The following is a 55,590-nucleotide window of genomic DNA, read 5'->3' on the forward strand; positions in this document are numbered from 1 at the left end:
TTTATATGAGTTTTGAATTTTAAGTTTTGAGTTTCGTATGGTTTACAAATTTTAAACCCCGAATAGAGATTTATGAGCTATAAGGGGTGAGAGCGCTTGCAATAAAATTTCAATCAAAACAAGCGCATGAAGGGGTATGTATCAATACAGCTTGGTCAAACATCTTAAAGCTAGTATTGGGTTTTGGGAAAAGATAAAAGGGTAAGAGCTAAAAGTTTTTCTTTCCCATTGCTGTTTTCCCTTAACCACAAAAGTATTGGGATGTGCGTCTCTATGGAGAAGAGCAAAGGAAAAGTAATCTACGCGATCGTGTTCCAATGATTGGCGAAGAAAAGATTAAATTGACTCATGATTAACATTCTCCTAGGGACATATCCTTTAAGTTAGAAGCTGAATGGGTGTGTTTTTTGCGATGCCTCGTTAGTTTTTTGGTGAGTGCAAATCGCGAAGCATTAGCTTGTGCCTCCTATTGCATACGTGTCAGTTTTGTGTAGCCGAAATCAGGTAAACTAAAGCTGACCGGTAGTGGGAAGTTTTTTTGATAAACGGTTACGTAGAAAATCGGAGTGGTAGAACGAATGTACAATCAAGGTGCTGTTGAAAATGCTGTCAGGGGTTCGGGTAGTCGATGCTTTGTCTATGAAGTAACAGGGCTGCGTCAGAATCAAGCATCCGAGTTAATAAACTACCCAATTCGCAGAAGTGGCAGTGTATTCATCAGGGTGCCTTATAACCGCATGAATCAAGAAATGCGGCGGATAACTCGCCTCGGCGGAAAAATACTCAGTATTAAGCCGATGGGTGTCTCGGAACAAGCTAATGGTAAGGCTTCAGAAGAAGTCGTTACCAGTACGGTCGATAACAGCATTGCACAAGAGACTAACAATAATAAAGGGCATGGTAAAGCTACACCCCAGAAAGCTAACAGTGAGGTGAAAGGTTTCTCCAAATCACCAGCTGAGCAACAGCCCAAGAAGAAGGACAAAAAAGGCAACACCATGTCTCAAGCAAAAGCAAAGAAAAATGCCCATGCTAACGTTCCGGTAAACATTTATCGTCCCAACTCTCCCTATGTTGGCAAATGTTTATCCAATGAAGAATTAGTTGGTGAAGGTGGAATCGGTACAGTCCGTCATTTGAAATTCGATCTCTCACAAGGAGACCTACATTATGTTGAGGGACAAAGTATCGGTATCATTCCACCAGGAACTGATGCTAAGGGTAAACCTCATAAATTAAGATTATATTCTATTGCTTCTACCCGCCACGGTGATGACGTAGACGACAAAACAGTGTCTTTGTGCGTTCGTCAGTTGGAATATAAGCATCCAGAATCCGGCGAAACTGTCTATGGTGTTTGCTCCACTTATCTCTGTAACCTGGAAGCAGGTACAGATGTGAAAATTACTGGTCCGGTAGGTAAAGAAATGCTTTTACCTGAAGACCCTGAAGCTAACATCATTATGATGGGAACTGGAACAGGTATAGCGCCTATGCGTGCTTACTTGTGGCGGATGTTTAAAGACGAGGAAAAGAAAGCGAACCCAGATTATCAATTCAAGGGTTTTGCCTGGTTAATATTTGGTGTACCTAAAACTCCTAATATCCTCTACAAAGAAGAATTAGAAGAAATACAACAGAAGTATCCTGATAACTTCCGTCTAACCTACGCGATCAGCCGCGAACAACAAAATAAAGATGGTGGTAGGATGTATATTCAACACCGTTGTGAAGAATATGCAGATGAGTTGTGGAACTTGATTAAGCAAGAAAAAACCCACACTTACATTTGCGGTTTGAGAGGTATGGAAGGCGGTATTGATGAAGCTATTGCTGCTGCTGCTGCTAAAGACGGTGTTACCTGGAGTGATTACCAAAAACAAATCAAAAAAGCAGGTCGCTGGCACGTAGAAACCTACTAAGGACTACGGGCAAAATAATTGGCTAATTAATGACTAATTACTGAGTAGGCAGGATAATCATTAAATAGGGTGGGCATTTTGCCCACCCTGTGTATTTTATGGTTGTTAACGGGGGCCGCATTCGTGGGTGTTAAACTCGGTATATTAGGATTAGGAACCGTAGGAACAGGGACGGTACAGTTACTCTCGGATCGAACTGAACGTCACCCATTATTACAAGAAATAGAAATCTTACGGGTTGGAGTCAAAAGCATAGAAAAGCCCCGTGATGTGCAACTGCCTTCGGGTACATTAACTTCTGATTTGACGAGTATTGTTACTGACCCCAACATTGATATCGTAGTAGAACTAATTGGTGGTTTAGAACCAGCACGATCGCTAATTCTCCAAGCGATCGATTGTGGAAAACATGTGGTCACTGCAAATAAAGCTGTAATTTCTCGTTTCGGCGATGAAATATTGAATGCTGCAAATAAAGCCGGGGTTTACGTCATGCTTGAAGCTGCAGTTGGTGGAGGGATTCCAGTCGTTCAACCCTTAAAGCAGTCTTTGAGCGTTAATCGCATTCAAGCAGTAACTGGAATAGTTAATGGTACCACTAACTATATCCTGACAAAAATGCAAACTCAGGGTAGCAGTTTTGATGATGTTTTAAGTGATGCTCAGCGCTTGGGTTATGCAGAAGCTGATCCCACAGCAGATGTTGATGGATGGGATGCTGCAGATAAAATTTCTATTCTTGCTTCAATTGCTTTTGGCGGACGTATTAAGCGTGATGAAGTTTATTGTGAAGGAATTCGCAAAGTTAGTCAAACAGATATTACCTACGCCGAAAAGTTAGGTTTTGCGATCAAACTTTTAGCGATCGCAAAACGAGAAGAATCTTCCCCACTAGCGGTAAAAGTTCATCCTACTTTGGTTCCTATAGATCATCCTTTAGCAAGTGTAAACGGTGTTTACAATGCAATTTTAGTAGAAGGAGAACCCCTAGGACAGGTAATGTTTTCTGGTCCGGGAGCAGGTGCAGGAGCGACCTCTTCAGCCGTATCTTCAGATATTTTGAACTTGGTAGCGCGAATTAAAAGTAATCCATTTAACGAACAAGCAAATGGAAAAAATGCAAAACCTCAAATTACTTGTTTAGATCCTTTATTGGCTAGTGCTCATCAGGATTATTGTCAAATTGCGCCAATGTCAGAATTAGTCACTCGCTTCTATGCCCGTTTTCTCACCAAAGACCAATCGGGGGTGATTGGCAAACTAGGTACTTCTTTTGGAAATTATGGCGTTAGTTTGGAATCTGTCGTACAAACAGGTTTTCACGAAGATTTAGCGGAAATTGTAGTTGTTACCCACGATGTAAAGGAAGGAAACTTCGAACAGGCTTTAAAAGAAATTAGAACTTTAGAAGCAGTAGATAGTATTCCTAGTTTATTAAGGGTATTGTAGTTGATATCAAATTTACAAGCTCAAAAATTTTGAGTTCAAAAATTTCGAGTTCAAAAATTTCGAGTTCAAAAATTTTGAGTCCAAAAATTTTGAGTTCAAAAGATTTGAGTTTGGAAAAACTTATAGCTGTAGTTATAAATTATTACTAGGATATTGGTCTATTCACTATTTCCTTGTAAGCAAAATTAGTATTTAACATCCCAACTAACATGCATATTGCTACAACCTGAAAATAACCAACTGACAGATAATTAGTCAAAAAATTCTCAGTTTTCAAATTTTGTCTTTAATAAACTAGAGAAATAAACTAGTATATGCCTTAATTAAGGTATAAATTAACTGTAGTCATATCAGGGTAATTACGATGACACCCCCCCCACCTAACAATTCTGAGCCATCCCGAACTGGTACCCTAGGCTTCGATGAATTCATAGCAATTCTGGTTGCCTTTGCGACCATCGGTGGTATTTTATTTTGGTCATTTTCTCGCAAGCCTGATGGTAGTTGGAATCTTAATTGGTTGTCCAACCAAGTCAGTAATTTATCTTCCCAAAGAAAAATTTCTTTACAAACAAATCAACCTTCAATCGTTATTGGTTCGAGAAATACACAGGAAGTCCAAAAACAACCTCCTGTATTTTCTTTGCTACCTCAAAACAATAAAAACCCTATTCCCAAATCAAGTATTTCCCCAAATAGATTACAGTCCCCAGATGTTTTTGGAAGTCGCCCGTCTCTGTCTGATAGGGTCAAATTAGGACCTATAATTCCCGAAAATTTTGATTCTTCAAATTTAGTTACCAGCCCACAAGATTCAGAACTACAAATATCATCACCTGCTAAAATCTCACCAATACCAGAAGCTAAAGATAAAGATACGGATACAAATAATAGCGTTCCAGTAACTCCAGATACTGGTGTCACTCCAAGTCCTGCAGATAAGGAAACAGCAATTGTTACACCCAAAACATTTACTGATGTCGAACAAGCTTCTTGGGAACGTCCTTTTATTGATGCTCTGTCTTCCCGTGGGATGATTGATGGCTATCAGGATAATTCTTTTAAACCAGAACAACCTGTAAGTCGTGCTGAATTTGCAGCTTTATTAAATCAAGCCTTTAATAAGCAAAAAACCCCAAGAAAGTTGGAATTTAAAGACATCAAACCAGACTTTTGGGCAAATTCTGCGATCGAAGAAGCTGTTAGTACAAAATTTTTATCAGGTTATGGCGACAAAACTTTTAAACCCACACGCAAAATACCTCGGGTAGAAGTTCTAGTCGCTATTGTGAGTGGATTAAACTTAGAAGTACCCTCTTCTACCGAACAAGTACTAAAAACCTATGAAGATGCAAATGAAATTCCCAAGTATGCAAGGGAAAAAATTGCTATAGCTACAGCAAACAATCTTGTTGTAAATGGTACTGGTACACTCAACAACTTCGAACCAGATCGTCAAGCTACTCGCGCTGAAGTTGTGGCGATGATTCACCAAGCATTGGTACGGACAAATAAATTACAACCTATCCGATCAGATAAAATAGTTCCTTATCAACCCTAAAAAACAAGTTAGGTAATAATTTTGATTTGAGAGCTTCCAAATAAAATTTAGTTTCTAAACTTCGGAGGTTTATATGTGAAAGTGGTTTAGTGTCTATAAAAACACCAAACCACTTTCGTGTTTATTACAATGTTGTGAATTTTCACAAATGGGAGATTATAAATCACAAGTATTGCGCTTCCCCAACTTGCTCAGCTAGAGTTGGGATTTCCCAACATATTGAGCTTAAAATCTCCACAAGTATCAAATAACTAAGTCTAAGCGTTAAGCTTCAGAAGTATTTTGACCAACAACTTGGGATCTCAAACCTTGGATCTCACTTGTTAGCTCTTTACGGGTTGAAGCCTTAAGTAAGTAGCGGTACACAAACCAAGTAGAGTAACCAATACCTATTAATTCAAAACTTGGTGCTACTAAAGGAATATCATTCAACGCATCTAACACAGCTAAGACAACCTTAACAGCAATCACCGCTGCAACAAACACAGCCGCAAAAACTAGGGGTTGTTTGTATTTGTTGTAGAAGGTTCCTAGGTATTCAGGAAGAGTGGCTAAAAAACTAGATATTTGTTCGCCATATTTTAACCATTCCTCTTGGGACTGTGTAGAAGGCTGAATCTTTGTAATAGTCCCACCAGGCTGATTATTTACTTCCACTTCTGGCATTGTTGTCTCTTGAGTTTTGCTTTCCATGACTTCCATCTCTTATAATTTTGCTTCCATAATCAAGGACTGTTGAATTATCCTCAAAATCGGATAATCACAAACAACAAGAATGTTGAATGAGGAATGTAGCAACAAAACTGCACGAAAGGATTTTCGGGTAAAAAAGGATTTTAGTAAAAATAACCTCAATCCCCCTTCTATACCTACTTCGTTTACTAAAAACTAGAAAATCAGTAGGATTTTAGCAGCATTCAAGTACTGGCACTAACTTAAATCAGTATTCTAGATACAGTTTTTTTAATCAACCCCGAATCTTAAGGCTAGCTTTATTTAAAGCTATCTCAAGCACCTATAAATCGTGTTTGTCTGCTGTACAAACCACGCAATAATCAGTGTACCTTTCTATTTATACAAGTATTGCGACAGATTTTATCTAACATTACAGCTATATTAAGCTGCAATCCTCATTCAAGGCATCGGTACTGATATTAATACGCGACAAAAGTTTTTATGTGTTGAATTACACGATATTTTTTTAATGTTTGTATTTTAGTGTAATAGTTTGATCCCAAAATGAACTGTTTTCAAGTGGATTTCATTTACGGTCACAATTGAATCAAAAGCTTTTTTGAGCGCTAGAGTGTATTAATGGTAAGCCTTCCAGCCATTATACTTCATAGACACTAAAATTTTGTTTTAGATCGTGTTTGTCTTAAATTTTTAGCTTTTACAAAAATAGCATTATTATTACAAAGGTAAGACATAAGTTTTTCTAAACATTTAATCGAGTGGGTATTTTAAATTGTCAATTTTAAATTATCAATTTTTTGCTTTTTAAATACGAGCATGAGTTTTTGCTATTTAAAGCTTTTCATCGCTCCATATTGCTAGTTTAGGGGCAACAAGTGATGAAGTTAAATTGATTTAAGGTTAGTAGTTGAATAATTTAACCAGTATTCATATTTAATTAAGTATTGAGAAAACTAGTATCAAAAATCTGTGTGAAACAAAAAATCTCACTCTTACGGGAAACGATCGTAGAATGAGATTATTACAATAATTTTATTATTAGACTTTAAGGTATGTATTACCTTTTGCAATCACATTCTGTGAGTTTGAGCATAAAATACCAACACCAAATTTTACTTGATTATATGTTCCTAGAAAACAAATCAGTTTGCTTAACAGAAAAGAAATGCTTTAGTCCCTGAATCAATCTGTGTAGTTGAATAAATCTTGTTTAAATTATTCGGCAAATCCACTGGACGAAATCTATTGGGCAAATGCAAATATTTCGTACGAAAGTTTCGAGGAGTTGTATTTGCTATATATTTCTTGCCCTTTCACGACTGTTAGGGTGATTAAAATGTCAACGGAAAGAGCATTTCAGGATTAGAATCATTGATAATGCTTGGTAAATTTAATTCCAATTTATTTAAGTCGTAATTTATCTGTTCCTAATCTTCTAATCCCAATCTTCGATTTGTAAGTCTTCACCTCCAATACCGATACCAGTATGAAAAATCTCAGCATCACTAATATTCATGTCATTCATCGAAGCTCCATAAACGTTGGAGTCATATATCTTAGCCCCTGACAAATTGGTATGATCGAGATTTGCTTCTTTGAAATTAACGTTAGAAAGCATTGCTGAGGATAAGTTAGCTCGTTTCAGGTTTGCGCCGGTTAAATCAGCCCCTTCCAGGTTTGCGTGTTCAAGATTAGCACCTTCAAGATTTGCATTTCTCAGATCGGCACCGATTAAGTGTGCTTCACTAAGATTTACTCCTGACAAATCACAACCAATACATTCCCGAGTATCAAGCAACCTTTGTAAGTGTTGTGGATTACCCGCTTGAACTGAACTAGTCAAAAATAGGGGAGCTATAAAGGCGAGGGTCGCTAAAAGCTTAGTATTCATGATATTTTCCCCTTTACGGTAAAATGTCTCCGTTTTCCTCACATTCTTATTATCTCACTATAATTTGTCAACAGATTGATTGATTTTGGACTTATGTTATGAAATACCCCCATGTGCTAAAAGTTTCCAATTAAGCGAACGGTGAAATATGTTAACTGGCCTTACTTTCAAGCTCACCAACTCATTGTTATCATCTTATTTCAAGAATATGTAAATTTTTTTAACACATTCAAACTATTTTTTTTGATACATATCTTTCTAAGTAAAAAACAATTGTTTTTTTTGATACTGGGTAACCGACAAGTCGAGATACAGCCATATAAAATGAAGAAAGTCTAATACTTTTTAGATACATATCATTTGAGCAGCAAGTAGTTTGCTGTGTAGCAACATGAATAAAATTGAAAAGTAATTTTCTCATGACATTTAGCATAAAGTTTTATTTTTAAAGATATATCCGGATATCAATGTATCAAAAAAAATTAGGCACCATCATAAGATTAAGCAAAAGTGATGACGGAAACTAGCCATAGGCGAATTGCTATCGGGGATGTACATGGTCACTATACAGGTTTGATGACTTTGTTAGAGATGATTGCTCCCAGCAACAGCGACAGTATATATTTTTTGGGAGACTTAATAGATCGAGGTCCCCAAAGCGCCCAAGTTGTTAAGTTTGTTAAAGAAAGTCCCTATAAATGTTTGCTGGGTAACCACGAACAAATGTTATTGAATGTAATGGCGGAGGAAGAACCGTCTAGTTCAGTCATACAAAACTGGCTTTATAGCGGCGGACAAGCAACTATTTCCAGCTATCAGGGAGGTACAATTCCCAAAGAAGATGTGGAATGGTTAAAAACTCTACCTACCTATCTGGATTTGGGGGATGTTTGGTTAGTTCATGCGGGAGTAGATCCAAATATTCCCTTGGCGAAACAAACAGCGGATCAGTTCTGTTGGGTACGTGATGAGTTTTTAAGTTTAGAAGAGTCCTATTTTACTGATAAGTTGATTATTGTCGGTCACACAATCACCTTTACCCTTCCTGGTGTGACACCTGGTAAACTAGCACAGGGAGAAGGTTGGTTAGATATTGATACGGGTGCTTATCACCCACGCAGTGGTTGGTTGACTGGTTTTGATATTACAAATGGTATAGTCTATCAGGCTAATGTCCTCCAAAATTCTCAGCGTACACTAACTTTGGAAGAATCTGTAGTCAAAGTAGCATCCAATCAATTTGGAACTGCGGTAAAAAACAAGCAACGAAAAAATCAAAATAGTAGAAAAACTAACGATAGTCCTTTTGGGATATTCAAGCAAAAATTTAATTTTTTTAACTCTAAGTAAATTATCCTCTTTGAGGAAATGTATATTTTATTGCATCAAAAAAGCGAATGCCAATCGGTTACTACCGATTGGCGACTGTTTAAAACTTGTGAGTTTATTAAGTTTTGATTGTGAATGTTTGCTTTTCTAACTCAAGGGCCTGATATTAGCTTTATAACTAGCGGGACTTAAACCATCATTTCCCTTGCTTGATAGGTTTTCAATCTGCGCTTTGAGAGCGCGAATGCGAGAACTGGTAGCCGGATGGGTACTAAATAATGTTGGAACTGATCGCTTATTCAATAACTTTTGCATAAATGTAACCATACCTGAAGGATCGTAACCAGCCCCATTCAGGGTTCTTAATCCTCGTTTATCTGCATCGTACTCGTGACGGCGACTATTAGGACGCTTTAATGCTAACTCCACACCAAGGCTTACTAGTTTTTCTCTTCTTACTCCCAAAGCTGTTGCAACCCCAGATGCAAGGGTAGTTTGTCGTAACTGTTTGACTAAGTGTCTACCACCTATATGACCAATTTCATGTGCAATCACACTTGCTAATTCTGCCTCATTATCCGCAGCTTCCAATAAACCAGTATGTACGTATACATAACCACCAGCAGTTGCAAAAGCGTTGATATTCTTATCTTCAACCACTTGAAATTTGTAGGGAATATTTGGGCGATCGCTTTGTGCTGCTAAGCGTTGACCAATACGATTAACATAACGATTCACCCGACGATTGCGGTAAAATTTAATTCCTCTTCTTCCCAACTGTTGATTTATTTGCTTACCAATCTTAACCTCTTGGCGATCGGATACATTAGATAGTTGAATAACCTGTGCTCCTTCTAACAAAACTCGCCATAAAGGAGTAGCTTGGGAAGGTAAAGGAGCACTCAAAAAAATGATTACAGCAATAAAAACTGAAATGAGTGGATAAAACCAGCGCTTAAAAAAGTGTTTTGGGAACATAATCATCCTGTTAGCAACAATTTTTGCCGGAACTTAAAATAATCCGACGCTTTTAAAGCTTTACAAGTTGCATTGCCGAAATGTGCTAATCAGTAATCAAGAATATTTTGAAACTAATTAATGAGTTTTCAGATATGCCTTACTTCATTAATAATGTATTTCATGTAAATCCTATTCTTCTCATCAACATTAATAAAACAATAGTATTAAATCTCAGTTGCCGACTTCAGTACTCATGATAAACTGTCGCATGAGTGTTGCTATATCTACTTTTTAGTATTCAAAAGTATGTCATATAGTTGTGGTTATATTCACTCTCAGCTAAACAAATTAAGTCAAGTTAAGCAATTTTTATTTCGGGAAAATCATTATGGCTATTTTAGATTCCAAAGGGCGTTTATTTGGAAGAATCAGTCTCCTAGACTTGGGTGCAGTAATGGTAATCATGTTAGTTCTTGCAGGTATTTTTCTTTTTCCTGGAACAACCGGTTCTGTAGCTCAAGTTGGAACAAAAACTGCACCAATAGAAGTAGACTTACTAGTCCGTGGTTTAAATGTCCGAGAACCTCAAAGACTATATGATGAGGATTTAAAAGAAGGAGGTAAGACTAAAGTAATTATTCGCAATCAGCCCTATGGAAAAATTGATATTAGATCTATTCAAGAAATAGATAGAACAATTGTCGCGACTCAACCTGATGGTACGGTAAAAGAGGTTAAAGACCCAAGAGCCAATAACTTTAGTAAAGATATGCTCTTAACTTTAGAAGGCAAAGCCACAATCACAGACAATGGTCCCGTCCTTGGTAATAGTAAAGTTAAAATCGGCATGCCATTTGAATTAGAAGGTTTTAATTATAATTTCAAAGGTTCAGTAATCGATATTAGAGTAAACAAATAATATAGGTTAAGTGATTGTTATATTCAAATTTATATTCCTCTCATTAAATGGGAGGATATTTTTATAATTTTGTAGTTTGGAAGTTTATTTATACTACTAAATTGTAGTATCAGCAGATTTATTAATCTTGCAAATAACAAATAAAATATTCTTTACTTTTGCTATTCTAAGGCTCTGCAATACCTATAGCTTATCGTACACATAGGTACGCTCTGTTTTGAGTTTTGACTTATCCATAATATTGTAAATGCTTGCAAAAAAGGTTAAAGATTTTGTTGTTTTATAAGAAGTAACTTTTAATTAATTATTTACTAAAATTAAGTAAACTTATTCATAAAAATGATTCTATCAAAATATTTCACTTTACAATGACTAATGTTTAATTGGAGTTTAATCGAAAATTAAACATAATCTTTGCAGTGTTTTTTGTCACGAATCTTACTTAATTTAGATAATATACCAAAATGTTAATTTTTTCTAAAAAAAAGTATATTTACCAAAGTAATTACACTCAAAATAATTTAAATTATTATACTTAATTCTTCTTGATGTTTTATCTTTGAACGTGCTAAATTAGAATTGCAGAAACAACCTATAAAGTACTAAAAAATAAAGTATATTTGTTTCTTGATTTAATCAATATTAAGTTAATTTGAATTGCTAATTTATATATAAATCAGGGAATATTTTTTAGTATTATTCATTGTGATTTTCAGCACATTTTCTTATTGTGTTTTATATATCTTTTACGACAATTATTTTGTGTCATAACTAATATATATTGGCATTTAGCTTACAAAGCTGAAATAGTATTATATCTCTTTCACAGAATAACTATATCGACGAGATTTTATTGATTTCAGAATAATTTTACGGACTAATTGTTAATCTTATTTGTGAGATTTTATCAATGTTACCATTTGAATTTGTTGTCATTGGTAAGCCGATTTCTCACCAAACAAAACAAAGAAAATCTCTCCAATCCTGGAAAAAAAAGGTACGTGAGGCTGCTGAATCTTGCTGGACGAGAGAGGAACCACTGGGAAGTCAACTCAAGGTTACCATTACACATTATTATGACTGCCCTGTTGACGATGAGTCAGCAGTTCCGGATAGTGACAATATTATTAAACCAATTAGGGATGCTTTGAATGGTTTTGTTTATGTAGATGATTACCAAATTACCGATTTTGTTAGTCGTCGTCGTAATCTGAATGGTTCTTTTAGAGTTAAAGGAATATCTTGTGTTTTAGCAGAAGGGTTTTCTTCAGGTCAAGAATTTTTGCATCTCAAAATTGAACTCGCACCAGACCCAGAAGCGTTATAATTGCTAACAACTATTAGGTGTCTGGTATAATCAATGCACTATTTATTGGTATGATTCAAAGGTTATTTCATTGTTGAAATAGTATATACATAACTAAGTTTAATTAGCTGTAATTATTGACGCGAATAAACACATTGTAATAATTGTATATCGATAATATTATTAATGTAATTAAAGATAATTTATTGCTTAAATATATTAAAAGTAGATAGTTTTTTCTAGCCAAGCGAAGCATATTAATTGATATCTTTTAATATTTCCTAATAAAAGTAGGGTTTAGTATGTATTTATTGCATTTTTTCCTACTTATTTTTTTGTAAATTTAATTATCAATCCTAGAATAACGCTGGAATAACTACATTTTTATCGTCATTTATTTATAGATAAAGTTTAATTTAATTACTTGATATATGACAATTTAGTTGATAATATACAACAGGAATATATCAGAATTAGTCATGAGCTGGCACATTAACCAAAATTCATTGGAACGTCGGCGATTACTTAAACTTGCCAAGGAATATCGTCAGCAAGGATATGAGGTTACAATAAATCCTTCACCGGAAAAATTACCATCAGTGCTGGCAGATTGTTCCTTAGATTTAATCGCAGTAAATGGGAAAAAGGTTGTTGCAGCTGAAGTCAGAACTAAAGAGAACTTGACTTTGAACGGGTCTGAGGATTTGAGGAGAATTAGTAAATCTTTGGAGAAACTTCCCAATTGGGAGTTTGAATTAGTAATTACGAATGAACGTAAAAAGAGTTATTAAATAACTTAGAAAATATAAAATTTTAATTAGTTTTAACTTAACTAGCTTAATTTGCTCATCTTATTTTATTCGGCAATCATGAATAATTGCTTTTATTTGAGGGCATAGGATATTATTATGTATCGTTTATCCTTTGCCCAATTATATTTATGTTTACGAGTTTTTAGATAAGAAAATTTTCTTATCCATAACCTGTATGGCTCTTCACTATTAAACTCATAATTTACGCATTGTGTGAATTGGAAGTTTAAATCACTTAAATTAGTGGAAGTAATCACACATGTGACTTATCCTGCATATGGAAATCCTTGATATTAAAAGGCTCAATTTAATTCGCCTTAGACGTGATTTTTTTTTAACAGATTCAAAATTCGAGTCTATTCTCTTGCCTACAAATAAAGCATACTTACTCAAGTAAAGGTAAAAATTTTCTGATTAATCCAATAGTAACTGCAGGTAACTCAAGTTGTGGTGTTAGTCCAACACCTTTGATTTCTTGGAAAAAGCGAATTGCTTGAGGGTTCATTTGTGCAAGACGTTGACCAATTTCTGGCTTAGTGAACTGAGATTTTTGACCCCAAATAATTGCGCTTGGAGTTTCTAGTTTGTTGATGTAAGTAGATAAATCAAAACACAAATCTCCACGAACAAAAGATAAAGCAGCATATTCAGCATTTTCTTGTTTTGCCGATTGTAGATATGCTTCTACCATCTCATCACTGATCCGATTGGGTTGAGCAAATTGCCTTTGCACTAAAAAATTACGAATACCACTGCGAGTTGCAATTCCAGCATTATAGAGGAAATTGTCGATAACAGGAGTGCTCGCCAACTGAGCGAAAAAACTGCGTGAATAGTCTTCGCCGAAATCGGAAATTCCTGCTGGAGCCATCAAAATTAATGATTTACACAGTTCTGGATTAGCGATCGCAACCCTAATAACAAGAGCTGCTGTGAGAGAAGACGCTACGATTATTGCTTTCCCTTCACAAACCTGTTGTAAAAATTCTGTAATGCTCTGCAAATAATCTTCAACTTTATAATTTCGTATTGGGTGTTCGGAATTGCCCCAACCAACTAAATCTGGTGCAATAATCCGATATTCTGCAGCAAATGCAGGATAAACTTTTGACCATTCATACGCCGAAGAACCACCTCCAAAGCCATGTAAAAAAACCAAAGTCTCCAAATTTCTAGTAGCAGCACTGTCTCCATGCCAAAGAGAGCTTCTTGCTGTATAATAAGCCATTTTACCTAATGAAGTAATGGCAAAATTTTGCTCAAATCCTAGTGGCTTAAACATAATTAAATTGTTAGATTAGTTGGGATTACTGGTAGAGAAGCTGAAACACTAACTAAATTTATTATCAATGACTATCGGTGAGCATCGGTTTAAAATTATTTCAGCTTCAACGGTATGGTAAAAGATAATCTAAATCACCCAATTAAATTGGACTATCTATCCTAATCTTGTTTTGAAGTAGTTGTAAAATAAATGCTTAGCTTGTGAAGTTTTAGTATGTTTTTCTGGAATTATTCTCAGTATGATGTCGCATAAACGTTGTATTATCAATAGTTCTACTGGTAAGCATTACATATGTAGCTCTAAAGATAAATTTAAGTTTATTATGGTAATCTATCAGAAACATCACTGATAACTTTTAACGTCAACAATACTGAAAGTCACATTGAATTTTATTCTTTTATTTTATTAAGATTACTTAAATATAATTTTAGACACGTAATTAGAGAACGCTATTTGATGTCAATTAAAAATACTCAAACCGGATGTCATGTTAAAGACTGATAGCCTTCAATTGGATACAGTACTAACTTTTAAAGCTCCTCAATTTATGCCCTCCGAGTTGGACTTGGAAAATATAGCTGCTTCTGCAACAAAACAAAGTCAAAGCACACCAGGAAATCAAAATCAAATCGATACACTAACCAAGTGTGTTTCTCTGAAGTTAGAGGGTTTGAAATGTTTTGAGAAAGTAGAGAATCAATTTAAAGAATGCGGAGTAATTTTTAGCAATTGCATGGCAATACAACCTTCTAATCCCGCATTTCCACCTCGTTCTGGTTCTGTAGTGCTTATGGGTTCACCCCAAAGTGGTTCTTTAGAAGTTTTTTTTCTTAATCCTGTAAAATTAGTTAGGGCCTTCGTTACTAGCTCCCAAAGACTAATTCTTTCTGCTTATGATCGCGACGGTCACTTACTAACTCAGTCAGTATTGCCAAGCGCAAACCTTGCAAATTCTGACTCCTGTGTTTCTCCAAATAAATTATTATTTGTAAGTGCAAATAACATTCACAGCGTGACTTTCTGTGCTTTTGATGGTCAGTTTACTGTTGATGACTTTAATTTCTGTATTTAAAAAAATTTTATCTTGATTCTCCAAAGTGATATATACTCTCGACTCGCATATTGTTATAGAGTATATTCATCATCAACTATATCCTCTGGATTTAGATGTATTTTATGAGACACTTATCTTTGGAGTGAAGTAGGTAAATACTGTGGTTAAGGCTTCGTCTTATTGGCAGCGAATAATTAATAATTTCCCAGTTAGGGTGCTTACGGAGTCTAAGAGCAGAAGCCCGAAACAGCTTAATTTAAAGCGTTTCCAAGGACCTGGGGGAGCTTTGGGTCTCCTAACATTTGTTGTTGCTATGTGGCAATGGAACTGGAAGCTACTATTCGCGAGTAGCATTGCTATTGGAACAATGATGTTAGTTTACACCATGCAAGAATGGAACTGGCAGCAATTTTGGTGCGAAATCCGTAAATTTTCTGGTAGTCCCAATCGACGCTTAGCTTTAGCTGTAGTCAGCGGTGGAATTGCTGCCGTAAGTACATACATGGCTTTCTCTATTTGGGTTGACTCTGATAGTCGATGGATTGCGTTTGGAGCAATATTACAAGGTTTGGGTACGCTGCTAATATTAATATTGCTGGTTTGGCAAATTATTGCTCTTTATGGAGATCGTGAGGATGAATATATCGAGCAATTATTGAATCAGTTAACAGATCCAAACCCACTTAAACGTTTAATTGCTGTAAGGAGACTAGATAAAATCCTTAAGGGCGATCGCGTTAACCCAGTTGTTAAAAAAAACGTTGCTCAACATCTTGGGCTGTTGCTTTCTCAAGAATCTGAATCTGTAATTCATGAAGCAGTTCTTGATTCCTTACAAGCATTAGAGAAATTACCTAAATTATCCCCACCAAAATTAAAAAAGATTGTGCCTGTGAAGGTAAAAGTTAGCAATGGGTTGCTGGACTAATTAGTCTTTCTTCATTCGAAATTGGCATGAAACAATAAATATATAAGTTATTAAGGCGCACTTTTGGTGTGCTTTCACAGATGCTAAATGAAAAAATGGTGAGTTTGAATGTGGGCGATTCAAATTTATATAAATTCAAATTTATGTAAATTCAAAATTTATGTAATTGGAATTTTGGTCTTAACAATAGAAATTATGCAAAAACTCTGAGATTGCGATCCTGCGGCTCCAGATCCAGATCCGTTCGGAACGGATCTGGATCTGGAGCCGCTACCTTACGGGTCCTCTTTCGTTGAGTAAGTCCTGAACAAATTCTTTTTACAATAAATTCTTTTTACAATAATTGTTGCGACCAATTCTATTGTTGATCCTTAATTCTGCCATTATTTACTTCTAGAACACGATGATTGCAACGTCTAACTAAATTTTCGTCATGGGTCGTAATAATTACTGTCGCTCCAAAAGAGTTTAATTTTTGCAGAATCTGAATTATCTGCCACGAATTATCTGGATCGAGATTTCCCATAGGCTCATCAGCTAAGATTAACTGCGGTGTGCTGACAATTGCTCTGGCAATACTGACCCGTTGCTGTTCCCCTCCAGAAAGATGTTTGGGAAATTTATTTGCCTTAGAAAACAAGCCAACAAGCTTCAAAGTAGGTTCTAACCGCCTTCTGATTTCCTTACGAGTATATCCTTGAGCTTGCAATACAATATTAATATTTTCCGCAACCGTGCGTTGAGGAATTAATTTGTAGTCTTGAAATACAACACCAATTTGTCTGCGAAATAAGGATACCTCATCTCCCCTTAGATCAACTACATCACACCCATCAACCAGAACATATCCTTGGGTAGGAAGTTCTTCCCTGTAAAGTAATTTGAGTAGTGTTGATTTCCCCGAACCGCTTGCTCCAGTAATAAACAAAAATTCTCCTCTCTTAACTTCTAGTTCTACATCTATAAGTGCTTGAGTATCATTAGGATAAATTTTGGTGACTGAGCAAAGTTTTACCATTGGTGTTGTATTAACACCATCTTGGTACATCTCTCGATTTTTTACAGAGGTGGATAAATTAGTATCAATATTTGATTTTAGTAATTGCATACTGCTGCTGCACTGGGAGAAGTTTTAGTTTTAAATTGATTGGGAGCTAAAACAAAATAGCAAACACAAAATAATTATTCCCAGGCTGAACCTGGGAAATTCAAACTTTCAATTTAAAATATTCAACAGTACAACGTCTGAATCTTAACCAATTGCACCAATAGAAGTCAGACTATAAATGATAGATTTGATCGCAAATTGAGGTAAAGCTAACATTCGTCGCCAACGCCATGGTTCCTGATAAAGGCGGTAAAGCCACTCCAAATGATTATTTCCCAACCAAGCTGGTGCACGATTTTTATTTCCAGACCAAATATCAAAACTACCACCAACTCCCATCCAGATTGCTTCAGGACATAAATGTCGGTTTTGAGCGATCCATAATTCTTGGCGTGGTACGCCCAAACCAACAAAAATCACTTGTGGTTGAATTTGACTCAACTTCTCCTGTAACTCTTTTTCCTCTTGAGAAGAATGGTAGCCACAATAACAATCTATTTCTCCTAAACTAGGAATTTGAGTTTGCCAATACTTTGCGGCTTTATTAGCAACTTCAGGTGCTCCACCATAGAAAAATACTTTTGGATTAAAGTCTAACTTTTCTAACTTTTGCAATAGCATTTGAGCTAACTCAATTCCGGGAGTTCTTTGTACTTTTTGCCACAGTAGGCATTGTAAATACAGAACTATTCCAGACCCGTCTGGGATAACTAAATCAGCATTTTTAATGACCTCAGCTAAAGATGGATCTTGTTCCGCCTGCATGGTCATTTCTGCATTAATTGTAACTACGTGAGTTCCAACTTTTGCTTGCAAACGTTCTAATAACCAGTATGTATAATCATTCATTACATGAACTGGTAATCCCAAAATCGAAAATTGTTTTGGCGATTCAGACATAACATCCATCTGCAATTAGCCTCACACCAAGTTTTATTGAACGATAGTTTATCAAATTTTTATTAAGGATAATTAGTGCAAATTTTGCCTATCAAAAATTTATTACTAGGAGTAAAAAAAATTTGTATCTTTGATTCTGAAACTTGCTTAAACTAAGAATGTAAAATTGTTCACACAGGAACTGAGAGTATTGTTTTCTTAATTATCCCAATGAATTTCATACAAAAAATTTCCACATCAAGTTTTTCTTAAACCTATTTCTCAGATAAAGAACAACTACTTTTAATTCTGCTTGGGAATTCACCAATATTATGCCCAAACAAGTATACTTTTAGCAAAGGAGGTTAATAACCACTTCTGAGATGAAAAATTGTCAGCAAGGGATATGAAGAGTTGAAAGAGTATAAATTTACTGGTGCTACGGTTCGACTATGACTTACGGTAGAGGCATAAACTGCAAGTAATCACTTATCAGCCTCATATAAAATAAGGTCATTCCTAATTTTAGGATAAAACATTATTTTTGATTTCAAGGCTAAATTCTAGGTGTGAAATTCTAGGTATATTGTAGATGCAATTTTTCTATAGCTAATGCTCAGAGAAATGTATCGTATGAGCAAAAAAATATTCTAATATAAACTTTTACGCGAGTGTATTCCAAATATATTTTTCCCAATGTTTGAGTACATTGTTATGTAAGCGGGAACCACAATTGTCAGCAAATCTCGGTTATGAGCTTCTAATTTACGGACTTTTACCGAACTGACTAAGAATTAAGTTCCTACATTGAAACCACAAGCTAAATTTCTCACCTTTGGATTCTTGCTTACTATGTAGTGCGGTGCAACCCAACTTGAGCCCTAGAATCAAAAATGTAAAACAAACTAAAAGGGGTTGAAGTAGTGTTTTTTGGGAATGCCGATGGAAACATTGTCAGCCTAACATTACTTATACAAGCAATCCGTTACAGCTAAGTTAACTGAAGGGTGAATAACCCGCAAGATTTAGGTAGAAAGCGCTCCCACAGCGCAAATTTAATTGAAGCAATTTCCTCCCCAACTAAAAATGTGGGGTTTCTAGAATCTCGGAGGTTTTTTATATGAACAAAATTCGTGTTGCTCTGATCGAAGACCATGATTTAACCAGGCTGGGTATCAGGACAGCGTTAAAACACAAGGAAGACTTCGAAGTTGTTGGAGAAGCGTCAAATGCTATTGAAGGGTTGAAATTATTACAAAAATACCAACCAGACGTTGCGATTGTCGATATCGGTTTGCCCGATAAAGATGGAATTGAACTTACAAAAGAAGTTAAATCAACTGGCAACTCGTCGACTAAGGTATTAATTTTGACTTTGAGGGACAATAAGGAATCTGTATTAGCAGCATTTGCAGCAGGTGCAGACTCCTATTGTATGAAAGACAGGTATGATAATTTGCTTGAAGCAGTAAGACACACTTACAATGGTAATGCTTGGATCGATCCTGCGATCGCACGGATTGTTTTACAACAAGCTCAACATAATTCGCCAAAACTAGAAGTTGCGGCGGTGGAAAGTAAAGTAGTAGCTCATAATCTTCAAAAAACTGAGGATCGTGACTCCATTGACCCCTATACCCTTACGGAAAGAGAACTGGAGGTACTACAGTTAATTGTTGAGGGTTGTAGTAATGCTGTGATTGCGGAGCGACTTTACATTACCGTTGGTACCGTGAAAACCCATGTTCGAAATATTTTAAATAAGTTATGTGCTGACGATCGCACCCAAGCTGCAGTTCGAGCGTTACGTTCCGGATTAGTTGGTTAAAAATTTTTAAGGGAACCTTTAAGTTCAAATCTGAGGGTGATTTACAACTTTGAAAATAAAAATTTTCAAAGTGAGTGAATTATCTTCTGCTTATTCATTTTTATTTTTAGTCACTTATAATTTGGGATAAAAATATACAATCATTAATTGTCAAAAACTTGTAAAAATACAAAGTCGAATATGACTGAGACAGATGTAGAAAAGCTTAAGCTCATGGTAGTTGACGATGAGCCAGATAATTTAGATCTACTTTATCGTACCTTTAGGAGGGATTTTCGAGTATTTAAAGCTGATAATGCCAAAAAAGCTTTAGAAATTTTAGAAAAGCAAGGCGAAATGGCTGTGATTATCTCCGATCAAAGAATGCCAGAAATGAATGGTACAGAGTTTCTCAGCCTGACTGTAGATCGCTTCCCAGATACAATACGCATTTTACTAACAGGGTTTACAGATGTAGAAGATTTAGTTGATGCAATAAATTCTGGTCAAGTATTTAAGTATATAACTAAACCTTGGAAGCCAGACAAGCTCCGAGTCATAGTTGAACAAGCAACTGAAACATATCGTGTAGTTAAAAAACGTACCAGTGAGTTAGGTCGCGCTTTACGACGGGAATCTTTGTTTAACGCAGTTACTACAGCCATTAGAGAATCCTTAGACTACGAGAGCATGTTGCAAAAAATAGTTGCAACCATTGGACAAACTTTTGCCGCAACATGTTGCGTGCTTAGACCAGTTGAAGATAACTGTCTGACATTAAATAGCTTCTCTTACCATAGTGCAGAGTTTTCTGAAACTAATCCTGAAACTAATCCTGAAATTAACATTTACCCAGATTCCAGTTCCCTGATTGATGAAGTATTTAAATCTGGGGAGTATCAACTCAGTGAATCTTCCGAAGGCTCTAAAGTTTGGCAACATTTAGCATTACCGTTGAAATACCAACAAAGTTTGCTAGCCGTACTTGTGCTTTACCAGCAGAGTGATAGTTGTCCGTGGGAATTGGAAGATATTTCTTTAATAAAAGGAGTTTCAGAACAAGCCGCTTTGGCAATTTCCCAGGCAAAACTTTACCAGCGTCTTCAAGAAAAACAACATCAAATTAGTGTCGAACTGGAAGTTGCTCGACAGATTCAACATAATTTATTGAGACAAAGTTTACCAGATCTCAAAGATGTTAAACTTCAAGCTTGCTGTTACCCAGCAAGAGAAGTTGGGGGAGATTTTTTTGAGGTATTTGTTCATCCAAGAGGAGATATTTGGTTAGCAGTAGGTGATGTTTCTGGGAAAGGGGTTCCTGCAGCTCTATTCATGGCTAGTGCAATTTCAGTATTGCGTCGGGAATTATCACAGGAAATACCGCCAATGCCAAATATCGTCATGCAAAATTTAAATAATGCTTTAAACGAGGATTTAATTAGTAATAATTACTTCATTACTGCAGTTTTGGCTCGGTACACACCTAGCTCTAAAGAATTAGTATATGCTAATGCTGGTCACGTTTACCCATTACTTTGGTCGGGTGATGCGGCTTCAGTAACAGTTCCTCAATATTTGAAAATTCGTGGTATTCCACTAGGTATATTGCCCAAATGGCAAGCAGAGTGCGATTGCTTAGCACTAGCAACTGGAGACACACTAATATTAACGAGCGATGGGGTGACAGAAGCATCGGTTGCGAGTAAAACGGTAGACCCTACCCAAGAAATTGTTGGGACGCAAGCCAGTGGGAAATTAATGCTCAATCAAGAAGGTCTGTGGCAACTTTTAAAACAAGAAAAACAACCACTTTCTCTCGATAATCTACTTTCCCGCATTCAAGCTGAAAATCGAATTCAAGAAGATGACCAAACTATACTCTCTTTGGAGGTTTTGTAAAGGATGAAAAGTGAGCTTCACGTACCAAGTGACTTGAAGTTTTTAACGATTGTTGAAAACTGGTTGCTGGGATGCTTGCAAGCTGAGTTAGGCGAGTCTTTTGATTGGTCTCACCAATCAAATCGATTACGTTTAGTGTTGGTTGAAGCCTACTCGAACGTAGTACGTCACGCTCACAAAGAAAAGCCCAATCTCCCGGTATTGATCCGCTTGGAACTTAGGAAAGAAGATATTGCTCTGGAAATTTGGGATCGCGGCGAAGGTTTTGACTTATCAAATTATTTTCCTCCCGCTCCATCAGAGAAGCAAGAAGGGGGTTATGGATGGTTGATTATGAATCGTCTTATGGACAAGGTTGAATACGATCTGGAGGTTGATGGTGGTAATTGCCTAAAACTAGAAGTTTCCTTACCTGCACAAAATTAAAATCATAAATCATTACTAATTACTTTAAAAGCCTTATTTCCTATAAAAATATATGAGAGAGTAAAAATATTATTAGATTATTCCGAGCAAGGGACAAAAATCGATCCTAGTTGACAAATTTACCCCATGCGGCGTTTTATTTTTGTTAAATTATGAATTTTTTCAGAGTTTTGCAGCCATACACCTGAAAATAATTCACGAGAGTTCCTATTAATCTGACGGTATAAATCGAAGATTAAATTTAACTTAGAATATTTTAATTACAAAAATTGATAATCATCAAAGCACATATTCGTACATTTATATTTTTAATTAGTTATAAGGCTGTGTATAGTTTTTGATAATTATTGACTAAATTTAGAAAATAGAGCTTGAAAACAGGAAAAATACTCTAAAATTGTAAGCAAGCATGATATATGCTGCAGTTTCCACTGCTAAATATGACATAACATTGAAGTAAGCTTAATTTAAAAGTATGAAAGCTGCTTTTAGAGGAGTTAAAGTAATTCCTGTAATTAGACTTTTAGCAAATAATCTTCCTAGTTTTCAAGTTTCAGTCAACATATCCTCAAAGGTTATGATGCAGTAATATTTTTTCTGTAATAAAAAGTAAATTAATTGATAAATTTTGCTAAAGATATTGGACTTACAAGTAAGGGAATTCAAATAATAATAAATAATTAGATTTGTAGCTATAACTGTTTAGTCGGCTTATAGTGATTTTAGTAGGTATTCAAAACTATTTAAAATCCTGCTTTCAAAAAGCATAATTTGGTTCGCGTAAAAGTATAAAATACAAATTGTAATCGATGGAGACTTTATTCTGTTTATCACCACGCTATCGACTCGATGATCGTTCATCCTGGTTAGAAGGAGTTGACCCAAGTCGATGTTATTGGATCGCAGTAAATGGAGATCGGAATCAGGCAGTGGCAATACCTGGACCAATAGTATCTTCAAGAAGTGAACTCAAACAAATAATTTTTCAATTTCGGTCGCTGCGACCTACAGAAAAAATGACTTTGACTAGGGTTGCGAGCACTTGCACGATTCATTGTATAAGTGATAACTGTTATGCCTTAGAAGTTAAAGATGATTTTGCTCCAGTTTCCCACTTGTTTGATCGAGAAACTCTAGATGCTCTATTAATGACAGCCCACCCAGATTGGCGGTGTTCTCCTGCTGACATTGATTTAGGGAGAAAACTTTTGATGCGATCTTTGGGAGGAGCTGCGACTGTTAACAAATAATTTGGGAAGGTGGAGGTCGCCAGACCTCCAAACACCTCAAAATACTACCGATAATAATTCTGTGATTAATCTCTCACTTAAACTAATTAATCAGCTAAACCACTAGATAAACTAATTAAAGATTGAGTCTTTTTATTATCATCCAGCAAACAACAATTCTTTAGAAGAAGCTAAAAGCTTAATTTTGGCACTGATTATTTCTTTATTTTTTCCTAAGGCAAAATCCCACAAAGCATTAACTCCAAATAAAGGAGTTTTCACTTTACCAGTAGCTTGAAATCTACAGTTATCTGATTTTATTTTTCCAGTAATAGTCTGGCGAGGGTACACTTTGATATCTTGGGCTTCTTTTTTTAAGTAATTAAAAATAGTCTCCTTACCAACGATAGCTTCCCCATAAGGGGTATACATAACACCATTTTCTCCAAACAATTCAGCAGTTAGATGAAATTCTCCTGCGTTCATTGTTTGAAAATAACGAGATATGATTGATTCGTTGATACTTTCACTTTGGAGCGTAGATAGCACAAAATTTCCGATTTCCGCAGTATTAACTTGTTCGAACTTGGTATTTTTCATAAGAATCGTCAATCATCCTCACAAGTTTCAAAATCTATCTTTCATCAAAGAAAGTCATAAAAATGAGTTGAATAATTTATTGAAATTCCACTGTGTGATTGTTAAATATCTGAGCTCTTAAATAAAACCTGCAAATGCACAACTTGTATTTTCAAATAATTTGGTTTTTAGGCAGATACAAACAACAAATCTAGTAATTAATACCAATTTCCTAAATTCAAGCTACAGATGGTATGCCAGGAATAAAATCATATCTTGTAATTGAGTTTCATTTTGGTAGTCTCACTAAATGAAATTGGTATAAGAAACAAGCTACGAACCAATATACAAGTAAAACTTAATACCAGGCATAGAGTTTTTAAATCGAATTAATTTGGTGAAAGCTCTACAGTGGGAAGTAAACTTAGTTGAGTTTGTTCTAGATTTTACAGTGTGATTCAAGCATCCAAATTTCAGGATTAAGAAAATAACTTACAACTACTGGTTAAATTTGGAGAAATTAATCAAAATTTGGATTGTTAGTTCGGATTATTTGCGTCGATATTATTCAATGAAGGGGTTGACGCCCATCTCTGTAACAACCTTACGTAAAACAGTAATTTGTTGGGCAAAGCCTAGCTTTTTAAATAATTCGATGGCTTCTTTTCCTTGCGGTGAAAGCTCATGTTCAGTGGATATTGGTATTACGATTCCTTGTTCCATTAGTTCTGATAGTTCATACCAGAAGGCTAACTTTGTATTGTTACTGAAAATCCCATAGGAACGGGATATTTGAGTATTTTTTTGAGCAATTAGATCTCGCATAACCTGGAGTTGCTCTTCATTACTCATGAGCTTTATCTGATTTAAAAGCCCTGTGAATAAATGCAAACGAGCTGGACCTGTTGCTGCGGGATTGATATAGTATCCAACTTTTGTGTGAATAAACCACAGTAATGCCAGTCGTTCATCAACATTCAGACTCCTTAAAACAGCGATCGCACTAGTGATTGCACTAGATTTTTGAGTGCTGTAATTAGAGATATCAGAAAAAAAGTTTTGCGCTGAATCTGCAGTAAACGTCATGATAACACCACGATCGACCACTTAATTAGCTGTATTTCTTTGGAAAACAATACAAAAGTGTTATTATCCTTTTGCTTAAGTTTCCAATTGCCATTTTGCATACAAAGTTAATAATTTGCAAATAAAATTTACAAATATAGTGCGCAAAGGATAGAGAAAATGGGGATCGGTTGTTTGATGTAAGATAGGGGTGCTTTTTGTTGGTAAATTTTGAAATATATAAGAATAAGATAAATGAATCAATTTACCTTCATCAGCAGCGCTCAAATCAAGCAAAAGGTGCTAGAAATTGGGTTTCATCAAGTAGGGATCGCTGATATAGATGTTATTGATAACCAAATGCAACGATTACGGGCTTGGTTAGCTTTAGGTTATCACGCTGATATGGAGTGGATGAATTCACCCAAGCGGCAAGATATTAAATTAGTCATGCCCGAAGTGCGATCGCTAATTTGTGTAGCATTGAACTACTATACTCCACACCAGCGACCCGAAGGTTTAGAATATGCCAAAATTTCTCGCTATGCTTGGGGAAGAGACTATCACAAAGTGATGCACAAAAAATTAAAGGTGCTTTGTAGGTGGTTGGAAAACTTCAGCCCAGAAATTAAAACTCGTTATTATGCAGATACAGGTCCAATACAAGATAAAGTATGGGCACAAAGAGCTGGAATTGGTTGGATAGCCAAAAATGGTAACTTGATTACTCGAGAGCATGGTTCTTGGGTTTTTTTAGGAGAAATTCTGACAAATATAGAACTGACCCCAGACAATCCTCACACAGAACATTGTGGTAGTTGTACCCGTTGTCTTGATGCTTGTCCAACAAATGCAATTACCAAACCATTTGTAGTTGATGCGAATCGCTGCATTGCTTATCATACAATTGAAAATAGGCAAAAACAATTACCAGAAGATATAAAAGCTAATTTACAAAATTGGGTTGCAGGTTGTGACATCTGTCAAGATGTTTGTCCTTGGAATGAGCGTTTTGCCCATACAACTGACATTGAAGAGTTTAATCCTTACTCTGGGAATCTTGCACCTAAGCTGGTAGAATTAGCCAAAATCTCTAACGAAGAGTGGGATCGGCAATTTCCGGCGTCGGCGTTGCGGCGAATCAAGCCAGAAATGTTACGACGGAATGCCCGTGCGAATCTTGACACATTAGGGGCACCAGAATGACGACCCAGAAAGTAATTATATTTGATTTTGACGGCACTATTGCTGATACAGTTGAAGCCCTTGTTGTTATTGCTAACCGTTTGGCTCTTGAATTTGGTTATCCACAAATAACTCCAGAAGAACTGGCTTTACTGAGAAACTTAACTTCTAGAGAAATTATTAAGTATTCGGGAATTTCAGTGTTTAAAATTCCTTTTCTTGTTAAAAAAGTTAAAGGAGAATTAAAAAGAAAAATTCCGGATCTGAAACCTATATCGGGAATTCAGGAATCTTTATTAGTTCTTAAAGAAAAAGATTATAGGTTAGGTATTATTACTTCTAACTCCGAAGAAAATGTTAAAGAATTTCTTAAAGTAAATGATTTAGAAAGTATCTTTGAATTTATTTATTCAGGAGTAACAATTTTTGGTAAAACAACTATTATTAATAATGTTCTCAGACAGAAACAAATAAAATCTTCAGAAGCTATTTATGTTGGAGATGAAACCAGGGATGTAGAAGCTTCTCAAAAAGCTAATATTAAAGTTATTGCAGTGACTTGGGGTTTCAATAACGAAGAAGTTTTAAGTCAGCAAAATCCAGATTTTATAGTTACTCATCCAAGTGAATTGCTGGATGTAATCCAAAGATGTGAAATACGATAGAGGTATATTCTAATAACAGTAATTAGTAATTAGTAATTGGTATACGCCCGCACTGCTAACGCAGTGTTAGCGAAGCGTGACGCGTAAGTGTCATATGGTAATTGGTAATAAGCAGATAAAAACAGTACTGTATTTCTTTGTAAAATACAGTCTTTCTAACTTAGGGACTTGCTGCGTTCGCAATTAAAAACTAGAAAGTAGCTGTCTTAACTAGGTCAGATGGAGTCAGGTTGGATTCTATAACCTCACCATCACGGAACCAGACAATACGCTCTGTTTGACGAGCTACCTCTGGTTCGTGGGTTACCATTACAACAGTAATCCCGCTAGCATTAAGTTCGCCAAAAATATCTAGTACTTCTTGAGTTGTGCGAGAGTCAAGCGCTCCTGTCGGTTCGTCAGCTAAAAGTACTACCGGACGGTTAACAATGGAACGAGCGATCGCAACCCGTTGTTGTTGTCCTCCAGATAGTTGATTGGGCTTATTTTCTAAGCGATTTCCTAAACCAACTCGCTTGAGTGCTTCTGCTGCTTTTTCCAGTCGTTCGCTTTTTGGAAGACTTGCATACACCATTGGTAAGGTTACATTTTCCAATGCTGTCAATTGGGGTAATAAATGAAACTGCTGAAATACAAATCCCAATTTTTTATTACGAATATGTGCTAGTTGAGTATCATCCATTTGTGCAACATTGACGTTGTCGAGATAATAACTTCCCGAAGTAGGACGATCCAAACAACCAATAATATTCATGGCTGTGGATTTTCCGGAACCACTGGGTCCCATAATTGAACAGTATTCACCCTGTCGCACAATTAGACTGACATCATTAAGTGCTTTGACTTCGGTTTCGCCACTACCATAAATTTTAAATATATTTTCTAAGCGGATAATTGCTGGTCTATCAGTTTTATTATTTATCATTGTGGGAATTAGGATATTTTGAGGTTAGGGATTGGATTTAAAGTTATAAGTTCACATATTTTGACTGGAGGAGTGAATTATTTTGACAAGATTATATGAGTCCAAAGAGGGGTATCTGCAAAACACAAAAACCAGTTTTTCCCCAATTAGCACTTTAGGTTTAACTGAACCGTATTACTTAATAACCCACAACTTGGGTCAATGGTTTTGCATTAAGATCTGCTGAAGAAGAAATTTTTTCAAGACCTGATAATAAGTCTTAATCATCATGTGGGTAGGGAATTGATAAAGTCATCTTTTAAACTATCAAGCACTTCGTAAAGCCACAATCGGGTCAAGTTTAGCCGCGCGACGAGCAGGAACCACACCAAAAAATAAACCAATTCCACCGGACACACCAACGGTAATAGAAATAGTAATAGGGGAAATTCCTGCTTCCAAGGGAGTCAAAGCTGAAACTAAAGTTATACCACCTACACCCAATCCAGTACCAATTAAACCTCCAGCCACAGAAACAATAATAGCTTCAATAATAAATTGCAGTAGGATATCCCTCTGGGTTGCTCCAATTGCTTTGCGCAGTCCAATTTCTTGAGTGCGTTCGGTAACGGAAACCAGCATAATATTCATGATGCCGATACCGCCAACAAATAAAGATATACTTGCGATCGCTGCAAGCATAATTGTTAAAGCACCAGTAACTTGACCGACTGTTTCTAAAGCATCTTTTTGCGAACGAATCGTAAAATCATCTTCACTAACTATGTTATGTCGCAGACGTAGTAAATTTGCAATCTGAAACTCTGCAGCTTCCACACTATCACCATCTTTGGCAGAAGCTACAAGATAATCTAAGGCAATACCATAGGGGGAATTTCTCCCAATAAGTCTATTTGCTGCGGTCGTGATAGGTACTAATGCTGTTTCGTCATAGTCTGCACCCACGCTAGAACCTTTGGGAGTTAATACACCAATGATTTGGAAGCTAACATTTTTGATTTGTAACTGTTTACCAACTGGATTGCTATCACCAAATAACCTTTCTGCCAAGTCTCCACCTAAAACGGTAACTCGATTGCTGCGATCCTGGTCAATTTGGCTGAAAAAACGCCCCTTTTCAATTTCAAATTCTCGGATTTCAGGAAAGCTTGGTGAAGTTCCAATAACATTAACGTTAGTATTTTGATTGCGGTAGGTAACTAACTGTCTGCGATTTAATTCTGGAGCAACTCCAACAACTGTAGGTACTTGAGTGGCGATCGCTTCTGCATCTGCAAGTACTAAAGTTCTAGGAATTTCAAAGGTTATTCGCTGGGTTTCTTGATTACCCGGAATCACAAATAAGACGTTTGGACCAAGAGATTCTAACTCTTTGGTGACAAACTTTTGTCCTCCTTCACCAATTCCAATCATAGCTATGACTGAGGCATTACCAATAACAATACCTAACATAGTCAAAGCACTACGTAACTTATTTGATAGCAGGGTTCTTCCCGCCATTTGGATGCTTTCAAGAAAGTTCATTTATTTTGCTCCTCCCGTGCTTTTTTGATTCTGTACTCTTCGGGAGGACTCAAAAATACTCGTTCCCCTGTTTGCAAACCTTCAAGAATTAGTGTTTCGTTTTGAACTTGCGAACCTATTGTTACTTCACGAAATTGGGGTTTATTGTTTCCATCCGGAACTAAAACTCCATTTCTACCTTTCTCTGTCAGGATTGCTACTGTTGGTATTAATAAAGCATTATTGACTTCATCTCCTAGAAAGGTCAAATCTACATTCATCCCAGAACGCAATTTATCCGTACCAGTTTCAATGGTGACCCTCACCTTAAATAAAGTTACACCTTCTTCTTTGACTGCTTCTGGAGAAATCAAGCGCACGCGACCTTTAAAGACTTCATCAGGATAGGTGTCAGCAACAATTTCTACAGCTTGTCCCGTTCTAATTCTGCCGATATCAGCTTCAGTCACATCGGCTAAAATTTCTAATCCTTGGGCTAGAGCAACAATAGAACTAGAAGTTGCTGAAGCACTAGTCGAAGCTGAAGTATCTGGAGTAACAAACGCACCTGCATCTGTATACTTCTGAGTAATAACCCCAGAAAAAGGTGCACGAATAATTGTATTTTCTAAATTAACCTGTTCCGTTTTTAACTGAGCTTCAGATGCCGCCACAGCAGCACGTCTTTGAGCTATTTCTTCTGGGCGAGAACCTTTTTCTAACAACTTAAGTGCTTCACGAGCTTCTGCAACAGATGCTTCTAAACGAGCAATTTCTTCCGAACGAGTACCACTTTCTAGCAAAGCCAGCCTTTTCTCTGCTTCTTGTAAATTAGCTTTAGCTGTATTATCTTCACTAATGTATTGATCCAATGTATCTCTTTGTACTGCGCCTTCCTTGTGTAATGCTCTGTAACGGCGCAGTCGCTCGCTACTTAAATCAACTCTAGCTTTTACTGATGCCACTTGGGCTTTGGCTTGAGCAATTTCTTGGGGACGATTTCCTACTTTAGCTGCTGTTAAACGTGCTTCAGCTTGTCTTAATCGAGCTCTGGCTTGGGAAATTTCTTGGGGACGACTACCATTAATAGCCTGTTCCAATTGTGCTTTAGATTGTCCCAAATTAGCACGAGCTTGTAAAATTCTTGCTTGTACATCTGCACTATCCATCCTGGCAATAATTTGCCCTTTCTTCACTCGAACGCCTTGTTCTACATATAAACTTGTCAGAGTACCTTGATTTTTTGGACTCAGGTTGACGCTTTTTATTGGTACAGCCCTACCACTTGCCTCAATCCGCAAAGTAACATTTTTCGCAGTAACAGGAACAGTTAGTTGAGTAATATTTTCTTTGCGATTGCCACGACTTACAATAGTGTAGGCTGTTGTTGACCCAATAATTAAGGTTACGCTGATAATTCCACCTATCAACCAACGTAATGGGTATTTAATTTTGCCAATCAAGGGAACTTCTATGGGTGTAGCCATAATAGCAACTTTGTAATAATGCCTTGTTAAATAATTTCTACATTTGAGAAATATGACTTTCCCAATTTTTGTTTTTCGAGTAAATAATTTGTTTTACTTTTTTATGTTAACTTTTAAAGCTCTGATTGTTTTTTGCCCTGCCAATCATTCTTCCTACTGAAGAATTAAAATATACTTATTTTTGCTCTGTATCAGTTAATTATTCTTCCCTTGTGATGTTTTTCCTACTTCTGCCTATTGATTGCAGATAGATATTGAAATTTTGACATTATTGCCCGTAAATTGAATAAAACTGCTATATTATTGGCTGAAATTTAAATGCAAATAAAAAGTATAAAAACCAACTAAAAATCATTCATCGTGTTAATAAAGTAAAAAATACCTTTGAACGTTATTTGAGATTTATTTTCTTCAAATTCTTCAAGTAATTTGAATTTACAAGTAATATTTCTGTTTTTGAGGCGACTCGGTTGTTAAATTGGATATGAGACAGTTAGTTTTTATTTATTCCGTGTTAATTGTTACTGCGTAAATGTAGTTTCTGTCAGGATCTAATTAATAACTATCTGTAAATTAATTGTTGTAACAATGGAACAAACCTGATATAGATGACCGTAAAAATGTCCTTTGACTCTCTCCATAAATCGTTTAACCTATCTGAAAGATTATTTAATGTCTGGCAGCGACGCGGTAATGTGCCAAAAAGGATAGCTTTAGTTTCTGTAATGATAGGTTGTAGTTTCTGTGGTGGGGTAATTCCAAGTGCGAATGCCCAAGCACTAGTACCTCATACGCTCCAACTTGATCGCAACAAATTAGAACAGCAAGGCTTAAGCTTAGCACAGGAAGCTGCTCAAATAGCACAGTTTCAGCCATCACCTGACATGATTCAGCAAATGGCTTTACCAAGGGCAAAGCTTGCATCTCAACTAGCCCCGAAAAATGATAAAGTTTGGTTTCTATTGGGTGGCTTATATTTACAAACTAAAAGCTTTGATAATGCAGCATCAGCCTTGGGAAGAGCAAAAACTCTCAACCCTAAAAATGGAGACATTCTTTTTGCTTTAGGTTCGGTTTATTTTCAGCAGGAAAAATATCAAAAGGCAGTTGTTTATTACCAAAGTGGTTTAAAATTGAAACCTAAAGATCCGGAAGGGTGGTTTGATTTGGCAAATGCAAATTATATGCTAGGCAAGCATCCGGAAGCTATTTCCCAGTACGAAAAAGCAATATCCCACAATAAAAAATTCTGGCCCGCAATAAATAATATTGGTTTAATTTTGTACGAACAGGGTGATGTTTCTGGGGCAATGAATAAGTGGAAAGAAGCCATTAATAAAGCAGAAGAAACCAAACAACCAACTGCAGAACCTCAATTGGCACTAGCCGTTGCACTTTATGCTAGAGGTGACCGACAAAAAAGTATCGCAATTGGAGAAAAAGCACTCCGCACAGATGGACGTTATGCTCAACTGGACTTTCTCAAACAAAATCTCTGGGGTCAACGTCTTTTGTTAGATACCGAGCAGTTCTTGCAGCTTCCTCAAATTCAGGCAACTCTCCAGCGCAATCGTAATTTACCACGGCCCAGATAAAATTTATTGCCACTGGCTTATTGCCACCTGCCATTAGTCAGGAACATCATATCTATCCAGACAACATTTGCACCAAGAATTCACATCTAGCATTCACACATTTCTGTCAAGTCATTCCAGTTCTAGAATATTATGAGGGGCAAGTAGAAAACTTGCCCCTAAATTGTCTTTTATTAGCACCTATATGGAGTTAAGCCTGAAACTAACATTTTTTGCGATCTTAGAGCAAAAACCTTGCATATCTCATACGAGGAAAAGTATATGTGTATTACTTGCTCAAAGGCTTTACTTGGTAGTACATATACATTAATCTACTAAAAAATTCACTCGACATAGTTGACGAGCAATTGTTAGTGACATAGGTTGTTAAATTAAGGACAAAGAATGCAAAAGTTCTAGAATTTCTGGAAGCCTTATCGAGGTCAAGGGTAGAATTTCTTCAATAATGAAGATAATGTATTTCTTTAACCGCTGTTTTTCTCAGGTAGCAGCGCCACAATTTGCTCGACAAATTGTTGATGATCGACAATTGGCTTCGAGATATAACTGTCTGCGCCACTTTGCTTGAGAAAATTTTCGCGATCGCCTTCCATTGCGTGGGCTGTCACCAAGATTACTGGCAAAGAAGCCGTTTGAGGATCGGATTTTAACATCTGTGTAATTTTAATCCCATCAACAGACTGACCTTGATAAACGCTTCTAGATAGGGAAACATCCATTAAAATTATGTCTGCTTCTCCTGCTTGAGCAATTCTGATGACTTCATCCACATTTTCAGTGTGTTTAACATCCAGACCACCGCGTTTTGTCAAAATTTTCGAAAAAACGCGAGCATTAATTAGATCGTCTTCGACAATTAAAACTGTTCTCATGAGCACTTAATTTTTTATACCCAATCTTAATCTTAAAAGTACATGCGGACATGAGGGTAAATACCACTTAGTCCAATTTCATATTATGTACGTGCCTCTTTTTAATAATCAATCTAGTAGGACTCGATCAAGGATAAAATTACTGATTTTTATTTTGAAAGCATCAATATTTTGTAATCAACGCCACTTCATCCGCTATGCTGTGGTTTATGCTGTGGTTGCTGCTATGTTAATTTATCGCGATTGTTGTGTAGTTAAATTTCAGGTTAAAAGCTCATGGCAAAACAATTAAACCTTCTCTCACCGGGACAGGTGATCGTCACAGCCCTGCACACCGAGATGCAACAATCGTATCTCGAGTATGCCATGAGTGTGATTGTGGGGCGAGCACTACCGGATGTGCGTGATGGCTTAAAGCCAGTTCACAGGAGAATTTTGTATGCAATGCACGAATTGGGACTGACACCAGATCGCCCTTATCGTAAATGTGCTCGTGTAGTGGGGGATGTCTTGGGTAAATACCATCCCCACGGCGATCAGGCTGTGTATGATGCCTTAGTCAGGCTAGTACAAGATTTTTCCAGTCGCTATCCTTTGCTGGCCGGACATGGTAATTTTGGTAGTGTGGACAACGATCCACCGGCTGCAATGCGTTATACAGAAACTCGCCTTGCACCTGTGAGCCATGAAGGAATGCTTTCGGAAATAGGGGAAGAAACAGTAGAGTTTATCCCTAATTTTGATAATTCCCAAGCAGAACCAACGGTATTACCAGCACAGTTACCTTTTTTGTTACTTAATGGTTGTGCTGGGATTGCTGTTGGGATGGCAACAAATATTCCACCGCATAATCTCAATGAAGTTGTAGATGGATTAATTGCCTTAATTGATAATCCTAATCTATCTGACGATAAATTATTTGAGTTGATTCCAGGACCAGATTTTCCCACCGGTGGGGAAATTGTTGGAAAATCAGGAATTCACGAAGCTTACAAAAGTGGTAGAGGGAGTATTTTACTGCGGGGAGTAGCCCAAATTGAGGAAATACCAGGCGGACGCGGAAGCAAACGTCGAACAGCAATTGTAATTACTGAATTACCTTACCAAGTAAATAAAGCCGGTTGGATTGAAAAAGTTGCTGATTTTGTCAACCACGGTCGGCTACAGGGTATTGCTGATATTCGTGATGAAAGCGATCGCGAAGGAATGCGAGTGGTAGTAGAATTAAAGCGGGATGCAAACCCCCATGAAGTTCTCCAACGTTTGTACCAATTAACCGCATTACAAGGTAATTTTGGAGTTACACTTTTGGCTTTGGTAGAAGGTCAGCCCCGACAATTATCTCTTCGACAAGTTTTACAGGAGTTTCTTAATTTTCGAGAGCATACTCTTAACCGCCGCTATACCCACGAACTGCAGAAAAAACAAGGTCGGTTACATTTAGTATCTGGCTTACTCAAAGCTTTGGTAAATATTGATTTAGTTATAGAAGTTTTGAGATCAGCTGCTGATGGTAGTACAGCAAAAATGACTCTTGCGAACGAACTAGATTTAACTCAAGAACAAGCCGATGCTATTTTGGCAATGCCATTGCGACGCTTAACAAATTTGGAACAACAGAACTTACAACAGGAGTCAGAAGAGTTAGAAGCACAGATAAATACATTACAAAAATTACTTAACGACCGTCGGGAACTTCTTAAGGCGCTCAAAAAAGATTTACGTTCTCTCAAACGCAAATATAGTGACTCCCGTCGTACTAAGATAATAGAAAGCTATAAGCCCAATTCTCCTCAAGGGGCAAGTAAACAAAAAAACTTCAGGGGACAAACTTCATCACTGCAAGTACCACCCCAAGAAGTAAGATTGGAATTTAGCCAAAGGGGATATGTGCGACGCCTTCAGAACACAGGGAAGAAGTCAAAGGCTGAAAGTGTGATGCCTGATAACGACTTTGTAGTCCAAAGTATGATCGCCAATACCCAAGAAGATTTACTCGTTATTACTAGTGGAGGTAAAGTATATCCGATTACAGTAGGGGATATTCCTCGTAGTAATGGAAGATCGGCAAGGGGAACTCCTTTAATAACTTTACTTAGCCCAAGTGCACAAAGTAATCAAGAAAACATTATCAATCGCTTTATTCTACCGGAAAACCCGGAAAATAGTGAAATAATTCTTGTCACCAGACAGGGCAGAATCAAACGTCTTTCGGTTGCCGAAATGTCTAACCTTACCCGTCGCGGTGTCACCATCATTAAACTCAAGGATGACGACGAATTGCTATGCGCCCAATTTATTAATGCAGGGGAACAATTAATTTTGGCTAGCTCTGGTGGAAGATTGCTGCGCTTTGAAGTTAATGATGAAGAAGTATCGGTGATGGGGCGTACTGCTATGGGTTTGCAGGGTATGCGTTTGGGCAAACAACAAAAATTAATTGCTTGTATCAAATTAATTGCAAATCAAAACTTACTGCTGGTAACGCAACAAGGGTATGCAAAGTGCATTAACCTCAGTAAAGTGAAATTGGCTCATCGAGGTGATTTGGGTGCCCAATCCCTGAAGTTTGCAATTAAAACAGATAATTTGGCTGGTGTTGTTCAAACAAATAATGATACTGAAATCGGTCTAGTAACCAACCATCAACGTCTAGTCAGATTATCCGTTGAAAATATTCCTCTGTCTAGAAAAGATGATAAAGGAAAAATGAGCGTGCAACTCAACCGTGATGAACAAGTGATTACGGCAATCCCAATCACAACTACTAAAAGTTAAATTAACCCCCGTTTCATTAACAACGGGGGTTAATTACTCCTATCCCGACGGAAAATTACCTAATTGAGTAAGATGGGAAAATATGGCGGGTATGGGAATAAAAGGAGAATTTTCATAGGCAATCTTAGAGTTGTAGGGGAGTAACAATTCTAATGACTGTAATAGGATACGGAAATTGATTTTATATGCCCCTCCTTATATGTTGGTGGGGATTATTTTAAGCATTGCTGAGATATGAATTGCATTCTTTGCACAATTAAGAACCTTGTGGAGACGCGATATTATGACCTTAGGATCACACAGTACCTAGAGCCTGCGGCGTCGGCGTAAGCCTTGTGCATTCGTAGTTAGACGCGTCCAAACCGGTACGCTAACCGCTAGGCGTTAACGCGTCTCTACAGCCACTATCAATACTTTTATTCAGCAATGTCTTATTTTAGATACGTATATTTTCACAGTTATTCTTCAAATAGTAGTATTCAAAACTGACCAGTATGAGTCAGTACATTATCTTTTAATTAAAAAACCTAAACAATTTACAACAATCTTGAAAGAAAGCTAGTGCAAACGAGCTTCGATTGGCTCTATCCAAAGGATGATACTTATTCAAAAATCACCAAATAATATATATGTCAATGTTGAGTAATAAAAATATAAATTTAAATGGCATATTAGATGTCGAATGTTATAAAATTTAACTTAAGTAATCAAAACTTTACTTAATTTAATTAACTTTGGAGATCTAGTTATGACAGATTCAACTAAAACTGTTGCCCCCGTAGCAGAAGAACGTAATGCTTGGCGTTGGGGCTTTACTCCCCAAGCAGAAATCTGGAATGGTCGTTTAGCAATGATTGGTTTTGTGGCAGCTGCTCTAATTGAAGTATTTTCCGGACAGGGGTTTTTACACTTCTGGGGTATCCTGTAAATTTTCTGGTAATAATGTTTGTTACATTAACTGTTACGTAAATAAAAAAAAACTGGGAGTCTTTAGCACTTCCAGTTTTTTCATTTTGATAAGTAAACTATATATAGGCGCAACTTGCTGCGCCTGAACATAATATTTTTTAGCGAATATACTCCTTGAGAACGCTATTACGATTTGGATGGCGTAATTTACGCAGTGCTTTTGCCTCAATTTGACGAATGCGTTCGCGGGTGACATTAAAAATTTGTCCAATTTCTTCGAGAGTCTTCATCCGACCGTCATCTAAGCCATAACGTAGTCTAAGAACATCTCGTTCGCGAGGACTGAGACTATCAAGTACCTTTTCTAAATCTTCTCTAAGAAGATTTTTTGACACCTGATCTTCTGGTGTTTCACCGTCAGACTCAATGAAGTCACCTAAGCGAGAATCTTCTTCTTTACCAATTGGTGTTTCTAGAGATATGGGTAACTGGGCTGACTTGGCAATAAAGCGCAACTTTTCAATGGTCATTTCCATTCTGGTTGCAATTTCTTCCTCGGTAGGTTTACGTCCCATTTCTTGAGAAAGAAGCTTAGTTGTCTTTTTAATTCTAGAAATAGTTTCGTAAAGGTGGACTGGAAGACGAATTGTACGCGATTGATCCGCGATCGCTCTTGTTATCGCCTGACGAATCCACCATGTTGCGTAGGTAGAAAATTTATAACCCTTTTCATGATCAAATTTCTCAGCAGCACGAATTAAACCAAGACTACCTTCCTGAATTAAATCCTGGAAAGATAAGCCACGGTTCATATATTTCTTGGCAATTGAAACTACAAGGCGTAAGTTGGATTGCACCATCTTATCTTTTGCCCTGCGACCAATATGAAGGCGATAACGAAATTGTGGTAAAGGTATCTGCACAGCTTGTGCCCACTCGCTATCTTGAGGTTCGCGGTCTAACTGTTGTGAAAGTTTTTCGCGAACTCTTTCCATTTCCAGCAAATCAGCAATTTTTCTTGCTAATTCGATCTCTTCATCCGCTCGTAATAAGCGAATGCGACCTATCTCTTGTAAGTAAAGACGAATCGAATCCTCGGTATAATGCTTTTTCTTTGTTTGCGAACGGCGACGCGATTTTGCGGCTTTTCCAGACTTAGCGTCCTCTTCAGACTGAGGGCCTAAAAATTCTTCCTCGTCGCCTTCCTCGCCGATCAGCAAATCATCCTCTTCAGCGACTAAAAGTTCATCCAATCCAATTTCCGCTCGTTCGATCATTTCCAGATCAGGCTGATAAATGTTTTCGAGTACGTTGTTAGCCTGGTTCATGCCGCGTTCCTCATGCTCCTTGCAGAATCAATTACTCAATTTGTGTTTACTGCTCTTATTAACTGAGCTATTTGCCTTCTTAATTTCGAAGGCTATCTTAACGATTAACCTAAATTAATTCTTAGGATTTATGGCTCCAGAGATTGCGCAAAAAAATAATTGTGTGGCGCAATCAATTTTGAAAAGAAGCTTTATCCCAGTATTAAGGTAGATACGATTTATGCTGTTTGACAACACCTGTTTTTAACTAAGTTGGTCAAAAAAAAGACTCATCTTGATTAAAAATTTACTGTTTCATACAAACCAATATGGTTTTTGGCAGTTTTTCTGTAAAGACTGTTCCGATTGTAGCTTGTTTCACTGAAATTGCACTTTCTTTTTGTATGATATCCGTAAAGTAATTAAGTAAGGTAAAGTAACTGTAGTAAAAAGATAAAGATATGAGCATTGGATATAGCCACGAGCTTTAATCTTTTTTACTTGTTTGTTTCCTAAAGTGCAGTAAAAACTTCTTTATTTTCAAGCAATTTTTCGTCTCAGTCATTACAGTCTTCTAAATAAAGAAGAAAAATGGGAACTACCTAGATATAAAGCATTTTATATCAGGTTTATAAAATAAATTTTAACTATTCCATATTCGTACATACTTTATAAATTCCCCATCTTTTGTAGTTAGGTTTACCATATAACGAGAGTTTTTTTTGAGCAGATACATACTACAGACAAGTAGATTATGGTAAATTTATTTACCAGTTTTTGCTCTAACTTATCCATATATTTCTGAGCTTTAAACAGCAACAGTATCTTGCTTTGAATCGCATTATTGTAATAAAGGCAAACTTCCTCACGGTAAAATAACGATTTGGTGTTGTCATAACTGAACTACTGTATAAAGACCTATTTAGGTTTTATCAATTCAGTCATATTCACACGTTAGCGCATTCTTGAAAATTCAACCTTATGAAACTTGACAAAGTTTTATCACTGTATACACAGATATTTTAATCAATCCGAATTAATTTGGCACTTAAGATTCCCGATATTAACCTAATTTTGGTAAAACTGCATAGCAAATTAATACCTGCATCATAATATTTTTGTGTTTGTGATTACCTGTTTATCTAATTCTAAAGTAAACTACTCTCATAATGTTAATCCAATATACTTACGTATATAACTACGTACATGGGTCATTCTGAATGACTCTAGAATATTTGCAATGAACTATGAGCGTATTTGATTTTAAATGAAAAGTTACGAAACAGACAATTAGACAGCACAAACATTTCCCACAACATCTTTGTTTTGCAAAGTTATACTAGGAATACTATTAATCCAGTTTTGTTAGGATCGAATTTATATTTTGCACGCACAGTATGTATTATCTAATACATTGCCTGGGTGAGCATGTATTTACTGGGGAGTGCACTCGCGACTCAATGGCAAATTTCCACTAAACTTGGCTTAAAAATCTCACTCAGGAAATTTTTCAGTTTCATCGAGAATGCTAATTGTAGGTCAAAACAAAATATCTAACCTCAATTACTATTTGAATCTATTGTGATCTATCTTAGGGATACTAAGAGGACAGGAAGCTTGATTTACTACAATTTCGGAATAAGTATTTGATTTTCTGATTTAATTGTCATGAATTTACAGGTTTAGAGCAGGATTAGCTTTCAAATAATCAATATCTTATTTCATATAAACCGAATAACCGATTATTGTTGATATTTGTTATTTTTTAGGACAGTTACCTATTTATTGTACCGAAGCTACAGCACTACCTATATAGGTTAGGACATTGTTGAAAGCTGAAATCTGTGAGCAGTAAACTTTTTGGTCACCTTATTAAGTATCTATTTTAATTTATAAAATATACTTAACCCTAAAAAGCTTAAAAACCAAGTAGGTAAAATTTTTAATGAAAATATAGCGGTTTTCATTTGAATCAAATACATTTTCTAATTCCCAAATGTAGAGACGTAAAATTTTACGTCTCTACGAGGTGTACTACACTCAACCGAAAACCGCTATAATAAGCAAAACCTACCCACATTAACAATCTTTGGATAGGTTTAAATAAAAATACAACTATTTAATTTTTTCCGAACTAAATATCTAGTTCAACAAGGTTGAGTTGACAGCCGTATGTTTCAATAAATTCCCGTCGAGGCGCGACGCGATCGCCCATCAAAATAGTAAAAATACGATCTGCTTCAGCTGCATCTTCAATTTCAACTTGTTTCAAAGTTCTACTTTCAGGATTCATGGTTGTATCCCAAAGCTGGGCGGGCATCATTTCACCCAAGCCTTTGAAGCGTTGAATATTGTAATTAGCGTTAGCTGGAAACTGACTAATAATTCTTTCTTTTTCACGTTCATCATAGCAATAGTAATGATTGCGTCCTCGTTCTAACTTATATAGAGGGGGACAAGCAATGTAAATATAACCTTGCTCGATCAGGGCTTTTTGATAGCGATAGAAGAAAGTTAATAACAAAGTACGGATATGTGCGCCATCCACGTCAGCATCAGTCATGATAACTATTCGATGATAACGGAGCTGGGAAACATCAAATTCTTCTCCCTTAACACCCAAGCCTAAAGCAGCAATTAACGATTGAATTTCGTTATTTTTATAAATTTTGGAGTCATCTGTTTTCTCGATATTGAGAATTTTACCTCGAAGTGGCAAAATTGCTTGAAAACGTCTGTCTCTACCTTGTTTTGCACTTCCACCCGCAGAATCACCCTCTACTAAAAAGATTTCTGATTCCTTGGGGTCACGAGAAGAACAATCTGCAAGCTTACCGGGTAAAGGTGAAGACTCCAATACAGATTTGCGTCGTACTAATTCCCGTGCATGACGGGCGGCTTCTGCAGCTTTGAACGCCTGAATAGCTTTATCTAGAATTAAATCAACAACACTGGGGTGAAATTCTAAATATTCAGTGAGAACTTCTCCCACCAAAGAATCAACAATTCCCCTAACTTCAGTATTACCAAGTTTAGTTTTGGTTTGTCCTTCAAATTCCGGCTCGGGCACTTTGACAGAAATCACACCGGTTAACCCTTCACGGACATGTTCGCCACTTAGATTAGAGTCACCATCTTTAAGTTTGTTTTTCTTGCGGGCAATTGTATTTAAAGTTCGGGTAAGAACAGCCTTTAAACCTTCAAGGTGAGTACCGCCGTCCACAGTACGAATATTATTCGCAAAGCCCAAAATATTATCACTGTAGGCATCAGTACACCATTGCAATGCAACCTCTACCTGGACATTATTACGTTCTCCCTGAACAAAAATAATCTCCTCATGCAGTGGCTGTTTATCGCGGTTGATGTAGGCGATATATTCGCGAATACCGCCTTTGTATTCGTAGCTTTCAACCTTTGGTGCGTCGGTTTTTAGTAATTCTAAACGATTATCAGTAAAAGTTATTTTGACGCCTGCATTCAGATATGCTAATTCCCTCAGGCGACTGGCTAAAGTAATGTAATCAAATTCTGTGGTATGAGTAAATATCTGTTCGTCAGGCTTAAAATTGACTCTTGTACCATGACGTGATTGTTTGTCCGGTTGAACTTGTAATTCATTTGTTGGTACACCACGTTCATAAAGTTGAGTATGAACTTTTTTGTCCCGCCAAACCGTAACTTTTACCCATTCCGAGAGGGCATTGACCACAGATACGCCAACCCCATGTAATCCTCCCGAAACCTTATATCCACCACCGCCAAACTTACCTCCGGCGTGCAGAACAGTTAATACAGTCTCCAAAGCTGACTTTCCTGTTTGCGGGTGGACATCTGTAGGAATACCTCTACCGTCATCTGTCACAGTAACAGAACCATCGACGTTCAGATCCACCTCCACGTGGGTACAGTAACCTGCCAAAGCCTCATCGATTGAGTTATCGACCACTTCATAAACTAAGTGATGGAGTCCCTTTGGTCCTGTGCTACCGATATACATCCCCGGTCGTTTGCGGACGGGTTCCAGACCTTCCAGAACTTGAATCTGATCGGCACTGTAACTGCTCGTCATGAAAATTCTCCTGATTTGTGGGGTTGAAGTCGCCGCTGGGGCAAACAAGTTAAAAATACTCCCGAATTCTAGCACAAAAGCCTTGATGGCGAATTTAGACCTTTTTGGGAAGAATTTTTTTTAGGGGATGTACCCACCTTAAAAGACCTTATATCAACAGTCATATCTAAAAAATAATAAAAATAATCAACATTTTTTTGATGTGACTGCTGAGTGTTACTAGAATATGTTGAATTGTGAGAATATCAATAACCATATTTGAATTGGAAATAATTCATAATTCTTAACTAATTTTTCATACTTACGTAATTGTTTACTACTTGATTCTTTAACAGATTGCTAATGACTAAATTGATTGTGATTTGTGGTGCAACTGCAACTGGAAAATCTGGGTTAGCATTGGCTTTAGCAATGAGGCTGGGTACGGTCATTTTGAGTGCTGATTCGCGTCAGGTTTATCGAGAATTTGATATTGGGACAGCAAAGCCAACACCTCTACAACAAAAATTAGTGCCCCATTATCTGGTGAATATTTGTGACCCAATAGAAACTATGACGGTTGCAGATTTTCAGTTGTCAGCACAATCTTTAATATTAGGGCAAGAGAATCAACCTACAGTAAAAGAAACAAAAAAATATGCTAGTTCTTCACCATTATTTTTGGTTGGTGGTACTGGATTGTACATCAAATCAATCGTTCGTGGAATGAAGATTCCTAGAGTTGCACCTCATCCGGAATTGCGATCGCAGTTGTACGATATTCCTCAATATCAACTTTATGGAATTTTAGAACAAGTTGACGACTCAGCTGCCAAAAAAATCCACCCAAATGATTCAGTACGTACAATCAGAGCTTTAGAAGTATTTTATGTAACAGGTAAGCCAATATCACAACAGCAGGGAGAAAATCCACCAAGTTACCCGATTTTACAAATTGGTCTGGATTGTGATTTAGATTATCTTACCAGTCGCATTGCTCAGCGTACCGAAAAAATGATTGCAGACGGGTTGGTTCGAGAGGTAGAAAATCTTTGCTACAAATACGGCACCGATTTACCTTTGTTGAACACCTTAGGATACCAGGAAATCAAACAATATTTAGCTGGAGATATCTCTCTCGACTCAGCCCAAGAATTAACTGTTTTGCATACTAGACAATTTGCGAAGCGACAACGGACTTGGTTTCGTAAAGTACCTGACATTAAATGGTTTGACGTTCAAAGTTCAGATTTACAAGAACAAGTTTGGCTCACTGTCCAGGAATTTTTGGAAAATTCAGTTCGAGAATGAGTAAAGTTGCGGGAATATGCAAAATCTTATATTGTTTTTATACAAAATTATTTTTTCAATTAGTAATTATAAACTACCCATTACGAATAGTCATGAAACAAGTAAAATAATGAAAATTATATTATTTATATCTGTAAGTATAAATTTTTTATTTATCTTGATAATCAGTTTGATAATAATTAGAAAAGGTGGAATTGAATTTATTAATTCTCAGTTCCAAAAATATCAAAAAAATCATAATGAAATTGTGTATACACCTTACTATACTCACAAAAAAAGCCAATATGAAAAGTTACCTAAATCTGAATTGGATATTATTTTTCTGGGAGATAGTTTAACCGATGAAGGTGAATGGATAGAATTACTAGATAACGTTAATATTAGAAATCGTGGTATATCGGGAGATACAACTAATAGAATTTTAGACCGTCTCGATACTATTGTTATGGGCAAACCAAATCAGATATTTTTGACCATCGGGATTAATGATTTTATTAATGAGAGTCGTTCTTCAGATTATATATTAGAAAAATATAAGGAAATTTTATCTCACATTCGTACACAAACTCCTAAAACAAAAGTAATCGTTCAAAGTGTTTTGCCTGTAAACAACCAAATATTAGGTTATTGGTACAGTAATCAAAATATAATCGGATTTAATTCTAAATTAGAAAAACTAGCTCAAGAATTCAACTATCAATATATAAATGTTTTTCCTAAATTATCTGACTCGCAAAATCAGTTATATGCAAAATATACTAATGATGGATTGCATTTAAATGGCGATGCTTATTTGGTTTGGAGAGATGCAGTTAAAGAATATTTATCTACAGATCCAAGATAAAGATTTGGAAGGTGAATTATTCAATGAAAATTTATTTTTGACAAAATTGCAACTTGGGACTACAAAGCCAATAATTTAATTTATGAATTAGATTACAAACCATATGGTGGGGATAGGAAAAATAATTGTTTTTTGCCTAAAACACAGAACACACTAGATAAGGGATCAATCCCTCACTACAAACTGCCAGTAATGTCACAATTATAATATCTGTGCTAATCCTTACTCCTCACCGGAAATCATGCTGACCCAGGACAAAAAACAACGTAATTGGAAACCTATTATTAAAGAATTTGAAGCTGTTCTTGGTAAAAAAGGTGTAATCAAACGCCGCGAAGAATTAATTACCTATGAATGTGATGGTTTAAGCAGCTATCGTCAACGTCCAGATGTAGCAGTGTTACCCAGAACTACAGAAGAAGTTGCAGCTGTAGTAAAAATATGTAACAAGTACTCTGTTCCTTTCATTGCTCGGGGTTCCGGTACTGGTTTATCTGGTGGTGCTTTACCCATTGAAAATTGCGTGTTGATTGTGACTTCTTTGATGCGACAAATCTTGAATATCGATTTAGATAATCAAAGGGTTGTGGTACAACCAGGAGTCATTAACAATTGGGTAACCCAAGCAGTAAGTGGTGCTGGTTTTTATTATGCTCCCGATCCTTCCAGTCAAATTATTTGCTCTATTGGGGGTAACGTTGCAGAAAACTCCGGTGGAGTGCATTGTCTGAAATATGGTGTGACTACCAATCACGTTTTGGAATTAAAAGTTGTTACTCCCACAGGAGAAATTGTGAATTTGGGGGGACAAGTCCCTGAAACCCCAGGATATGACCTCACAGGTGTATTTGTCGGTTCGGAAGGTACATTGGGTATTGCGACGGAAATTACATTACGAATTCTCAAAACCCCCGAGTCGATTTGCGTATTGCTAGCTGATTTTACCAGTGTAGAAGCTGCTGGTGCTGCTGTTTCTGATATTATCAGTGCTGGGATTATTCCTGGGGGTATGGAAATGATGGATAACATGAGCATCAATGCAGTAGAAGATGTTACTGCATTAAATGTATATCCCCGGGATGCTGTAGCAATTTTGTTAGTAGAAATTGACGGTTTAGAAGTCGAAGTGAAAGTCAATAAACAGCGTGTTATTGATATTTGTAAGCAGAATGGAGCACGAAATGTCACCAGTGCTAGCGACCCAGAACAACGCCTCAAATTATGGAAGGGGCGCAAAGCTGCTTTTGCTGCTGCAGGTCATTTAAGTCCAGATTATTACGTACAAGATGGTGTAATTCCCCGAACTCAATTACCGTACGTATTAAAAGAAATTGAGTCGCTAAGTGAAAAATCTGGTTACAAAATTGCTAATGTTTTTCATGCGGGAGATGGTAATTTACACCCATTAATTCTTTACGATAATTCCGTGGAAGGTGCGTTGGAAAAAGTTGAAGAAGTAGGGGGAGAAATCCTCAAACTTTGTGTAAAAGTAGGTGGTAGTATTTCTGGTGAACATGGAATTGGGGCTGACAAGCGTTGTTATATGCCCAATATGTTTACTAAAGCCGACTTAGATACAATGCAATTTGTCAGGGAAGTATTTAACCCCAAAGGTTTAGCTAATCCTGAAAAAATATTTCCTACACCTCGTACTTGTGGCGAAGCTGCAAGAACTGTTACCGAAAATAATCAAAAGTTTATCGGAGTAGACAGATATTAAATTAATCCGATCTAATCAAGTACAACTAACACAAAATTATGATAATAAGTGGTAGTAAGATAATATCTTATTACCACATTATTTTTTATATATACAAGTACAAAATTCAAAACATAATTTATCTAGTATATATCAATAAGATCCCCAAACAAAGAGTTACGTCACTAATGAAAAATTTAGTTACAAAAATAGAATATTGCCTCCAACAAATAACTAAAATTTTAAATATTTACTTTGAATGTAGGTATATTCGGACATAAATTAATGTTCTGATACCAGCTAATATTTGTCTAAAACAATACCAATATTAATGTTTTATATTGAATTTATTGTTGTTCAAATTTCAATAATAAATTATAAAAAATAAATTAAAAATGAATTATTCTGTCCGTCGTTTGTTTAATTTTCTCATTTGTTTGGGATTAGTATTTAGTTTGATAATATTTTCTTTATTATCTCTACCTTTAGCTTCTCAAGATGTTATCCCTCCGAAAAAAAATGAAATCAGGGGAGTATGGTTAACCAACGTTGCTAGTGGAGTTTTGTATGTTCCATGGGGTATAAATCGCGCATTAAACCAACTAGAAACAGTTAAATTTAATACTGTCTATCCTGTAGTTTGGAATCGTGGGTACACTTTTTATAATAGTAAACTTGCCAAACAAGTAACGGGAAGAACGGCAGAACCTTTACTAAGGTTATTACATTTTGGTCAAGATGTTTTACAGCAAATAATTACATTAGGTAATCAAAAAAAATTACGCGTAATTCCATGGTTTGAATATGGTTTTATGACACCTTCCAATTCTTCCTTAGCTAGATTTTATCCCCACTGGCTAACCATAGAAAATTCTGGTGAAAAAACAATACTTCACGGTCCACAAGAGCTTATTAAAATTTCATCTGGAGATTTTAGAATCAGGCAATTTGTACGTAGGTTTTTTCGTCAAGAAGCATGGTTAAATCCACTACATCCCGAGGTGCAATCCTTTATTAAAGGACTAATTTTGGAGGTTGTGCAAAACTATGACGTAGATGGCATTCAATTAGACGATCATTTTGGAATGCCTGTTACATTTGGTTATGATGAATTCACTATTAAACTGTATCAAAAAGAGCATCAAGGTAAAAGTCCTCCAAATAATCCTTCAAATCCAGAATGGATGCGTTGGCGTGCGGATAAAATAACTGCTTTTATGGCAGAAATAGCTAAAGATGTTAGATCTATCAAACCGAATATAGTTATTTCTTTATCTCCTAATTCAAAGTATTTTGCTTATAAAAACTATCTACAAGATTGGGAAACCTGGGTAAATAAAGGTTTAATAGACGAGTTAGTAATACAGGTATATCGCCATAATAAAACGGATTTTATGACTGAACTTAAGCAACCAGCTTTAAAATCAGCAATTCAAAAAATTCCTGTTGGAGTGGGGATATTTACCGGGAACCCTCAAACTCCTATTGAAATCAAACAAATTCGAGAGCAGGTAGAGATTGTTCGTCAAACTAAATTTAACGGAGTGTCATTTTTTTATTGGGAAACTTTATGGGGTTATATGACACCTGAACCCCCTAAGCAGCGACGAAAGAATTTTTTGGAGCTTTTTTCTCAATAAAAGTGATTTGGGGATTGCTAATCTCGTAGTTTTTAGTTCGTAATTCGTAATTTTTAATTGATTAATGATAAATTACAAGAAAATAACAAAATGCAATTAATTTTATTTATACTTTTATGGACTGCACTGACAGGAGGTAGTTTTTGTTTAAGTTTGATGCTGGTTGAAATTGGTTATCGACAAGATATAGAAATCTTAGGAGCAGTTCTCGGAGGCTTGATTATTGCTTTAGCACAAGCACTGATATTTCGTAGAAGTATATTATTTGCTAGTTTATGGATTTTATCTTCATTTGTTGCCTGGGGAATAATTTCTGTAACAGGTATTGGTGCTTTAGGATGGTTCGTTATTAACACTTCAAATATACACTCAAGAATAATTTATGGCTTAATCCTCGGTGCTTTAGGAGGCTTAGGTGTTGGAACTGTACAATGGTTATTAATTCGCCAATACTTACCTTCTGCTTGGCGATGGGTACTGGTTTCCTGTATATGTTGGGCTATAGGATTCGCTACGGGTTCTAGCTTAGGCTTAATCTTGTATCGTTTTACTCAGCTATTTATAAGTGAAGTAATTGGTTTAGCACTGACTTGGATGATAGTCGGTGCTTTAAGTGCAATTGAAATCTACAGATGGGTAAACTCGAAAAGTATTTTTAATTCAAATTAAGCTTTTCTATATTCAGAGCGAGCTAATTTTGAAGGCGATTAGTATTAAACTCAAAACAAGTTACAAAGTTAATTTATATTTACAACTAATCCTTCATAAGCAATTAATGCTTTGGGGAAAATAGAATTAACTGCTGTTTGAATGTTATCCAAACATTCATCATTATCATCTGGATGATGCTGAGAAATTATTAAACTTTTTACCCCTTTATTCAAAGCTAAATCTGTAGCTGTTTGCCAATGTATATCTACTTCTTGATCTGTACGTATTGTTTGTGGGTTGTAAGTAGCATTGGCAATTAACAAATCAACATTTTGAGTTAATTGGGCAATATGTTCGCACTCAGATTCATCAGCATTTTTATATAAGTCTGTAATATAAGCAACATTATAATTTTGCCAGCTTATTCGATATCCAAGTGATTTTTGAGTTTTGTTAATTAATGCTGCAGTGACGGTAATATCATTAAGAGTAATGGTTTTACCTGAAGTTAAGTTATAAAACTGTAACTTGGATTGCATTACTTGTAATGGATATGGAAACAAAGGTTGCAACATTTGGTCGCATAAACATTGTTTGATTGAAGCACCATTGGTTGCAGCTGTACCGTAAATGTGAAAACAATTATCCTTTACAAATGCAGGGGCAAAAAAAGGAAAACCTTGAACTCTATTAGTTTGCGAATTAGTAAAAAACAAATGTGCCTCAATTGACTTTTTTTCTTGAAGCCAACTTTTTCCTAAAACACGCAATCCGGTACCAGCATCCAAAACTAGACGCTGGCCATCAATATTAATTTCTATACAAGCAGTATTACCACCGTAGCGACGATTTTCGCTGTTGGGAGTAGGAATTAAACCCCTTACTCCCCAAAATTGGATGAAAAATTTTCCATCTTGGTTTTGACTTCCGGTAGTTTGCTCATCTGTTACGTAGTTCTGAGGATGTGACAGTTCTTGATTTGACATTTCCCTGAAAACTAGACATTATCGAGCAAGTCATCATAACGCCTCACTTCCAACAGTTCATTGTTTCGATTGACAATTACTACCTTTGGAGAGTGGGTTTTGAGTTCTTCAAAAGTGAACTGCCCGTAAGACATTATAATCAAGCGATCGCCGATAACGCCCTTACGTGCTGCAGCACCATTTAACTCAATAGCCCCGGAGTTAGGTGGAGCAGGAATTGCATAGGTCACGAGTCGAACACCATTAGTAATATTTACAACTTGTACCTGCTCAAACGGGAGAATATCTGCTTTTTCCAACAGCATTTGGTCTATGCTGACACTTCCTACATAGTCTGGATTTGCGCCCGTTAGGGTACAATCATGAATTTTTGCTAAAAGGAGCGTTCGTTGCATCTCTTTTAGATATTTCCGTAATTATAAATTTATTATTTGGTCAGTTAGTCAGGGAAAGTAATTTCTTTCCCTATTTACTGACTTTAGCTGCTCGAGAAACTTTTTAAGTAATTTCCTCTGCGATATCTCTAACCGTTTTTACCAGCTGCTATGCATTGCTCTACTAAAGGCATAACTTTATCTACATCTTGCCAGCCCTTAATCTCTGTAACTTTCTTTTCCAAATTTTTATAGGAACGGAAAAATTCAGCGATTTCGTCCAATCGATGGGATGGCAAATCTTTGAGAGATTTTATGCCAACATAACGAGGATCTTTGTCAGGAACACAAAGAATTTTCTCGTCGCGATCGCCACCATCAATCATTTCAAGCATTCCAATTGGTCGTGCAGCAATCACACATCCAGGAAAAGTTGGCTCATCCATTATTACCATCCCATCAAGGGGATCGCCATCATCAGCCAAAGTATTTGGTACAAATCCATAATCGTATGGGTATTGCACTGAAGAATAAAGTACTCGGTCGAGGGCAAAAGCCTGGATGTCTTTATCGAATTCGTACTTATTTTTACTACCGCCAGTAATTTCAATGAGAACGTTAATTACACCGGGCTTCGGCTGAGCCGGAATAAGAGATAAGTCCACAATAGTGCTCCTGAGCTATTAAATTCTTAATGAGTGGGCACACCCAAAGGCTCCCCTGTAGAATTCTAGGCTAATATGTCCTCGTGCCAAAGCCAAGTAGAAAATTAGGATGAAGAAAATTGAAGACTGTAGTCCAGGGATGAAATGCTAATTTCATTTAAAATGGCAAAAAATATTTGCACATTTATTATTTGCATATTTATGACTCAGCTATATTTATCTTTGACTATTTCCTATTTTTATTTACCTCAAAAATCTTACGTGAAGTGTATTAGTGGCTATGAATAGACAACCCACGTTGCAAACACAAAGGTTACTTCTTAGACCTTTTATACTCAGTGATGCACCACAAGTGCAAAAATTAGCGGGTACATGGGAAATTGCTGATATGACCTTATCACTCCCCTATCCCTATGAGGATGGAATGGCAGAGAAATGGATTAAAACTCATTCACCAGGTTTCAGGGAAGGAAGTCAAGTTATATTTGCGGTAGTAATACACGAAATTAACACCTTATGTGGTGCTATTGGCTTGGGAATCAATCGAGAGCATTCCCGTGCAGAAATCGGTTACTGGATCGGTAAACCTTACTGGGGAAAGGGTTACTGCACAGAAGCTGCCAAAGAAGTTTTAAGATATGCTTTTGAAGATCTAGGATTAAATCGCATTCATTCGAGTCATTTATCACGCAATCCTGCATCAGGAAGAGTAATGCAAAAAATAGGGATGATTTACGAAGGATGTCATCGTCAACATGTATTGAAATGGAATAAATTTGAAGATTTAGAGAAATACGGAATTCTTAAAACTGATTGGTATAGACAATCTAAGTCATAGTTTCATAACTCAAGCATGAAGAATACTTTTATGACGATAAAGTAATACTACTACTAAATACTTCAAATAAGTCATATTAAGTATAAAAAATACTCTTTAAATGAAGATGATATAAGCTTCAGTTTCTATCATTCAGGTAAATTTTTGTAATCCTTTTTCTGTACAAATACCTTTTAAAGGTCGATCCCAATCCTCAACTGGTATTTGTGGTAAATAAGCGAAATCAAAAACTATACCAATTGTTGGAATCATTTCCCACTCAGGAGAACTCAATAAGCGGTCATAATAACCGCCACCATAACCCAAGCGATATCCTCTACGATCGCAAGCTACACAAGGAACTAAAATCAAATCGACTTCTTGGGAATTTATTTTTGGTAATTCAGGGTGAGGCTCTACAATACCGTAAGTACCATTAATTACAGGATCGTTGTATTTCCAATGATACCAATGAAGAGATTTTCCAATGCAGCGAGGAAAACCCCAGACCTTATCTGACTTAGCATCCAGCCTATTAAGGAATAAAGGACTTAGATCGGGTTCTTGACGAAAGCTGAAATAGGCAAGAATAGTCTGAGCTTTAATCAGATAAGCAGAATTTTGTAAATGAGAACAAATAACATTACTTTTTTTTCGCCATTCTTGTGCAGTCAAAAATTTACGAGTGGCAATCACAGATTGACGTAATTTTATTTTTTCATGGTTATTTTTTTGATAATTATTTTGAGCCACAATCTTATTAAAGATATTAAAAAGTTTATAAATCAACCCATTAGCGTAATACAATTGTAGACTGAATAAATACGAGCAGTTACTATACCTAAATTAAATTTAATTTGGGCTTTGAATCAAAAATCTGACATTTTTCTGAAGTTGGAATTTTGAGGAAAATTTAAGATAGGTGCCTTTTAGAATAGTATATATTAATTCACATAAGTCATAAAAATAACTTTATATTCTTGCAAATACAAAATCTATGACAGAAAGTAGTATTCAATATACAGAAAAACGCAACTTTTCTATTGACAGTATATTGAATCTTTATAAAGCAAATGAGTGGTCAGCAGCAGAAAAACCCCAGAAGTTATATGATGGCTTAATGAATTCTCATTATCTAGTTTCTGCATGGGATGGCGATAGACTTGTCGGTTTAGGTAATGCTATTTCTGATAGTTATCTAGTAGTCTACTACCCTCATTTATTGGTTTTGCCAACATATCAAAAACAAGGAATTGGGTATAATTTATTGCATATGCTCACTAGTAAATATAAAAATTTTCATCAACGCATTTTAGTAGCAGATAATGATGCAGTAGGTTTTTATAAAAAATGTGGTTTTGAAAGAGCAGGAAAGACTCAACCAATGTGGATTTATCAAGGAAAGTGAATCCATGTGAAAGAGAGGAGACAGGAGCGAAGAAATAAACAATTCCTAATTTTTAATTCCCAATTTCTTCGCCCAATCTCCAATCCCCACTTATTCAAATCAAATCAAACTACAAGTTCAAATTAAGCCACGAACTGCGGAGCATTTTGACGATACCATTCAACAGTATTTTTGAGACCTTGCTTAAAATCTACTAGAGCAGTAAAACCAAAGGCTTGCTTAGCTTTTTGAGTATCTAAACAGCGACGGGGTTGTCCATTGGGTTTGTCAGTTTCCCAAACAATTTCGCCCTCAAACTCCATCAACTCACAAATTAAATCAATTAAATCGCGGATAGAGATTTCATAACCAGTTCCCAAATTTACAGGGTCAGATTCATTGTAATATTGAGTTCCCATAACAATACCCCGTGCAGCATCTTCAGAATAAAGAAACTCTCGGGTTGGACTACCATCTCCCCAAACAGGAATGCGAGTGACCCCATTCATTTGAGCTTCATGGACTTTACGTATTAAAGCTGGAATAACGTGAGAACTTCTAGGATCGAAATTATCTTCCGGACCATATAAATTTACTGGTAAGAGATAGATACCATTAAAATCATATTGTTGACGATAAGCTTCTAATTGTACTAACAAAGCTTTCTTTGCAATACCGTAAGGAGCGTTTGTTTCTTCAGGATAACCATCCCATAAATTATCTTCTTTAAATGGTACCGGAGTAAATTTGGGGTAGGCACAAATAGTACCAACACAAACAAATTTTTCCACCCCTGCTTCATAAGCTGCATGAATTAGCTGGGTTCCCATCATTAAGTTATCGTAGAACAACTCAGCAGGTTTTTCTCGGTTTAAACCGATACCACCGACGTGAGCCGCAAGATGGATAATGATATCTTGTCGATTCACTGCTCGTTTACAGTTTTCCATTACGCGCAAATCACATTCGCGCGATCGAGGTACAGTAATTTTCTTGCGATTGGCTCCAGCCTTACATAGCTGTTCGATAACCTGATTTCCTAAAAAACCTGCTCCACCAGTGACGAGAATGCGTTTTTTTTCTAGCTCTAAGCATTTCATATTTTTATCTTCGTCAATATAAAAGTTCCATAACTCCAAGCAGAAAGCGCAAAGCTATGAAGCTAAAACTCTAGCCCATAGCTGAAAGTTTAATAAGAATTACATATGCAGTGCACCGAGTTCTTGGCGAATCATGGCATTATCTTTAACAGATTCAGTTACTTGAGCATTGGGAGAAGTTAAACCTAATGCTTTGAGATCTGCTTCTACCATTAAGGAAACTAATTGCTCAAATGTAACCGAAGGCTTCCAACCCAATTGTTCTTGTGCTTTAGTGGAATCACCAATTAGTAAATCTACCTCAGCTGGTCTGAGATAGCGTTTATCAAACTTCACATAATCTTGCCAGTTAAGATTTACATAGTTAAATGCTATCTGTAAGAATTCTTTAACAGAATGAGTTTCACCTGTGGCTATTACGTAATCATCGGGCTTTTCCTGCTGCAACATCATCCACATCGCCCGTACATAATCCTTAGCGTAACCCCAATCCCTTTTCGCATCTAGGTTACCCATATAAAGGTCTTTTTGTTTCCCAGCAACAATACGTGCTACCGCCCTAGTTATTTTACGAGTAACAAAAGTTTCTCCTCTTCTCGGAGACTCATGATTAAACAAAATACCATTGCACGCAAACATATCATAGGACTCACGGTGGTTTACGGTTTGCCAGTGAGCATAAACCTTAGCACAAGCGTAAGGACTACGGGGATAAAAAGGAGTAGTTTCTTTTTGAGGGACAGCTTGTACTAAACCAAACATTTCTGAAGAACCGGCTTGGTAAAAACGAACTTGCTTTCCAGTACGACCTTGATAATCCCGAATTGCTTCCAGCAATCGCAACGTCCCCATTCCCACAGCATCAGCCGTATATTCAGGTGAATCAAAGCTTACTCGCACGTGAGATTGAGCGCCCAAATTATAAATTTCTACAGGTTGAACTTCCTCAAGTATCCGACGCAAAGTTGTACCGTCAGTCAAGTCGCCATAATGAAGAAACAAACGTACACCTTGTTTGTGAGGATCTTCATAAATGTGATCTATGCGGTCTGTATTAAAAGTTGAAGTGCGACGGATAATTCCGTGAACTTCATATCCTTGTTCCAGCAAAAACTCACTCAGATATGAACCATCTTGTCCTGTTATACCGGTAATCAATGCTCGCTTGTTTTGCATAATACTTGACGCTTCCTTATTTTCCCTAATGGTAAACTACTCTAACTAGGTATAAGTTAACAGGCTACAATTTTATCTCCCACGCAATACTTACCAATTTTACATACCTTATTTGATATAACTCGCCTTATTGTATGAGTAAATGTACTTAAGCAAGTTTAAGTTTAACAACTCATATATTTTGCATGCTTGCAAAATAAAATGCTTATTTGATTTATACAAACAGTTGGATTTTCATAAAAACTTTATTAGTATATTCCTTTATATCAGAAACTTGCCAATTCACAATTACACTTAGATGAAATTCAAAATTAAATTCAAACATCTAAAATGATTGCTTGGGAAACTACATCTTGGCCTATCTAGGCCCACTAGCAATCTACAATTTACAATACTTTTGATTCGCTAATTATATGTATTAAGTGACAAAGTAACCAACGATTTTCAATGGTTTGAGGTTGCTTTCTATCATCGCAATGACCGTATTTACGTTGTCCGTGCATAAGTTCTGCTTTATTAAACAGGACTTACGCAATTGTCACAATATACCAGTGGTGCG

Annotated in this window: 45 protein-coding genes; 25 read left to right on the forward strand and 20 right to left on the reverse strand. The window is 36.4% G+C overall.

What is annotated here, in order from left to right:
- Nucleotides 1-578 precede the first annotated feature (578 nt).
- From petH to QNJ50_RS11770, 3 genes are all read left to right on the forward strand, one after another.
- Nucleotides 579-1,922 carry a ferredoxin--NADP reductase gene (petH, locus tag QNJ50_RS11760; protein WP_300635474.1) on the forward strand — a complete coding sequence of 448 codons (1,344 nt, stop codon included), beginning with the start codon at nucleotides 579-581 and terminating at the stop codon, nucleotides 1,920-1,922.
- 123 nt (nucleotides 1,923-2,045) lie between these two features.
- Nucleotides 2,046-3,371 (forward strand): homoserine dehydrogenase, encoded by a 1,326-nt coding sequence (locus QNJ50_RS11765; protein WP_300635476.1) that lies wholly within the window; start codon nucleotides 2,046-2,048, stop codon nucleotides 3,369-3,371.
- A gap of 364 nt (nucleotides 3,372-3,735) precedes the next feature.
- Nucleotides 3,736-4,932: an S-layer homology domain-containing protein gene (locus QNJ50_RS11770; protein ID WP_300635478.1), complete on the forward strand. Its 1,197-nt coding sequence runs from the start codon at nucleotides 3,736-3,738 to the stop codon at nucleotides 4,930-4,932.
- A 264-nt stretch (nucleotides 4,933-5,196) separates the two neighbouring features.
- Here QNJ50_RS11770 and QNJ50_RS11775 read toward each other — a convergent pair whose 3' ends face one another.
- Entirely contained in the window at nucleotides 5,197-5,634 is a 438-nt protein-coding gene (locus QNJ50_RS11775) for a CAAD domain-containing protein (RefSeq protein ID WP_300635480.1), read from the reverse strand.
- A gap of 1,429 nt (nucleotides 5,635-7,063) precedes the next feature.
- Nucleotides 7,064-7,519 (reverse strand): pentapeptide repeat-containing protein, encoded by a 456-nt coding sequence (locus QNJ50_RS11780; protein ID WP_300635482.1) that lies wholly within the window; start codon nucleotides 7,517-7,519, stop codon nucleotides 7,064-7,066.
- A 513-nt stretch (nucleotides 7,520-8,032) separates the two neighbouring features.
- On the opposite strand from QNJ50_RS11780, the gene QNJ50_RS11785 reads away from it, so the two are divergent.
- Nucleotides 8,033-8,869 carry a metallophosphoesterase family protein gene (locus tag QNJ50_RS11785; protein ID WP_300635484.1) on the forward strand — a complete coding sequence of 279 codons (837 nt, stop codon included), beginning with the start codon at nucleotides 8,033-8,035 and terminating at the stop codon, nucleotides 8,867-8,869.
- Between the two features lie 126 nt (nucleotides 8,870-8,995).
- Here the strand turns inward: QNJ50_RS11785 and QNJ50_RS11790 are convergent, their stop codons facing one another.
- Nucleotides 8,996-9,826, reverse strand: a complete 831-nt coding sequence (locus QNJ50_RS11790; protein WP_300635486.1) for a M48 family metallopeptidase — start codon at nucleotides 9,824-9,826, stop codon at nucleotides 8,996-8,998.
- A gap of 370 nt (nucleotides 9,827-10,196) precedes the next feature.
- Here QNJ50_RS11790 and QNJ50_RS11795 point away from each other — a divergent pair, with 370 nt between their 5' ends.
- From QNJ50_RS11795 to QNJ50_RS11805, 3 genes are all read left to right on the forward strand, one after another.
- The gene (locus tag QNJ50_RS11795) at nucleotides 10,197-10,727 is read left to right on the forward strand and encodes a DUF4330 domain-containing protein (RefSeq protein WP_300635488.1); all 531 of its coding nucleotides are present in this window, start codon (nucleotides 10,197-10,199) and stop codon (nucleotides 10,725-10,727) included.
- 910 nt (nucleotides 10,728-11,637) lie between these two features.
- On the forward strand, nucleotides 11,638-12,054 hold the full coding sequence (locus QNJ50_RS11800; RefSeq protein ID WP_300635490.1) for a RusA family crossover junction endodeoxyribonuclease: 417 nt from the start codon (nucleotides 11,638-11,640) through the stop codon (nucleotides 12,052-12,054).
- A gap of 458 nt (nucleotides 12,055-12,512) precedes the next feature.
- The gene (locus QNJ50_RS11805; protein WP_300635492.1) at nucleotides 12,513-12,824 is read left to right on the forward strand and encodes a hypothetical protein; all 312 of its coding nucleotides are present in this window, start codon (nucleotides 12,513-12,515) and stop codon (nucleotides 12,822-12,824) included.
- A gap of 406 nt (nucleotides 12,825-13,230) precedes the next feature.
- Here QNJ50_RS11805 and QNJ50_RS11810 read toward each other — a convergent pair whose 3' ends face one another.
- Nucleotides 13,231-14,127 (reverse strand): alpha/beta hydrolase, encoded by an 897-nt coding sequence (locus QNJ50_RS11810; protein WP_300635494.1) that lies wholly within the window; start codon nucleotides 14,125-14,127, stop codon nucleotides 13,231-13,233.
- A gap of 490 nt (nucleotides 14,128-14,617) precedes the next feature.
- On the opposite strand from QNJ50_RS11810, the gene QNJ50_RS11815 reads away from it, so the two are divergent.
- Both QNJ50_RS11815 and QNJ50_RS11820 read left to right on the forward strand, forming a co-directional pair.
- A complete protein-coding gene (locus tag QNJ50_RS11815; RefSeq protein WP_300635496.1) occupies nucleotides 14,618-15,202 on the forward strand; it encodes a hypothetical protein in 585 nt (194 codons plus the stop codon).
- Nucleotides 15,203-15,344: 142 nt separating this feature from the next.
- Nucleotides 15,345-16,112, forward strand: coding sequence for an armadillo-type fold-containing protein (locus QNJ50_RS11820; protein WP_300635498.1), 768 nt, complete (start codon nucleotides 15,345-15,347; stop codon nucleotides 16,110-16,112).
- A 358-nt stretch (nucleotides 16,113-16,470) separates the two neighbouring features.
- On the opposite strand, the gene ftsE is transcribed toward QNJ50_RS11820, so the two are convergent.
- Together ftsE and QNJ50_RS11830 are read right to left on the reverse strand one after the other, a co-directional pair.
- Entirely contained in the window at nucleotides 16,471-17,160 is a 690-nt protein-coding gene (gene ftsE / locus QNJ50_RS11825; RefSeq protein ID WP_300635545.1) for a cell division ATP-binding protein FtsE, read from the reverse strand.
- Between the two features lie 204 nt (nucleotides 17,161-17,364).
- The gene (locus tag QNJ50_RS11830; RefSeq protein WP_300635547.1) at nucleotides 17,365-18,120 is read right to left on the reverse strand and encodes a WecB/TagA/CpsF family glycosyltransferase; all 756 of its coding nucleotides are present in this window, start codon (nucleotides 18,118-18,120) and stop codon (nucleotides 17,365-17,367) included.
- A 1,099-nt stretch (nucleotides 18,121-19,219) separates the two neighbouring features.
- Between QNJ50_RS11830 and QNJ50_RS11835 the strand changes: the two genes are divergently transcribed.
- The 4 genes from QNJ50_RS11835 (at nucleotide 19,220) to QNJ50_RS11850 (ending at nucleotide 23,481) form a co-directional block, all read left to right on the forward strand.
- Nucleotides 19,220-19,927, forward strand: coding sequence for a response regulator transcription factor (locus QNJ50_RS11835; protein WP_300635500.1), 708 nt, complete (start codon nucleotides 19,220-19,222; stop codon nucleotides 19,925-19,927).
- Between the two features lie 180 nt (nucleotides 19,928-20,107).
- The gene (locus QNJ50_RS11840) at nucleotides 20,108-21,805 is read left to right on the forward strand and encodes a SpoIIE family protein phosphatase (RefSeq protein ID WP_300635502.1); all 1,698 of its coding nucleotides are present in this window, start codon (nucleotides 20,108-20,110) and stop codon (nucleotides 21,803-21,805) included.
- A gap of 3 nt (nucleotides 21,806-21,808) precedes the next feature.
- The gene (locus QNJ50_RS11845; protein WP_300635505.1) at nucleotides 21,809-22,231 is read left to right on the forward strand and encodes an anti-sigma regulatory factor; all 423 of its coding nucleotides are present in this window, start codon (nucleotides 21,809-21,811) and stop codon (nucleotides 22,229-22,231) included.
- An 809-nt stretch (nucleotides 22,232-23,040) separates the two neighbouring features.
- Nucleotides 23,041-23,481 (forward strand): hypothetical protein, encoded by a 441-nt coding sequence (locus tag QNJ50_RS11850; RefSeq protein ID WP_300635506.1) that lies wholly within the window; start codon nucleotides 23,041-23,043, stop codon nucleotides 23,479-23,481.
- A 138-nt stretch (nucleotides 23,482-23,619) separates the two neighbouring features.
- On the opposite strand, the gene QNJ50_RS11855 is transcribed toward QNJ50_RS11850, so the two are convergent.
- Complete coding sequence (locus tag QNJ50_RS11855; protein ID WP_300635507.1) at nucleotides 23,620-24,060, reverse strand: ketosteroid isomerase family protein; 441 nt, start codon at nucleotides 24,058-24,060, stop codon at nucleotides 23,620-23,622.
- Nucleotides 24,061-24,603: 543 nt separating this feature from the next.
- Nucleotides 24,604-25,125: an orange carotenoid protein N-terminal domain-containing protein gene (locus QNJ50_RS11860; protein ID WP_300635508.1), complete on the reverse strand. Its 522-nt coding sequence runs from the start codon at nucleotides 25,123-25,125 to the stop codon at nucleotides 24,604-24,606.
- A gap of 234 nt (nucleotides 25,126-25,359) precedes the next feature.
- On the opposite strand from QNJ50_RS11860, the gene queG reads away from it, so the two are divergent.
- Nucleotides 25,360-26,310, forward strand: a complete 951-nt coding sequence (gene queG, locus QNJ50_RS11865; protein WP_300635509.1) for a tRNA epoxyqueuosine(34) reductase QueG — start codon at nucleotides 25,360-25,362, stop codon at nucleotides 26,308-26,310.
- Nucleotides 26,307-26,954, forward strand: coding sequence for an HAD-IA family hydrolase (locus QNJ50_RS11870; RefSeq protein WP_300635510.1), 648 nt, complete (start codon nucleotides 26,307-26,309; stop codon nucleotides 26,952-26,954). Before queG ends, QNJ50_RS11870 begins: the two co-directional genes overlap by 4 nt.
- A 190-nt stretch (nucleotides 26,955-27,144) precedes the next feature.
- On the opposite strand, the gene QNJ50_RS11875 is transcribed toward QNJ50_RS11870, so the two are convergent.
- From QNJ50_RS11875 to QNJ50_RS11885, 3 genes are all read right to left on the reverse strand, one after another.
- Nucleotides 27,145-27,879, reverse strand: coding sequence for an ABC transporter ATP-binding protein (locus QNJ50_RS11875; RefSeq protein ID WP_300635511.1), 735 nt, complete (start codon nucleotides 27,877-27,879; stop codon nucleotides 27,145-27,147).
- A gap of 306 nt (nucleotides 27,880-28,185) precedes the next feature.
- Nucleotides 28,186-29,403, reverse strand: coding sequence for an ABC transporter permease (locus tag QNJ50_RS11880; RefSeq protein ID WP_300635512.1), 1,218 nt, complete (start codon nucleotides 29,401-29,403; stop codon nucleotides 28,186-28,188).
- A complete protein-coding gene (locus QNJ50_RS11885; RefSeq protein WP_300635513.1) occupies nucleotides 29,400-30,869 on the reverse strand; it encodes an efflux RND transporter periplasmic adaptor subunit in 1,470 nt (489 codons plus the stop codon). Before QNJ50_RS11885 ends, QNJ50_RS11880 begins: the two co-directional genes overlap by 4 nt.
- Before the next feature lie 695 nt (nucleotides 30,870-31,564).
- On the opposite strand from QNJ50_RS11885, the gene QNJ50_RS11890 reads away from it, so the two are divergent.
- Nucleotides 31,565-32,464, forward strand: a complete 900-nt coding sequence (locus QNJ50_RS11890) for a tetratricopeptide repeat protein (RefSeq protein ID WP_300635549.1) — start codon at nucleotides 31,565-31,567, stop codon at nucleotides 32,462-32,464.
- A gap of 464 nt (nucleotides 32,465-32,928) precedes the next feature.
- On the opposite strand, the gene QNJ50_RS11895 is transcribed toward QNJ50_RS11890, so the two are convergent.
- Nucleotides 32,929-33,336 carry a response regulator gene (locus tag QNJ50_RS11895; RefSeq protein ID WP_300635514.1) on the reverse strand — a complete coding sequence of 136 codons (408 nt, stop codon included), beginning with the start codon at nucleotides 33,334-33,336 and terminating at the stop codon, nucleotides 32,929-32,931.
- Between the two features lie 276 nt (nucleotides 33,337-33,612).
- Here QNJ50_RS11895 and gyrA point away from each other — a divergent pair, with 276 nt between their 5' ends.
- Together gyrA and QNJ50_RS11905 are read left to right on the forward strand one after the other, a co-directional pair.
- Nucleotides 33,613-36,114: a DNA gyrase subunit A gene (gene gyrA, locus QNJ50_RS11900; RefSeq protein WP_300635516.1), complete on the forward strand. Its 2,502-nt coding sequence runs from the start codon at nucleotides 33,613-33,615 to the stop codon at nucleotides 36,112-36,114.
- 748 nt (nucleotides 36,115-36,862) lie between these two features.
- Nucleotides 36,863-37,042, forward strand: a complete 180-nt coding sequence (locus QNJ50_RS11905) for a chlorophyll a/b-binding protein (protein WP_027838860.1) — start codon at nucleotides 36,863-36,865, stop codon at nucleotides 37,040-37,042.
- Between the two features lie 139 nt (nucleotides 37,043-37,181).
- Here QNJ50_RS11905 and rpoD read toward each other — a convergent pair whose 3' ends face one another.
- The gene (gene rpoD / locus QNJ50_RS11910; RefSeq protein WP_027838859.1) at nucleotides 37,182-38,351 is read right to left on the reverse strand and encodes an RNA polymerase sigma factor RpoD; all 1,170 of its coding nucleotides are present in this window, start codon (nucleotides 38,349-38,351) and stop codon (nucleotides 37,182-37,184) included.
- A 2,113-nt stretch (nucleotides 38,352-40,464) separates the two neighbouring features.
- A complete protein-coding gene (gene gyrB / locus QNJ50_RS11915) occupies nucleotides 40,465-42,402 on the reverse strand; it encodes a DNA topoisomerase (ATP-hydrolyzing) subunit B (RefSeq protein ID WP_300635521.1) in 1,938 nt (645 codons plus the stop codon).
- 342 nt (nucleotides 42,403-42,744) lie between these two features.
- On the opposite strand from gyrB, the gene miaA reads away from it, so the two are divergent.
- The 5 genes from miaA to QNJ50_RS11940 all read left to right on the forward strand — a co-directional run bounded on the left by miaA (nucleotide 42,745) and on the right by QNJ50_RS11940 (nucleotide 48,544).
- The gene (gene miaA, locus QNJ50_RS11920) at nucleotides 42,745-43,692 is read left to right on the forward strand and encodes a tRNA (adenosine(37)-N6)-dimethylallyltransferase MiaA (protein ID WP_300635523.1); all 948 of its coding nucleotides are present in this window, start codon (nucleotides 42,745-42,747) and stop codon (nucleotides 43,690-43,692) included.
- A gap of 109 nt (nucleotides 43,693-43,801) precedes the next feature.
- Entirely contained in the window at nucleotides 43,802-44,536 is a 735-nt protein-coding gene (locus QNJ50_RS11925; protein WP_300635525.1) for a GDSL-type esterase/lipase family protein, read from the forward strand.
- A gap of 241 nt (nucleotides 44,537-44,777) precedes the next feature.
- Complete coding sequence (gene glcD / locus QNJ50_RS11930) at nucleotides 44,778-46,256, forward strand: glycolate oxidase subunit GlcD (protein ID WP_300635527.1); 1,479 nt, start codon at nucleotides 44,778-44,780, stop codon at nucleotides 46,254-46,256.
- A gap of 374 nt (nucleotides 46,257-46,630) precedes the next feature.
- Nucleotides 46,631-47,875 carry a family 10 glycosylhydrolase gene (locus QNJ50_RS11935; RefSeq protein ID WP_300635529.1) on the forward strand — a complete coding sequence of 415 codons (1,245 nt, stop codon included), beginning with the start codon at nucleotides 46,631-46,633 and terminating at the stop codon, nucleotides 47,873-47,875.
- Nucleotides 47,876-47,965: 90 nt separating this feature from the next.
- Nucleotides 47,966-48,544: a hypothetical protein gene (locus tag QNJ50_RS11940; RefSeq protein ID WP_300635531.1), complete on the forward strand. Its 579-nt coding sequence runs from the start codon at nucleotides 47,966-47,968 to the stop codon at nucleotides 48,542-48,544.
- A 68-nt stretch (nucleotides 48,545-48,612) separates the two neighbouring features.
- Here QNJ50_RS11940 and QNJ50_RS11945 read toward each other — a convergent pair whose 3' ends face one another.
- From QNJ50_RS11945 to QNJ50_RS11955, 3 genes are all read right to left on the reverse strand, one after another.
- The gene (locus QNJ50_RS11945) at nucleotides 48,613-49,512 is read right to left on the reverse strand and encodes an MBL fold metallo-hydrolase (protein WP_300635533.1); all 900 of its coding nucleotides are present in this window, start codon (nucleotides 49,510-49,512) and stop codon (nucleotides 48,613-48,615) included.
- An 11-nt stretch (nucleotides 49,513-49,523) separates the two neighbouring features.
- Entirely contained in the window at nucleotides 49,524-49,907 is a 384-nt protein-coding gene (gene panD, locus QNJ50_RS11950; RefSeq protein WP_300635535.1) for an aspartate 1-decarboxylase, read from the reverse strand.
- Nucleotides 49,908-50,035: 128 nt separating this feature from the next.
- On the reverse strand, nucleotides 50,036-50,551 hold the full coding sequence (locus QNJ50_RS11955; RefSeq protein ID WP_300635537.1) for an inorganic diphosphatase: 516 nt from the start codon (nucleotides 50,549-50,551) through the stop codon (nucleotides 50,036-50,038).
- Between the two features lie 280 nt (nucleotides 50,552-50,831).
- Here QNJ50_RS11955 and QNJ50_RS11960 point away from each other — a divergent pair, with 280 nt between their 5' ends.
- The gene (locus QNJ50_RS11960) at nucleotides 50,832-51,389 is read left to right on the forward strand and encodes a GNAT family N-acetyltransferase (protein WP_300635539.1); all 558 of its coding nucleotides are present in this window, start codon (nucleotides 50,832-50,834) and stop codon (nucleotides 51,387-51,389) included.
- Nucleotides 51,390-51,521: 132 nt separating this feature from the next.
- Here QNJ50_RS11960 and QNJ50_RS11965 read toward each other — a convergent pair whose 3' ends face one another.
- Nucleotides 51,522-52,121, reverse strand: a complete 600-nt coding sequence (locus QNJ50_RS11965; protein ID WP_300635540.1) for a 5-formyltetrahydrofolate cyclo-ligase — start codon at nucleotides 52,119-52,121, stop codon at nucleotides 51,522-51,524.
- A gap of 244 nt (nucleotides 52,122-52,365) precedes the next feature.
- On the opposite strand from QNJ50_RS11965, the gene QNJ50_RS11970 reads away from it, so the two are divergent.
- Entirely contained in the window at nucleotides 52,366-52,776 is a 411-nt protein-coding gene (locus QNJ50_RS11970) for a GNAT family N-acetyltransferase (protein ID WP_300635541.1), read from the forward strand.
- 122 nt (nucleotides 52,777-52,898) lie between these two features.
- Here the strand turns inward: QNJ50_RS11970 and QNJ50_RS11975 are convergent, their stop codons facing one another.
- The gene (locus tag QNJ50_RS11975; protein ID WP_300635543.1) at nucleotides 52,899-53,855 is read right to left on the reverse strand and encodes a GDP-L-fucose synthase; all 957 of its coding nucleotides are present in this window, start codon (nucleotides 53,853-53,855) and stop codon (nucleotides 52,899-52,901) included.
- 99 nt (nucleotides 53,856-53,954) lie between these two features.
- Nucleotides 53,955-55,034 carry a GDP-mannose 4,6-dehydratase gene (gene gmd, locus QNJ50_RS11980; RefSeq protein WP_300635551.1) on the reverse strand — a complete coding sequence of 360 codons (1,080 nt, stop codon included), beginning with the start codon at nucleotides 55,032-55,034 and terminating at the stop codon, nucleotides 53,955-53,957.
- Nucleotides 55,035-55,590 lie beyond the last annotated feature (556 nt).

Source organism: Mastigocoleus sp. MO_188.B34 (genome assembly GCF_030065675.1).
In the GTDB taxonomy this organism is placed as follows: Bacteria; Cyanobacteriota; Cyanobacteriia; order Cyanobacteriales; family Nostocaceae; genus Mastigocoleus.

Excerpts from the sequence above, each read along its gene's own strand:
- petH (WP_300635474.1), top strand. The coding sequence starts at position 579 with ATGTACAATCAAGGTGCTGTTGAAAATGCTGTCAGGGGTTCGGGTAGT.
- QNJ50_RS11770 (WP_300635478.1), top strand. The coding sequence starts at position 3,736 with ATGACACCCCCCCCACCTAACAATTCTGAGCCATCCCGAACTGGTACC.
- QNJ50_RS11775 (WP_300635480.1), bottom strand. The coding sequence starts at position 5,634 with ATGGAAGTCATGGAAAGCAAAACTCAAGAGACAACAATGCCAGAAGTG.
- QNJ50_RS11780 (WP_300635482.1), bottom strand. The coding sequence starts at position 7,519 with ATGAATACTAAGCTTTTAGCGACCCTCGCCTTTATAGCTCCCCTATTT.
- QNJ50_RS11785 (WP_300635484.1), top strand. The coding sequence starts at position 8,033 with ATGACGGAAACTAGCCATAGGCGAATTGCTATCGGGGATGTACATGGT.
- QNJ50_RS11790 (WP_300635486.1), bottom strand. The coding sequence starts at position 9,826 with ATGTTCCCAAAACACTTTTTTAAGCGCTGGTTTTATCCACTCATTTCA.
- QNJ50_RS11795 (WP_300635488.1), top strand. The coding sequence starts at position 10,197 with ATGGCTATTTTAGATTCCAAAGGGCGTTTATTTGGAAGAATCAGTCTC.
- QNJ50_RS11800 (WP_300635490.1), top strand. The coding sequence starts at position 11,638 with ATGTTACCATTTGAATTTGTTGTCATTGGTAAGCCGATTTCTCACCAA.
- QNJ50_RS11805 (WP_300635492.1), top strand. The coding sequence starts at position 12,513 with ATGAGCTGGCACATTAACCAAAATTCATTGGAACGTCGGCGATTACTT.
- QNJ50_RS11810 (WP_300635494.1), bottom strand. The coding sequence starts at position 14,127 with ATGTTTAAGCCACTAGGATTTGAGCAAAATTTTGCCATTACTTCATTA.
- QNJ50_RS11815 (WP_300635496.1), top strand. The coding sequence starts at position 14,618 with ATGTTAAAGACTGATAGCCTTCAATTGGATACAGTACTAACTTTTAAA.
- ftsE (WP_300635545.1), bottom strand. The coding sequence starts at position 17,160 with ATGTACCAAGATGGTGTTAATACAACACCAATGGTAAAACTTTGCTCA.
- QNJ50_RS11830 (WP_300635547.1), bottom strand. The coding sequence starts at position 18,120 with ATGTCTGAATCGCCAAAACAATTTTCGATTTTGGGATTACCAGTTCAT.
- QNJ50_RS11835 (WP_300635500.1), top strand. The coding sequence starts at position 19,220 with ATGAACAAAATTCGTGTTGCTCTGATCGAAGACCATGATTTAACCAGG.
- QNJ50_RS11840 (WP_300635502.1), top strand. The coding sequence starts at position 20,108 with ATGACTGAGACAGATGTAGAAAAGCTTAAGCTCATGGTAGTTGACGAT.
- QNJ50_RS11845 (WP_300635505.1), top strand. The coding sequence starts at position 21,809 with ATGAAAAGTGAGCTTCACGTACCAAGTGACTTGAAGTTTTTAACGATT.
- QNJ50_RS11850 (WP_300635506.1), top strand. The coding sequence starts at position 23,041 with ATGGAGACTTTATTCTGTTTATCACCACGCTATCGACTCGATGATCGT.
- QNJ50_RS11855 (WP_300635507.1), bottom strand. The coding sequence starts at position 24,060 with ATGAAAAATACCAAGTTCGAACAAGTTAATACTGCGGAAATCGGAAAT.
- QNJ50_RS11860 (WP_300635508.1), bottom strand. The coding sequence starts at position 25,125 with ATGACGTTTACTGCAGATTCAGCGCAAAACTTTTTTTCTGATATCTCT.
- queG (WP_300635509.1), top strand. The coding sequence starts at position 25,360 with ATGAATCAATTTACCTTCATCAGCAGCGCTCAAATCAAGCAAAAGGTG.
- QNJ50_RS11870 (WP_300635510.1), top strand. The coding sequence starts at position 26,307 with ATGACGACCCAGAAAGTAATTATATTTGATTTTGACGGCACTATTGCT.
- QNJ50_RS11875 (WP_300635511.1), bottom strand. The coding sequence starts at position 27,879 with ATGATAAATAATAAAACTGATAGACCAGCAATTATCCGCTTAGAAAAT.
- QNJ50_RS11880 (WP_300635512.1), bottom strand. The coding sequence starts at position 29,403 with ATGAACTTTCTTGAAAGCATCCAAATGGCGGGAAGAACCCTGCTATCA.
- QNJ50_RS11885 (WP_300635513.1), bottom strand. The coding sequence starts at position 30,869 with ATGGCTACACCCATAGAAGTTCCCTTGATTGGCAAAATTAAATACCCA.
- QNJ50_RS11895 (WP_300635514.1), bottom strand. The coding sequence starts at position 33,336 with ATGAGAACAGTTTTAATTGTCGAAGACGATCTAATTAATGCTCGCGTT.
- gyrA (WP_300635516.1), top strand. The coding sequence starts at position 33,613 with ATGGCAAAACAATTAAACCTTCTCTCACCGGGACAGGTGATCGTCACA.
- QNJ50_RS11905 (WP_027838860.1), top strand. The coding sequence starts at position 36,863 with ATGACAGATTCAACTAAAACTGTTGCCCCCGTAGCAGAAGAACGTAAT.
- rpoD (WP_027838859.1), bottom strand. The coding sequence starts at position 38,351 with ATGAACCAGGCTAACAACGTACTCGAAAACATTTATCAGCCTGATCTG.
- gyrB (WP_300635521.1), bottom strand. The coding sequence starts at position 42,402 with ATGACGAGCAGTTACAGTGCCGATCAGATTCAAGTTCTGGAAGGTCTG.
- miaA (WP_300635523.1), top strand. The coding sequence starts at position 42,745 with ATGACTAAATTGATTGTGATTTGTGGTGCAACTGCAACTGGAAAATCT.
- QNJ50_RS11925 (WP_300635525.1), top strand. The coding sequence starts at position 43,802 with ATGAAAATTATATTATTTATATCTGTAAGTATAAATTTTTTATTTATC.
- glcD (WP_300635527.1), top strand. The coding sequence starts at position 44,778 with ATGCTGACCCAGGACAAAAAACAACGTAATTGGAAACCTATTATTAAA.
- QNJ50_RS11935 (WP_300635529.1), top strand. The coding sequence starts at position 46,631 with ATGAATTATTCTGTCCGTCGTTTGTTTAATTTTCTCATTTGTTTGGGA.
- QNJ50_RS11940 (WP_300635531.1), top strand. The coding sequence starts at position 47,966 with ATGCAATTAATTTTATTTATACTTTTATGGACTGCACTGACAGGAGGT.
- QNJ50_RS11945 (WP_300635533.1), bottom strand. The coding sequence starts at position 49,512 with ATGTCAAATCAAGAACTGTCACATCCTCAGAACTACGTAACAGATGAG.
- panD (WP_300635535.1), bottom strand. The coding sequence starts at position 49,907 with ATGCAACGAACGCTCCTTTTAGCAAAAATTCATGATTGTACCCTAACG.
- QNJ50_RS11960 (WP_300635539.1), top strand. The coding sequence starts at position 50,832 with ATGAATAGACAACCCACGTTGCAAACACAAAGGTTACTTCTTAGACCT.
- QNJ50_RS11970 (WP_300635541.1), top strand. The coding sequence starts at position 52,366 with ATGACAGAAAGTAGTATTCAATATACAGAAAAACGCAACTTTTCTATT.
- QNJ50_RS11975 (WP_300635543.1), bottom strand. The coding sequence starts at position 53,855 with ATGAAATGCTTAGAGCTAGAAAAAAAACGCATTCTCGTCACTGGTGGA.